This is a genomic window from Fredinandcohnia quinoae (genome assembly GCF_022427965.1).
GTDB lineage: Bacteria > Bacillota > Bacilli > Bacillales > Bacillaceae_L > Ferdinandcohnia > Ferdinandcohnia quinoae.
The window spans coordinates 1-55,827 of sequence record NZ_JAKTTI010000029.1 but is presented as its reverse complement, the minus strand read 5'-3'; the positions used below and the strand labels follow the sequence as shown (position 1 = coordinate 55,827).

Annotated in this window: 48 protein-coding genes and 1 pseudogene; 44 read left to right on the top strand and 5 right to left on the bottom strand. The window is 36.1% G+C overall.

The annotated features are described in order from the left end of the window. Positions 1-174 precede the first annotated feature (174 nt). From MJG50_RS16345 to MJG50_RS16260, 18 genes and pseudogenes are all read left to right on the top strand, one after another. Positions 175-576 (top strand): annotated as a pseudogene (locus tag MJG50_RS16345) (LysE family transporter); the annotation flags it as partial. 260 nt (positions 577-836) lie between these two features. Further along, a complete protein-coding gene (locus tag MJG50_RS16340; RefSeq protein WP_240256823.1) occupies positions 837-1,457 on the top strand; it encodes a nitroreductase family protein in 621 nt (206 codons plus the stop codon). Between the two features lie 17 nt (positions 1,458-1,474). Then, positions 1,475-2,413 (top strand): ring-cleaving dioxygenase, encoded by a 939-nt coding sequence (locus MJG50_RS16335; RefSeq protein ID WP_240256822.1) that lies wholly within the window; start codon positions 1,475-1,477, stop codon positions 2,411-2,413. Between the two features lie 22 nt (positions 2,414-2,435). Next, complete coding sequence (locus MJG50_RS16330) at positions 2,436-3,044, top strand: flavin reductase family protein (RefSeq protein ID WP_240256824.1); 609 nt, start codon at positions 2,436-2,438, stop codon at positions 3,042-3,044. A 121-nt stretch (positions 3,045-3,165) separates the two neighbouring features. Continuing rightward, positions 3,166-3,783: an alpha/beta hydrolase gene (locus MJG50_RS16325; protein WP_240256821.1), complete on the top strand. Its 618-nt coding sequence runs from the start codon at positions 3,166-3,168 to the stop codon at positions 3,781-3,783. A 151-nt stretch (positions 3,784-3,934) separates the two neighbouring features. After that, a complete protein-coding gene (locus MJG50_RS16320) occupies positions 3,935-5,278 on the top strand; it encodes an MFS transporter (protein ID WP_240256820.1) in 1,344 nt (447 codons plus the stop codon). A 646-nt stretch (positions 5,279-5,924) separates the two neighbouring features. Further along, positions 5,925-6,503 (top strand): RNA polymerase sigma factor, encoded by a 579-nt coding sequence (locus tag MJG50_RS16315; RefSeq protein WP_240256819.1) that lies wholly within the window; start codon positions 5,925-5,927, stop codon positions 6,501-6,503. Continuing rightward, positions 6,493-7,590: a DUF4179 domain-containing protein gene (locus MJG50_RS16310; protein ID WP_240256818.1), complete on the top strand. Its 1,098-nt coding sequence runs from the start codon at positions 6,493-6,495 to the stop codon at positions 7,588-7,590. The genes MJG50_RS16315 and MJG50_RS16310 overlap by 11 nt, the downstream gene beginning before the upstream one ends. Before the next feature lie 701 nt (positions 7,591-8,291). Next, positions 8,292-8,471, top strand: a complete 180-nt coding sequence (locus tag MJG50_RS16305; protein WP_240256817.1) for a hypothetical protein — start codon at positions 8,292-8,294, stop codon at positions 8,469-8,471. A gap of 114 nt (positions 8,472-8,585) precedes the next feature. Continuing rightward, positions 8,586-9,032 (top strand): MarR family winged helix-turn-helix transcriptional regulator, encoded by a 447-nt coding sequence (locus MJG50_RS16300; RefSeq protein WP_240256816.1) that lies wholly within the window; start codon positions 8,586-8,588, stop codon positions 9,030-9,032. Positions 9,033-9,141: 109 nt separating this feature from the next. Next, positions 9,142-9,552 carry an ArsI/CadI family heavy metal resistance metalloenzyme gene (locus MJG50_RS16295; RefSeq protein ID WP_240256815.1) on the top strand — a complete coding sequence of 137 codons (411 nt, stop codon included), beginning with the start codon at positions 9,142-9,144 and terminating at the stop codon, positions 9,550-9,552. Between the two features lie 166 nt (positions 9,553-9,718). Next, on the top strand, positions 9,719-10,675 hold the full coding sequence (corA, locus tag MJG50_RS16290) for a magnesium/cobalt transporter CorA (RefSeq protein WP_240256814.1): 957 nt from the start codon (positions 9,719-9,721) through the stop codon (positions 10,673-10,675). Between the two features lie 93 nt (positions 10,676-10,768). Further along, positions 10,769-13,285, top strand: coding sequence for a GH39 family glycosyl hydrolase (locus MJG50_RS16285; protein WP_240256813.1), 2,517 nt, complete (start codon positions 10,769-10,771; stop codon positions 13,283-13,285). A 361-nt stretch (positions 13,286-13,646) separates the two neighbouring features. Beyond that, on the top strand, positions 13,647-16,394 hold the full coding sequence (locus MJG50_RS16280; protein ID WP_240256812.1) for a glycoside hydrolase family 3 C-terminal domain-containing protein: 2,748 nt from the start codon (positions 13,647-13,649) through the stop codon (positions 16,392-16,394). Between the two features lie 78 nt (positions 16,395-16,472). Beyond that, positions 16,473-18,809 carry a glycoside hydrolase family 3 C-terminal domain-containing protein gene (locus tag MJG50_RS16275; protein WP_240256811.1) on the top strand — a complete coding sequence of 779 codons (2,337 nt, stop codon included), beginning with the start codon at positions 16,473-16,475 and terminating at the stop codon, positions 18,807-18,809. 376 nt (positions 18,810-19,185) lie between these two features. Continuing rightward, entirely contained in the window at positions 19,186-20,481 is a 1,296-nt protein-coding gene (locus tag MJG50_RS16270) for an arsenic transporter (RefSeq protein WP_240256810.1), read from the top strand. A 15-nt stretch (positions 20,482-20,496) separates the two neighbouring features. Further along, positions 20,497-20,916: an arsenate reductase (thioredoxin) gene (arsC, locus tag MJG50_RS16265; protein WP_240256809.1), complete on the top strand. Its 420-nt coding sequence runs from the start codon at positions 20,497-20,499 to the stop codon at positions 20,914-20,916. A gap of 167 nt (positions 20,917-21,083) precedes the next feature. Beyond that, on the top strand, positions 21,084-22,268 hold the full coding sequence (locus MJG50_RS16260) for a carboxylate--amine ligase (protein ID WP_240256808.1): 1,185 nt from the start codon (positions 21,084-21,086) through the stop codon (positions 22,266-22,268). A gap of 146 nt (positions 22,269-22,414) precedes the next feature. On the opposite strand, the gene MJG50_RS16255 is transcribed toward MJG50_RS16260, so the two are convergent. Next, positions 22,415-23,842 carry an MFS transporter gene (locus MJG50_RS16255; RefSeq protein ID WP_240256807.1) on the bottom strand — a complete coding sequence of 476 codons (1,428 nt, stop codon included), beginning with the start codon at positions 23,840-23,842 and terminating at the stop codon, positions 22,415-22,417. A 66-nt stretch (positions 23,843-23,908) separates the two neighbouring features. Beyond that, positions 23,909-24,697, bottom strand: coding sequence for a TrmB family transcriptional regulator (locus MJG50_RS16250; RefSeq protein WP_240256806.1), 789 nt, complete (start codon positions 24,695-24,697; stop codon positions 23,909-23,911). A gap of 167 nt (positions 24,698-24,864) precedes the next feature. Here MJG50_RS16250 and MJG50_RS16245 point away from each other — a divergent pair, with 167 nt between their 5' ends. From MJG50_RS16245 to MJG50_RS16175, 15 genes are all read left to right on the top strand, one after another. Beyond that, positions 24,865-25,434, top strand: coding sequence for a putative ABC transporter permease (locus MJG50_RS16245; protein WP_240256805.1), 570 nt, complete (start codon positions 24,865-24,867; stop codon positions 25,432-25,434). Positions 25,435-25,570: 136 nt separating this feature from the next. Then, positions 25,571-26,161 (top strand): NADPH-dependent FMN reductase, encoded by a 591-nt coding sequence (locus MJG50_RS16240; RefSeq protein ID WP_240256804.1) that lies wholly within the window; start codon positions 25,571-25,573, stop codon positions 26,159-26,161. 157 nt (positions 26,162-26,318) lie between these two features. Further along, entirely contained in the window at positions 26,319-26,822 is a 504-nt protein-coding gene (gene sigV / locus MJG50_RS16235; protein WP_240256803.1) for an RNA polymerase sigma factor SigV, read from the top strand. After that, positions 26,815-27,684, top strand: a complete 870-nt coding sequence (gene rsiV / locus MJG50_RS16230) for an anti-sigma-V factor RsiV (RefSeq protein WP_240256802.1) — start codon at positions 26,815-26,817, stop codon at positions 27,682-27,684. The genes sigV and rsiV overlap by 8 nt, the downstream gene beginning before the upstream one ends. A 115-nt stretch (positions 27,685-27,799) precedes the next feature. After that, complete coding sequence (locus MJG50_RS16225; RefSeq protein ID WP_240256801.1) at positions 27,800-28,762, top strand: glutaminase; 963 nt, start codon at positions 27,800-27,802, stop codon at positions 28,760-28,762. Positions 28,763-29,154: 392 nt separating this feature from the next. After that, complete coding sequence (locus MJG50_RS16220) at positions 29,155-30,171, top strand: glycoside hydrolase family 15 protein (protein ID WP_240256800.1); 1,017 nt, start codon at positions 29,155-29,157, stop codon at positions 30,169-30,171. A 325-nt stretch (positions 30,172-30,496) separates the two neighbouring features. Then, positions 30,497-32,419, top strand: coding sequence for a 1,4-alpha-glucan branching protein GlgB (gene glgB / locus MJG50_RS16215; RefSeq protein ID WP_240256799.1), 1,923 nt, complete (start codon positions 30,497-30,499; stop codon positions 32,417-32,419). A gap of 57 nt (positions 32,420-32,476) precedes the next feature. Continuing rightward, complete coding sequence (locus tag MJG50_RS16210; protein ID WP_240256798.1) at positions 32,477-33,652, top strand: glucose-1-phosphate adenylyltransferase; 1,176 nt, start codon at positions 32,477-32,479, stop codon at positions 33,650-33,652. 14 nt (positions 33,653-33,666) lie between these two features. Further along, a complete protein-coding gene (glgD, locus tag MJG50_RS16205; RefSeq protein WP_240256797.1) occupies positions 33,667-34,773 on the top strand; it encodes a glucose-1-phosphate adenylyltransferase subunit GlgD in 1,107 nt (368 codons plus the stop codon). Between the two features lie 13 nt (positions 34,774-34,786). Continuing rightward, on the top strand, positions 34,787-36,211 hold the full coding sequence (glgA, locus tag MJG50_RS16200) for a glycogen synthase GlgA (protein WP_240256796.1): 1,425 nt from the start codon (positions 34,787-34,789) through the stop codon (positions 36,209-36,211). Between the two features lie 568 nt (positions 36,212-36,779). Next, the gene (locus tag MJG50_RS16195) at positions 36,780-37,913 is read left to right on the top strand and encodes a zinc-dependent alcohol dehydrogenase (protein WP_240256795.1); all 1,134 of its coding nucleotides are present in this window, start codon (positions 36,780-36,782) and stop codon (positions 37,911-37,913) included. 119 nt (positions 37,914-38,032) lie between these two features. Next, complete coding sequence (locus tag MJG50_RS16190) at positions 38,033-38,620, top strand: DJ-1/PfpI family protein (protein ID WP_240256794.1); 588 nt, start codon at positions 38,033-38,035, stop codon at positions 38,618-38,620. Continuing rightward, the gene (locus MJG50_RS16185) at positions 38,613-39,137 is read left to right on the top strand and encodes a DNA-deoxyinosine glycosylase (protein WP_240256793.1); all 525 of its coding nucleotides are present in this window, start codon (positions 38,613-38,615) and stop codon (positions 39,135-39,137) included. The genes MJG50_RS16190 and MJG50_RS16185 overlap by 8 nt, the downstream gene beginning before the upstream one ends. A gap of 461 nt (positions 39,138-39,598) precedes the next feature. Further along, positions 39,599-40,846 (top strand): MFS transporter, encoded by a 1,248-nt coding sequence (locus tag MJG50_RS16180; RefSeq protein WP_240256792.1) that lies wholly within the window; start codon positions 39,599-39,601, stop codon positions 40,844-40,846. 17 nt (positions 40,847-40,863) lie between these two features. Then, entirely contained in the window at positions 40,864-41,025 is a 162-nt protein-coding gene (locus MJG50_RS16175) for a hypothetical protein (RefSeq protein WP_240256791.1), read from the top strand. Between the two features lie 143 nt (positions 41,026-41,168). Here MJG50_RS16175 and MJG50_RS16170 read toward each other — a convergent pair whose 3' ends face one another. Then, positions 41,169-41,765, bottom strand: coding sequence for a lysophospholipid acyltransferase family protein (locus tag MJG50_RS16170; protein ID WP_240256790.1), 597 nt, complete (start codon positions 41,763-41,765; stop codon positions 41,169-41,171). 367 nt (positions 41,766-42,132) lie between these two features. On the opposite strand from MJG50_RS16170, the gene MJG50_RS16165 reads away from it, so the two are divergent. The 3 genes from MJG50_RS16165 (at position 42,133) to MJG50_RS16155 (ending at position 46,712) form a co-directional block, all read left to right on the top strand. Beyond that, positions 42,133-42,645 (top strand): P-loop NTPase family protein, encoded by a 513-nt coding sequence (locus MJG50_RS16165; RefSeq protein ID WP_240256789.1) that lies wholly within the window; start codon positions 42,133-42,135, stop codon positions 42,643-42,645. Between the two features lie 131 nt (positions 42,646-42,776). Then, the gene (locus tag MJG50_RS16160; protein ID WP_240256788.1) at positions 42,777-43,775 is read left to right on the top strand and encodes an ABC transporter permease subunit; all 999 of its coding nucleotides are present in this window, start codon (positions 42,777-42,779) and stop codon (positions 43,773-43,775) included. 33 nt (positions 43,776-43,808) lie between these two features. Continuing rightward, on the top strand, positions 43,809-46,712 hold the full coding sequence (locus tag MJG50_RS16155; protein WP_240256787.1) for a S41 family peptidase: 2,904 nt from the start codon (positions 43,809-43,811) through the stop codon (positions 46,710-46,712). Positions 46,713-46,789: 77 nt separating this feature from the next. Here MJG50_RS16155 and MJG50_RS16150 read toward each other — a convergent pair whose 3' ends face one another. Then, positions 46,790-47,017, bottom strand: coding sequence for a hypothetical protein (locus MJG50_RS16150; RefSeq protein WP_240256786.1), 228 nt, complete (start codon positions 47,015-47,017; stop codon positions 46,790-46,792). A gap of 178 nt (positions 47,018-47,195) precedes the next feature. Between MJG50_RS16150 and MJG50_RS16145 the strand changes: the two genes are divergently transcribed. The 4 genes from MJG50_RS16145 (at position 47,196) to MJG50_RS16130 (ending at position 50,664) form a co-directional block, all read left to right on the top strand. Continuing rightward, on the top strand, positions 47,196-47,735 hold the full coding sequence (locus MJG50_RS16145; protein ID WP_240256785.1) for a GNAT family N-acetyltransferase: 540 nt from the start codon (positions 47,196-47,198) through the stop codon (positions 47,733-47,735). Between the two features lie 281 nt (positions 47,736-48,016). Further along, on the top strand, positions 48,017-48,619 hold the full coding sequence (locus MJG50_RS16140) for a hypothetical protein (protein WP_240256784.1): 603 nt from the start codon (positions 48,017-48,019) through the stop codon (positions 48,617-48,619). Between the two features lie 35 nt (positions 48,620-48,654). Beyond that, a complete protein-coding gene (locus MJG50_RS16135) occupies positions 48,655-49,128 on the top strand; it encodes an SRPBCC family protein (protein WP_240256783.1) in 474 nt (157 codons plus the stop codon). Between the two features lie 708 nt (positions 49,129-49,836). After that, positions 49,837-50,664 carry a VanW family protein gene (locus MJG50_RS16130; protein WP_240256782.1) on the top strand — a complete coding sequence of 276 codons (828 nt, stop codon included), beginning with the start codon at positions 49,837-49,839 and terminating at the stop codon, positions 50,662-50,664. 352 nt (positions 50,665-51,016) lie between these two features. Here the strand turns inward: MJG50_RS16130 and MJG50_RS16125 are convergent, their stop codons facing one another. Next, positions 51,017-52,156, bottom strand: coding sequence for an IS110 family RNA-guided transposase (locus MJG50_RS16125; RefSeq protein ID WP_240256781.1), 1,140 nt, complete (start codon positions 52,154-52,156; stop codon positions 51,017-51,019). A gap of 271 nt (positions 52,157-52,427) precedes the next feature. On the opposite strand from MJG50_RS16125, the gene MJG50_RS16120 reads away from it, so the two are divergent. The 4 genes from MJG50_RS16120 (at position 52,428) to MJG50_RS16105 (ending at position 55,755) form a co-directional block, all read left to right on the top strand. Then, positions 52,428-53,027 (top strand): RNA polymerase sigma factor, encoded by a 600-nt coding sequence (locus tag MJG50_RS16120; protein ID WP_240256780.1) that lies wholly within the window; start codon positions 52,428-52,430, stop codon positions 53,025-53,027. Further along, positions 53,017-54,603, top strand: coding sequence for a DUF4179 domain-containing protein (locus tag MJG50_RS16115; RefSeq protein WP_240256779.1), 1,587 nt, complete (start codon positions 53,017-53,019; stop codon positions 54,601-54,603). Before MJG50_RS16120 ends, MJG50_RS16115 begins: the two co-directional genes overlap by 11 nt. A gap of 259 nt (positions 54,604-54,862) precedes the next feature. Beyond that, positions 54,863-55,351, top strand: a complete 489-nt coding sequence (locus MJG50_RS16110; RefSeq protein ID WP_240256778.1) for a DinB family protein — start codon at positions 54,863-54,865, stop codon at positions 55,349-55,351. Beyond that, the gene (locus tag MJG50_RS16105; protein WP_240256777.1) at positions 55,351-55,755 is read left to right on the top strand and encodes a hypothetical protein; all 405 of its coding nucleotides are present in this window, start codon (positions 55,351-55,353) and stop codon (positions 55,753-55,755) included. The genes MJG50_RS16110 and MJG50_RS16105 overlap by 1 nt, the downstream gene beginning before the upstream one ends. The last annotated feature ends 72 nt before the right edge of the window (positions 55,756-55,827 follow it).

Sequence of the window (55,827 nt, the reverse complement as noted above, 5' to 3'; positions counted from 1 at the left end):
ACATCACGACAGAGATATTAACGCAGGACAAAATCTAAAAGCTGAAGCGATAAGATTTCTAACCGTAGGGACTATGGGGATAGCCTAATCAATTAGAAGCCAATAGGCTTCCGTACTTAGGAATCTCTCACTTCAAACAACCCGTAAGGGTGTTAAGTGGTGAGTAGTTCAATCATGTTAGCCTATGATTCTATTAAAAATGCGGACAAAGACATTACGTTATCAGGTGAAAAAGCCAATAAATCTCTTGGTAAAACGTATTGGAATGGTTTACTTGTAGCAGTTTCCCCAGGAAATTTAGTATTTTGGGTTTCTGTATTTGGAACTATATTAACAGATTCTTATTCAGCTAATGGTTCAGGTAGCTTTATCATTGCAGCAATAGGTATTTTAACAGGTATCTTATTGCATGATATTGTCTTATTATCAATTGTATCTGCAACAAGAAAAGTAATGAATCGACAAATGATTAAATGGACGTCTATCGTTGCAGGCCTTTTATTATTTGGCTTTAGTTGCTACTTCTTATATGAATTTTATATAGATATTCAATTGTATATTGGATTTTCTAGCTAAAGGGTTATATTTAAAAATCGTTATGAAAAATAATAGTAGCTGTCGTTTTTCAGTAACTTTCGAAATCATATTCCATAACTAGCCGCACACAACATCTAATGAGGAGTGCGTCTTTCTTTGTTTCCAAATTTAAAAATAGCGTTGTATTAAAGATTCTCATGAAGAGTTGACACAAACAAGTAAATGTAATATTATTATCTTGAATTCAAGATAAACTAATTTGAGATAAAGACTTCTAGAAGTAAGGGGAAGTGTAGAAAATGACAGATTTTATACAGTTGGTTAAAGAAAGAAGGTCTGCTAGCAACTTTCTTCCAAATCAATTGATTAATAAAGAAGAATTAGATGAAATATTTGAGTTGGTAAAGCTTGGACCATCGGCTTTTAACTTACAGCATACGAACTATATAACCATAATGGACCAGAATACGAAAGAAAAATTAAGAGAAGCGGCAAATGGACAATATAAGGTATCGAGTGCTTCGGCAGTAATCATCGTGACTGGGGATAAAAAAGCATATAAGCAAGCAGCGGAAATCTATGAAGGTTTGAAGATGCTAGGTATTCTCAATAAACAGGAATATGACTTTATGGTGAATGATACAGTTTCATTCTACGAAGCAAGGGGAGAGGAATTTCATAAAGAGGAAGCGATTCGAAATGCCTCTTTATCTGCCATGCTATTCATGATGGCAGCGAAGGAAAAGGGTTGGGATACATGCCCGATGATAGGATTTGACGCTAATGCAGTTAAAGAAATTTTGCAAATCAATGATCAATTTGAAGTAGCGCTAATGATTACGTTAGGAAAAGAAAAAGTAGAGAGCAGAAAACCACGTGGTTATCGAAAACCTGTTAGTGAATTTGTTAAATATATCTAAATAGGAGTGAAATGAACATGAGTAAAAAAACAATGGGGATTCATCACATTACAGCAATCGTAGGTCATCCACAAGAGAATGTAGACTTTTATGCTGGAGTTCTAGGCTTGCGTTTAGTAAAAAGAACTGTGAATTTTGATGACCCGGGGACTTATCATTTGTATTTTGGAAATGAAGGTGGTAAACCAGGAACAATCATCACATTTTTCCCATGGGCGGATGCCTATCAAGGGAAAATAGGTGATGGTCAGGTGGGGGTTACTACCTATGCTGTTCCGAAAGGTGCTTTGGATTTCTGGGAAGCAAGATTAGATAAATTTAAGATAGCTTTTACGAAAACAGAACGATTTGGAGAAAAGTACTTGGAATTTGATGACCCGCATGGACTTCATCTTGAAATCGTTGAGAGAGAAGATGGGGAAAACAATTCTTGGACAATAGGTGAAGTAACTCCCGAAGTAGCAATAAAAGGTTTTGGTGGAGCGATTCTATTTTCAGCACAGCCTGATAAAACGGCTGAATTACTAGAAAAAGTGATGGGACTTGAGTTTGTAAAAAAAGAAGGGGATTTCATCCGTTATCGTTCTACAGCGGACATTGGAAATATCGTTGACCTAAAAGCTGTTCCAACTGGAAGAGGACGAATGGGTGTTGGAACGGTTCATCATATTGCATGGAGAGCATTTGATGACAATGATCAATTAGATTGGCAAAAATATGTTGCTACGAATGGTTATAATGTAACCCCTGTTCAAGACAGAAATTACTTTAATGCGATTTACTTTAGGGAACATGGTGAAATTCTTTTTGAAATTGCAACAGATCCCCCGGGGTTCGCACATGATGAATCACAAGAGACAATGGGTCAACAACTAATGTTGCCCGAACAGTATGAGCAATATCGTGAGCAACTTGAACATAGATTAGTACCGATTCATGTAAATGAACTTGATTAATTTTGCAAAAAGGACTGATCCTATGCTTTCAATTGACCCGGCTCAACAAACGGAAAGAGAGAATTATAAGCTTCTAATCGGAAGTATTATTCCAAGACCCATTGCATTTGTCACAACTCTATCTGAAGATGGGATTTTAAATGGGGCTCCCTTTAGTTATTTTAATATTGTATCTTCTAATCCCCCAATGATTTCATTATCCATACAACGTCCTGAGGGGAGACAAAAGGATACAGCTAGAAATATCATTACTAAAAAGGAATTTGTCGTCCATATTGTTGATGAGCAAAATGTAGATAAGATAAATAAAACTGCTGCAAATCTACCTTCGAATCAAAGTGAAATACAATTAGCAGAAATGACACCAGCTGAAAGTGTTAAAATTTCTGTTCCTGGAGTGCAGGAAGCAAGAATTCGGATGGAATGTGTACTGGAGCATTCATTAGAAATGGGAGAGGTCGGTGCTCCAGGGGCTGATTTTATAATAGGAAAAGTTATTCAGTTTCATATTGATGAAAAGATCTATGAGAATGGGAGAATCGATCACATAGAGTTAGCTGCTGTAAGCCGATTAGCTGGAGCGAGTTATGCTAAAATTGGAGAGACTTTTGAGTTAGAACGACCTAAGTAATTCGAATTAAATTATGGGTTTGGAAAAAAACGTATGCTACCGTCATGAGTAGGGTCGAAATGAAAAGAATAAGAAGAAACATACCTCCTGTTGAGGTTATTGTTTTGGAAGGAGATAAATGATGAAACATATATTTAATAAGGGTTCAAATCCAGAGAAACCAACTTTATTGATGCTTCATGGTACGGGCGGAAATGAGTTGGATCTACTACCTCTAGCAGGAAGAATTGATGGTGAGGCTTCAGTGCTAAGTGTTCGTGGTAATATATTAGAAAATGGGATGCCACGATTCTTTCGAAGATTAGCTGAAGGGATTTTTGATGAAGAAGACCTTATTTTTCGTACGAAAGAATTGAATGAGTTTCTTGATGAAGCAGCACAAAAATATGATTTTAATCGAGACAATATAATCGCAATTGGTTACTCAAATGGAGCTAATATAGCAGCAAGTCTATTATTTCATTACCAGCATGCATTAAAGGGTGCCATTCTCCATCATCCAATGGTCCCTAGAAGAGGGATTGACCTTCCGGATTTGAGTGGAAAGTCGGTATTTATTGCTGCTGGGACCAATGATCCAATCTGCTCACCACATGAGTCAAATGAGTTGAAATCTTTATTAGAAGAGGCAAATGTGGATGTAGAGCTTCATTGGGAAAATAGAGGTCATCAATTAACAATTGAAGAAGTTGAAGCAGCGGGAAAATGGTATAAGGAACTATTATCAAAAACTGAATAACTTTACTGAATTGCAAGTAATAAATAGAAGCTCATGATTATATTTTTTATAGTCATGTGCTTTTTTGTGGCCAAAGTCTTGACTTCTGATGGGAACACAGTCTAATGTGGGAATATTAAGAAGATATAATTAGAAGGTGAGGGGGCTGTTTATGAACGCTGAATCAGGAGTACCAAGTAGGTCAAAGCAGCAGCCTATGTGGTTGCAAGAATATATTGATTCACCCGAAAAGCAAAGACAGCTCTACAAAAAGACGCTAAGAATTGTGATCCTGTCACAAATCTTTGGTGGTGCAGGACTTGCAGCTGGCATAACAGTTGGAGCACTTATCGCTCAAGATATGCTAGGAACGGAAAGTGGAGCGGGAATACCCGTTGCCTTGCTCACTTTAGGTTCTGCTGGTGCAGCCCTGCTTATAGGCAGACTTTCACAGCGATTTGGGCGCAGAACAGGACTTGCAGCAGGTTTTCTTACTGGTGGTTTGGGTGCGGTCGGGATTATCCTTGCTACTGTAATTAACAGCGTCATGCTATTATTTGCTTCGTTACTTGTTTATGGAGCTGGTTCTGCCACTAATATGCTCGCCCGATATGCGGGTACTGATCTAGCGACAGCTAAACAACGGGCTACTGCTGTGAGCATGGCTATGGTATCTACCACTTTTGGTGCAGTAGCGGGTCCTAACTTGGTCGGTGTGATGGGGAACTTTGCTCAGTCTGTTGGTATTCCAACCTTGGCTGGCCCCTTTATTCTAGCTGGCGCCGCTTTTATATTTGCTGGATTGGTTCTGTTACTATTCCTTCGTCCAGACCCTTTGGTAGTGTCTAAAGCCATTGCAGATGCCCAGGTGAAAGATAGTACTGCGCAGGCTATATCAGAATTAGAGAGTTCTACAAAAAACAAAAGAGGCATTGTCGTTGGTGCCACGATCATGATCTTGACTCAATTTGTCATGGTGGCCATTATGACAATGACACCGATACATATGGAACACCATGGTCATGACTTGAGCGCAGTAGGGCTAGTGATCGGCTTTCATATAGGTGCGATGTATTTTCCTTCCCTTTTCACTGGATTGCTGGTTGATAAATTCGGTCGAACAGCTATGGCAATTGCTTCTGGTGCCACGCTTCTTGCTGCCGGTATAGTGGCTGCTTTTGCACCGGGTGATTCAATGGTGATGCTTGTTACTGCATTAGTACTGCTTGGTCTCGGTTGGAACTTTGGCCTCATAAGTGGAACTGCACTTATTATTGATGCTACACATCCTTCGATTCGAGCAAAAACACAGGGATCAGTTGATGGTTGGTTGGCATTATCAGGTGCCTCCGGCGGTGCGTTATCGGGAATGGTAGTTGCACAATCTAGCTATGCAGTGCTTTCACTTACTGGTGCAGCTCTGTCATTATTGCTAATTCCTGTAGTTGTTTGGTCTCGGAAGAATAAAAGGCAAAAGGCAGAAATTAAGATTTCTAACTCATATCCTGTTGATTAATAATGCATGTATCAGTGTGTGGTTCTTTAAGCTGTCAAATTACTTTGGCAGCTTATTTTTCTGGATTTACTGCTGACCTCGTTTCTGTTATAAATGATCATGCAAACTGAACTGGCGAGCTCGTCCACGTTGGAGATCAGGTTAAGCACCTGATCAGATAAATAGCCGAAAAAAATTCCCCTATTTAGTAAATAGAATAGAAAATAGCTTAAATAGACGGAGAATTTCCGCCTATTGACTCAAAAAACATAAGAATTGGGGAATTTCCTTCATATAAGCGGAAAACCTTCCCTTATTTACCCCGAAACAAGCCCCATTTTGCATTTAGCGGAAAAAACTTCGCTTATTTTACTTTCGCTGGTTACTACTTAATCAAGGACAAAATTCTTATTGAATAGGCAGTGAGATGATGGGTCTTTAGTGCTCGTTTCGATGCGTTAAGGTGAATCATGCCATATATGAAAGATAACTGTGCCTACATTCAGAGAAAAGTGGAAAGGGCTTTTTATTTTGCTGTGTTAAAGATAACAGTTGATTTTTTAAACTTAGGGATATGATAATTCCTATTTTTTTAGGAAAAGTGAAACCAGATGACCACTACATTTCGTTTAACATATGTATCAACCTGAAAAAGGAGGTTCTGAATATGAAGAAAGAACAGGAATTGATCCAAAGAATAAGAGAGGGAGACCATGAGGCTTTTAGTCTTCTTGTTAAGGATTTACTCCCTACTGCTTATAAAACAGCATTTTTGATATTAAAGTCAAAGGAATATGCGGAGGATGCCTTGCAAAATGCTCTTGAAGGAGCCTATATCAGTATTATGAAGAAGAAGGATATGACGAATTTCAGAGCATGGTTTTATAGTATTGTTTATTCACGTTCTATTGATATTTATCGTAAAAATAATCGCGTCGTACATATTGATTTTGAGGAAAATAGGGAAGCTCAAAGCAGGATAATCTATCAATCGGCCCAACAAACTGCTATCCAAAAAGAAAATAAACAAGAAATGTTAACCCATATTTTAAGGTTAAAAAGAGAACAGAGCTTGCCTCTTTATCTACATTTCTATGAGGATATGTCATTGAAGGAAATTTCACTCATTCTCAATGAAAATATTAACACAGTGAAAACGAGGATGAAGAGAGGAAAGAAAAAACTTAGTGAAATCATGGTAGAATCAGATCGTTTTTTACAGGAGGTTAAGTCGAATGGGATATAAAAAGGATAAGAACATTCAATCATTGGACCACTTAGAAGTACCTAAAACTCTTGAGAAATTTATTAAAGAACTACCAGATCGATATGATAATGGGGAAATTAATAGAGAAGTAGAGGAACAAATTGATGCAGAATGGAACGAGTTTCGTAAGAGCATGAAGAAAAATAGAGGACTTGTGAAAAAGGTGGTTGCTATTACATTATCCATCGCAGTAGCGTTTAGTCTTTTCATAGGGTCAGCATTTGTTTCACCGGCTATGGCGCAAATTGTCTCGTCGATTCCTTACTTAAATGGCTTATTTGAGTCCAAGCCACTGTTTGAGGAAATAAATGAAGCACTTGAAAAAAACAAATATAAATATAGTCAATTGGGTGTTAGTATTCGAGAAAAAAAAGTTATGGTAGGCTTTGATGGCCCTCTTGAACATTATCAACAAGTAAAATCACCGGTCGAAGAACTTATTAAGGAAATATTGAAAGCTAGAAATAATGATGCGTATACGGTAAATGTGTTTTACGACAAAATTGCAGGCAAAAAATATGATGAACAAACTAACGATGAACAAAGTAAAGAGTTTGAAAAGATTACAGGGATCGTTGGGGAGGTCCTCCAGGAATTTGGATATGATACGAACGGTATCGGGGTTAGACCCGGAAAAATACATATTGATTACATCCCTAACACGGAGAAACGTGTGGATGATATTAAAAGTAGAATTTTAAAGAGATTGCAACAAGAACAATTTAATGATTATAAGATTAAATTTTATTTATATGATCCAAAATTACAAGAACGAGAAGGGCGATTATTACCTCTCTATCATACTATTACTGAAGGGTTAACGGCCAAAACCGAGTATAAAGTGGATGGAACAGGCTATTCCAATAAAAAGGAACGGTTTTATATAGTTGTTCGAACCGCTCTATCATCTACTGATTCAGATCGGGATGAAGTAGTGGAGAATATTGAAAAAACCATCCAGGATTTCCTTCAATCAAAGGAGGCGTTGGAAGCAATACAGGATGATATATATGAAGTTGTAATTCTTAGCAAAGATCAAGAAAAATTGAAGACGATTAAAAATTAAATATAAACTAGAAAAAAGAGGGCTATCTGAAATGTTTATAAAACAGACTTTGAATAGCCCTCTTTTTTTACTATCAAAGTGGAACCAGGAGAACCGTCCCCATGGTTTCGCTAATCTTACAAAAGTGTAAGAGTTAGTTAAGATTACTAAATGGTTAGGTGGCCCAACTGATTATACAATGTAAACAGAACTTATGAACAAAGGAGTGCATGAAAATTGAAAAAAGCCATCGATCTAATCTTTACAATAATTACTACAGCACTTAATCCAAAAGCTTCCGCAGCAAAAATAAATATGAACGTATAGTACGTAACAATGAAAGAGGATAGGAAAAGTAGTTTCTTGATGTTGATTCCCGCATCTGGATCAAGCAGGTTCGCTCTGATCGGTTGGGAAGCAGGTTAAGACCCCGATTAGATAAAAAGTGGAATCAAATTAAGCACCAAATCAAATAAATAGCGGAGAAAAGTTCCCCTAATAAGTAAATAGAATAAAAAATAGGTTAAATAAACGGAGAAATTCCTCCTATTGACTTGAAATACATTAAAATTAGGGATTTTGCTTTGCATAAGCGGAAAACCTTCCCTTATTTACCCTGAAATGAGCCCCATTTTGCATTTAACGGAAAAAACTCCGCTTATTTAGGTTACTTGTTCAAGGATATAATTTTATTGAATAGGAAGTGAGATGACGGGTCATTGATGCTGGCTTCGATGCGTTATGGTGAATCGTATCATGTATGGAAGTCTCAACTACCTAGAGAAGAACTAAACGAAGCGCTAGATAGAAAGTATTATAAATCTAGTCAATCAGGTATTAGTATTCGAGAAAAAAAGTATTGGTTAGGTTGGATGTTCCAGTCGAATACTATCAACAAGTAAAATCATCTGTTGAAGATTTTAACTAAGTAGTTTTATTTATTGGTTCAAAAAAGTTCATTTAATTAGTTGCATTTTGCAAATTATTTTATATAATTAAAATGAGAGGTGTAAATAATGGAAAATCTTCGAGAAATATTTCAGGTAATGACACGGCGTTTCGGGTTTTTAAATAAAAATTGTTGCAGTATTGGTGGATGTGATATTTCACTTATTCAAAGCCATATCCTTTACGAGATTGATCAACAACATAATCCATCTATGCAGCAAATAGCTGAGACATTAGGTACAGACATTACAACCTTTAGTCGTCAGGTGCAGTCACTTGTTAAAATGAAATTAGTAAAAAAGACGCCAGACACAGATGACAGACGGATATATATTCTTTCATTAACTACCGAGGGAAAGTTTATAGCAACTTCGATTGATGAACAGATGAATACATTTTTAAATGAAGTATTTTCGCATATGAATGAGTTTGAAAAAGAAACCGTTATACGATCCATTAGGTTATTAAATGATGCAATGGAGAAATCTAGTATGTGCTGTGCTCCATTGGGGTAATACCCCATTTCTAATAGTTGCAAAATGCAAATAATATCATTTGTTTTAAGGAGGTGAAGAGGGTGCATTAAGCTTCAAAAATATGATTATAAAAAATGGAGGGATTACAATGAAAATGCACGTGGGAATTAATGTTACAAACTTAAATGAATCAATCGAATTCTATAAAAAAGTATTTGATATTGAACCAATCAAAATTAAATCGGATTATGCCAAGTTTTTGCTAGAGGAACCAGGATTGAATTTCACCTTAAATGTGAAGGAGCATGTATCAGGAAATCAAGTTGGACATTTTGGCTTTCAGGTGAATGACTTCGGTGAGGTTGTTCAGCAAAAAGAACGTTTGGAAAAGTTAGGTTTTTTTGCTCGTGAAGAGATGGATGTCACTTGCTGCTATGCAACTCAAGATAAATTTTGGGTAACTGATCCAAACGGTAATGAATGGGAATTCTTTTATACAAAAAGTGATGTGGAAAATATGGATTCAAATAATTATGGTTGTTGTACGAATCCAAACTAAATAGTAGCTGACCCTCTGGTCAATATAGAAAATAATGTGTAAATTTTTACGGACACGTTATTTTCTTTTTGTATTTTTTTAGGGTAATATCTAATGAACTAATGTACACAGGTTAAGATAAATAGGATAATAATCATGAACAGTAATTAGTAAGAAGGTGCCTTAATTGATAAATATCCTTGCGATTACATATGAAAATCAACTGGAAAGTGATATATCGATAAGTAATGCGGATTTTTCTAAATACAAGTGGTTTTGGGTTGATTTTAATGAACCAACAGAAGAGGAGATCCAGCATTTATCGGATACTTTTCATTTTCACCCACTAGCGATTGAAGACTGTGTACAGAGGCTTCAGCGGCCGAAATTAGATTATTATGATGACCATAGTTTTTATGTTACTCATATTGTGAGAGAAGAGCAAAATGATATGATTAAAGATGAATTAGATTTTTTTGTCGGGGAAAATTTTGTTGTGACATTTCACAGGACTCCATCAAGGGAAGTGAAGCAGGTATGGGATCGATTAGTGTCTCAAAAAAATGTTGAGAAATGGGATACCTTTTATGTCTTTTATCAAATTTTAGACAAGATAGTTGATAATTACTTTCCGCTTATATATAAAATTGAAGATGATTTAGACAAAATTGAAGATAATACACAGAAAAAATCAATGAACCAATTACTGAATGAATTATTTGATACGAGGTACTTGCTGTTAAATTTAAGACACACAGTTCATCCGATGCGAGACCTACTCTATCGAATGTTAAATTCACAACATTTGACGGGGGTTAAGGAGAGAAGAGAGTATTTTTCCGATATTTATGATCATCTTTTAAAACTATCGGAAATGATAATGGCCAATCGTGAAGTTACCGCCGATATCCGAGACAGCTATCTTTCATTGAATGCACATCAAACAAATAATGTGATGAAAGTACTTACGATTATTACGTCTATATTTGCTCCGTTAACGTTCATCGCAGGAATATATGGAATGAATTTTGAATATCTACCTGAATTAACATGGAAATATGGTTATTTTGTTTCTCTTGGGGTAATGGGGGTAATTGGAGTAGCCATGCTTCTCTGGTTTAAGAAAAAGGGATGGTTTAAATAATTTGGCAACAATTAATATGGCAGCTATCAGTCCCAAATTTTTCAGCTTTATTAAGCTAAAGTTTTGATAATTATAGATAAAGGATGGGGGAGCATGCGATACGAATATGAGCAGATTGATTATCAGGTTGATTTGCCAATTAATATTTTCACACATACTGTAGAACGTTTCCCTTATCATTGGCATGAAGCGACTGAAATCCTTTTTGTGCTAGAAGGTGATTTGGAAATCCGAGTTAATCAGGATGATTACCAACTGGGAATGGGAGATATTTTCCTTATAAATAGAAATGAACTACACTTTATTAATTCTAGGATAGATTTTGGGAAAACAAATGTATTAGCACTGCAATTTGAAAGCAGGTATTTTAAACAGCTGGGTATTGATATTGAACAAAAAAGATTCTATTTAAACTCACGAGAAGTTGTAGCTGAATCTATGTCTGTCATAGATGAAATAAAATATATTTTAGCCAATATGATGGACCTTGTTTTGAATAGGAAAAAGCTTTATCATCTCAAAATTAAGACGATGTTATTAGATCTTGTTGTTATTCTTCTAGAGCATTTTGAAGTACCAACACAAATAAAGAATAAGCAAATTGAAAATGATCAAAGGCTGGTAGAAATACTCCAGTTTATGAATAGTCATTGTCTAGAAACGTACCTTGGATTACAGGATATTGCAAAAGAGTTCTCTTTAAATCCACAGTACCTGTCAAGATATTTCAAATCGAATGTAGGGGTATCTCTAAAAAAATACTTAGATAATCTGCGTTTAAACAAATCATTGTTTGCATTAAGAACAACAGATGAAACAGTTACGGAGATAGCTTTAAAATTTGGTTTCCCTGACAACAAAGCCTATTACCGGGTCTTTAAGGAAGTACTAGGAATAACACCCATGCAGTATCGGGAACATTTTCGGATCGAGCTTGAGAAGGGTATCACAAAGGATTATTTGAGTATTAATAGTAAAGAGTCTTTTGTTAATCTATTCAAATATCTCGAACGAAAAAACATAAGCGAGTTCGAGATGAAAAAAGGGAAAAGAGCAACTGTTGATGTTGCAAAGCCTATGAATAAGATTAATCGTGCTTTCACCAAATTGATTACTTTTGGATATGCCCCTCATGCTTTGAGAAAAGACTTTCATGATCAACTAAAGCAGATTCAAGGAGAAATCGGCTTTGAATTCATTCGTTTTCATGGGATATTTTCAGACCAGCTCTTAGTATATAATCAGAAAACGGATGGGTCTTATTATTTTAATTTTAATCATATTGACTCACTTTTGGATAATTTGCTAGATACCGGTTTAAAGCCTTTTATTGAAATTGGTTTTATGCCTAGAGGTTTAGCAAGTTCTGAAAATAAGATATTTTGGTGGGATGCCTTTGTATCACCTCCAAAGAATATGAGCAGATGGCTGGAATTATTGGATGCCTTTTTCAAGCATTTGATTAATCGATATGGACTACAAGAAGTTAGAACATGGTATTTTGAGTTCTGGAACGAACCGGAAGTTCAATATTTTTGGAGTGGTACAAGACAGGAGTTCTTTACATTTTATACCGAGAGCTATAGATGTATTAAAACAATTGATTCTGAAATTAAAGTAGGTGGGTTTGGTACCATTGATTTTTCAGAGCAGCAAAATTGGTTAGATGAATTTGATGCATTCGCGGAAAATGAAAAGATCGGCGTGGACTTTTTTTCTTTTCATGTGTACAATCTATCTCGAAATTTTTTGCCTGAAGTAGAACCCTTATTAACATTGAATGAAATTAGTTTAGAAGGAAATGCAATACAAAAGCTAGCTGAATCTGGTGGCATCATGCTTGGTGATGAACATAATCTCTCGGTTTGTATTGATCATATCATTGATAAGAGCAGAGGTTTGGCTTCCCTTAATAAAGAACTCTGGATAACGGAATGGAATGCGAATTCCGATAGTAGGGACATGGTACATGACACTTGTTATATGGCAGCATTTATCATTAAAAATGCCCTTGAAAACAATGAAAAAGTGACAGGGATGGGTTTTTGGACATTTACAGATATATTTGATGAGTTTCGATTGGAGCAGCCACTCTTCCATGGAGGGTTTGGTCTGATGACATATAACGGTATCAAGAAGGCTGGGTATCATGCATTCTACTTCTTAAGCAAGCTAGGGGAAGATCTAGTTTCAAGAGAAGATGATATGATTGTAACAAAAAGAGGCGAAGATTATCAGGTCCTCCTATTCAATTACAGCCATCCTAATCATTTATACAGAAAATTTGATTATTCACAACTGTCACCAACCAGCCGTTATAAGGTTTTTGAAAACGAATGTGTAAAATCAATTCAATTGACTATAGAGGGCTTGCAAGGTGAGTATACAATTAAGAAGCAATATGTGAACAGACAGCAGGGGTCTTCATTCGATGCATGGGTAGATATCGGAGCGCCGAAGGTTATGGATAATGATGTAATCAACTATATGAAAGGCAGGGCGGAACCAGGAATTAAAATACAGGATATTTCCGTACATAATAATTATTTATTGGAAACGGTTTTACAGCCTCATGAAATACAATTGATTGAAATAAAGCGTCGTTACTGAACAAATTGATAACGACTTCAAAGTAGGCATTGCCATTGATTATGGCAATGCCTATATTTTTTTAGGAAATCTTTTTTGCAGTGGACATCTCTGAATGTGGTGTATCTAAGTCTAGCTCCAGCGCCTAGCCCCTCGAGGTCAAATAACCTGTGTCAAGAAAAGTCAAAGAGCGACTTTTATTGCCACAGAACATTTGCTTGTCGGGGCTCAGCAAGGCGCTTGCGCTTTTGTTATAAAAGTCAATAATCGGAACACCATTTCTTAAATAATGGAATGTATTCGGTGGAGTAAAAATTTATATTTAAGTTAACAGGTAGAGAAAAATGAAAACGCTATCCAATTGAATAGTAGGGGGATCACTATGCTTGATAATTTAAAAAAGAAAAAAGCTAAAAAACAAGAAATTCTACAACTAGTGAGGGAAGATAAGGTAAAGCGTAAAGAGAGAAAGCAAGAAATTGCTGCTTTGCCAGAAGCAGAACGCAAGGCAGCAGTTGAAAGCGATAAACATTTGCGAAAAGAGCAGAAACAGCAAAGAAAAGAAGAATTGAAAGCTTTAAGTCGTAAGGAACGAAAAGCCGCAAAAAAAGAAACTAAAATGTATAAAAAAATAAAAAATAGACCAAGACGTATCGCGGGCTGGTCGGTTGTTGCTGCACTTTTACTAATTGCTGGTGTAATGATAGGGCCGACTGTTTCAAGCTTAGTTGAGAACATGACGGGTAAACATATAACGATTGATACAACAAGCGCAGAAGGGGTTAAAGCCAGAGAAGCCGCTGATGCTGTTGCAGAAGAAATTGCAAACGAAGGATTGGTATTATTAAAAAATGAAAATAATTCACTGCCATTAACAGATAAAAAAATCAATGTCTTTGGTTCGACTGCATTTAGTTTTAAATACGGTGGGGGTGGTTCTGGTGCTTCAGATCAAACTCGTGCTGTAAATTTATTTGATGCTCTCAAACAAGCAGGAATTAAATATAATCAGGAATTATATGACTATTATGCGGGATTACCAGAATTAAAAGGAGCGACAGGTAAATCTGAAACTGGCCTTGTTCAAGTAATTAAAGGCATGCTAAGTAAGGATGGGGCTGCTGGTGAACCAGAAGTAACGGAAGCTGTACTCTCTCAAGCAAAAGAGTACTCTGATAATGCGATGATTATTATTCAAAGTGAAGCTGTAGAAGCATCAGATGTAAGTAGCGACCAATTAAAGTTATCAGATGAAATGCATGATTTAATTGAAAGAGTAGCGAGTAACTTCAGTAATGTTACAATCATCGTAAATGCTGGAAATACTTTAGAATTAGGATTTGTTGATGAATTTCCAAGTATTCAGTCTGTTCTTTGGGTTGGTACACCTGGACCATTTGGAACGAATGCACTTGCTAAAGTTTTATCAGGAGAAATAAATCCTTCTGGACGTATTACTGATACGTATGTCTATGATGTTGAGTCCTCACCAGCGAGTGAGAATTTCGGAGACTATCAATATGAGAATTTAGATAAAGCTTATATTAATTATGAAGAAGGAATTTATGTAGGCTACAGATTCTATGAAACTTACTATCAAGGAAATGAAGAAGGATACAAACAAACGGTTCAATTTCCTTTTGGTTCTGGTCTAAGTTATACAACATTTGATTGGAATGTAGTGAGTCAACAATTTAATAATGATTCTATTGAATTACAAGTAGAAGTGAAAAATACCGGTAAAGTAGCGGGTAAAGATGTAGTTCAAGTATACTATTCTGCACCTTATACACCAGGAGGAATTGAAAAGTCTGCGATTAACTTGGCTACATTTGCAAAAACGAAGTCACTAGAACCAGGAGAGTCTCAAAGTTTAACGATTACGTATGATACAAGAGATATGGCTTCTTATGATATGGAGAATGAGAACTATATTTTAGAAAAAGGAACATACCAAATTAAACTTGGTAAAAATGTTCATGAAATTGATCGTACACTGAACTTTGAATTATCGAAAGATATTGTGTATAAAACAGATGCTGACACAGGAACAGAGTATAAGAATCGTTTTACTCAATCAGAAAACGAATTAACGGTTCTTTCACGTAATGATTGGGATGGAACGTATCCATCAGATAAAGATGATTCAAAAGTTACGTCAAGTAAAGTGATTGAACGAGTACAAGGTCATGAGTTCAATGATGATCTGGTAATGCCTAAGACTGGTGCTGAAAATGGACTTAAATTAGAAGATTTAAAAGGATTAGAGTACGATGATCCTAAGTGGAATGAATTCTTAGACCAGTTAACGGTAGATCAAATGATCGATTTTGTATCAGAAGGTGCTTATCACACAGGTGCTATCGATGAGCTAGGTATTCCAAGTACAGTATTAATGGATGGACCGGCAGGATTTAGTTTCTTCTTCAAGAAATTTGAAGCCGGTGCTTATCCGACTGAAATCGTAATTGCATCAACTTGGAATAAAGATTTAGCATATGAGATGGGTGAAGTTGTTGGGAAAGAAGCAAAAGCTTATGGAATTCATGGATGGTACGCACCAGGTCTTAATATACACCGTACAGCACAAGGTGGAAGAAACTTTGAATATATGTCAGAAGACCCTGTTTTAAACGGTATGATCGGTGCTAGTATGACGAAAGGTGCAGAGGACCAGGATGTGATCGTATTCATGAAACACTTTGTCATGAATGACCAAGAAACAAATGCACGTTCAGGAATTCTAGTATGGTCTAATGAACAAGCGATGCGTGAAATTTACCTGCGTCCCTTTGAAATGACTGTGAAAGAAGCTGATGTAACTGGTGCAATGTCTAGTTTCTCTTACATTGATGGAAAATGGGCAAATCCAGAATTATTAAATGGAATTTTAAGAGATGAGTGGGGCTTTGAAGGTGTAGTATCTTCAGATGCGGTATTCGGATTTATGGAATCACAAAAAGCCATTACGTCTGGTAATGATTTAATGTTAGATATTATGTCAGTTCCAACAAACAAAAAACGATTAGAAAAAGCATACGAAGAGCATCCAGAAGCGATTACAGTTGGACTTCGAAATAGCATGCATAATTCATTATATGCAACATTAAAAACGTACCTTTTTAACTAAAATCAATTTTTATATATAGAGAGAGAAGGCGGACTATGTCCGCTTTTCTTACTACCTAGAAAAGTGTGGCGGTGTAGAATGAATCATCAGGATTTAATTAAACAAATGACATTAGAAGAGAAGGCTTCTCTCATGTCTGGACAAAACTTTTGGAACACCAAGGCAATTGAACGCCTTGGAATTCCATCTATTATGCTAACCGATGGGCCACATGGACTGCGTAAACAAGGTGGGAAAGCGGATCATCTTGGATTAAACAAAAGTTTACCAGCGACTTGTTACCCAACGGCAGCAACACTAGCAAATAGCTGGGATAAGTCACTTCTATTTGATGTAGGCCAAGATATTGGTAAGGAAGCTCGTAGTGAGGGAGTAAGTGTCTTACTAGGACCAGGGTTAAATATAAAACGTAATCCATTATGTGGACGTAATTTTGAATATTTTTCAGAAGATCCTTATCTTACTGGTGAACTTGCTAGTGAAATGGTAAAAGGAATTCAGTCTAATGGCATTTCAGCTTGTCCTAAGCATTATGCGGTGAACAGTCAGGAGCATATGCGTATGACAATTGATGAAATTGTAGACGAACGTTCGCTTAGAGAAATTTATTTAACGGGATTTGAGAAGGTTGTAAAAGAGAGTAATCCGCTTACGATGATGTCTTCTTATAATATGGTAAATGGTGAATTTGCCAATGAAAATCAACATTTAGCTAATGACATATTGTATTCTGAATGGGGATTTGACGGCGTTGTGGTGACAGACTGGGGCGGAAATAATGACCGTGTTGCAGGATTAAAAGCTCATAATCAGTTAGAAATGCCGTCTACGAACGGAATTACAGATAAAGAAATTGTTGATGCCATTCATACAGGAACACTAAAAGAATCAATATTAGATGAAGCGGTTGATCAATTGTTATCGCTACTATTTAAAGTTCGTTTAGATGATAAAGAAGCAGTACAAGTAGATTATAATGAGCACTACAAAAAGTCGGTTGAAGCTGCCCGTCAGTCAATGGTACTGCTTAAAAATGAAAATAACATTCTTCCACTTAAAACAGGAACAAAGGTAGCGGTAATAGGTGATTTTGCAAAAAATCCAAGGTATCAAGGAGCGGGTAGTTCATTAATTAATCCATATAAATTAAGTAATCCTCTCGAAAGTTTACAAGACTCTCCTTTAAATATAGTGGGGTACGCACAAGGATTTAAGCGTATGGGAGGAAAAAGTAATAAATTGCTGAGAGAAGCAACAAGTCTTGCGGAATTTGCTGAAGTAGTACTTATATTTATTGGTCTTGATGAAAGCAGAGAAGCAGAAGGTGTAGATAGAGAAGATTTAAAACTCGCTCAAAATCAGTTAGAACTCGTTGAATCTTTAGTTAAGGTAAATGAGAATGTGATTGTTGTTTTATCTGGTGGTGGTGCACTTGAATTACCATTTGCAGATCATGTGCAAGGAATTCTTCACACATACCTTTCTGGCCAAGGTGGGGGTGAAGCTGTTGTTGATATATTGCTTGGCAAATACAATCCAAGTGGTAAATTAAGCGAGACCTTCCCGATTATGTATACGGATATTCCTTCTTCCTCGTACTATCCTGGACAACAAGCAACAAGTGAACATAAAGAAGGGTTATTCATCGGCTATCGATACTTTGAAACGGCAAATGTACCTGTGCGTTATCCATTCGGGTATGGGCTATCTTATACTACTTTTAAATATAGTGATTTTGTGCTAGATGGCCTAACTGTAAGTTTTGATATATCAAATACAGGTAAAGTGGCTGGAGCAGAAATTGCTCAATTATATATTGAAAAGGTAGATTCGAAAATTTTTCGATCAAAAAAAGAATTAAAAGGTTTTGATAAAGTCTACTTGGAACCCGGTGAAACGAAGCGAGTGACACTAAAGTTAACGAAACGGGATTTCTCATACTATAATCCTGAAAGTAAGGATTGGGAGATAGAAAGTGGAAGCTATAAGATTCAAGTAGGTAGTTCAATTCAAGCGATTCATTTAGAGGAAACGGTTGAGATGGCTGGTGTTATTCCATCTATATTCTTAACAAGTGAATTTCCACATTATGCACAGGTAAATGTAAAGCATATTCCTGATTCAGAATTTGAAAAACTAGTAGGCAGAAAGCTTCCTCCTAAACATTGGGATCGTCATAAAGACTTAGGAATGAATGATACAATTAATCAAGCACAGTCTAAAAATTGGGTTGGAAAACTGTTATATAAATCGATTATGTTCTTCCATCATTTCTTTAAAAAGATTGGAAAACCGTTAACGGCAAATAACGTGTACTTTATTATCAATATGCCATTTAGACAAGTTGATCGCTTTACAGGCGGGAAGATTAGTAAAAAGAATGTTGAGACATTGTTACGTTGGATTAATCGATAAGATAAAATAGAAACGACTTAACTATTTTCACCAAAGACATTATTGTTTTTGGTGAAAGTAGTAATTTTTTTATACGAATAAAGACATTCTTTGTTTTCTATTTAGCCGAAATTAACTATATAGCATATTGGAAAAGTGACTGGGAAACTAAATTCCCGGTCATTTTTACATTACAACAAAAAAACTTGAGTTTAATATATATGTAAACTATTATTTAAGCGGATACTTATATGGTAACGGAGGTGCATTCATGAGAAAATTAACTTTCGAATTAGAACAAGTCGCGTTAAACTTAAAGCTATCAGGCGATAAAACGCGCCTCACAATAAGGGGTGGCGAATGCCAAATTTACTAATGAGTAATTGGGGGTAACACATTGTTTTCAGTCATTTTAGCATCAACGATATTTTTATTAACACTTATTTTAGTAATTTGGCAGCCGAAAGGATTATCAATAGGCTGGTCCGCTTGTGGTGGAGCGATTCTTGCGTTAATGGTAGGAGTAGTAGATTTTAAAGACGTTCTAGACGTAACATCGATCGTTTGGAATGCAACATTGACATTCATCGCAATTATCATTATTTCTTTAATTTTAGATGAAATTGGATTTTTTGAGTGGGCAGCATTACATATGGCAAGGGCTGCAAAAGGTAATGGAGTGCGAATGTTTGTCTTTGTATCGCTATTAGGTGCAGTTGTTGCAGCTCTTTTTGCCAATGATGGTGCGGCTCTCATTCTAACACCAATTGTGCTTGCAATGGTGCGAAACCTTAATTTTAATGAAAAAATGGTCTTTCCATTTATTATGGCAAGTGGATTTATTGCGGATACGACCTCACTTCCGCTTGTCGTGAGTAACTTAGTAAACATTGTATCAGCAGACTTCTTTGGAATAGGATTTGCTGAGTATGCTTCGAGAATGATTATACCGAACCTCTTTTCTTTAGCTGCAAGCATTCTAGTTTTATACTTGTTTTTCCGCAGGAGTATACCAAAGAATTATGAGCTATCACAGTTAAAAAAGCCTGTACAAGTCATTCGTGATATGAGAATGTTCAAGTTATCCTGGGCTGTGCTTGGAATCCTGCTAATTGGATACTTCGCAAGTGAATTTACAGGTATTCCGGTGTCAATAATCGCTAGTATTGTGGCAATCTTTTTCCTTGTCATGGCAAGAAGAAGTCCTGCGGTGAACACTCGTACAGTTATAAAAGGAGCGCCATGGTCAATTGTATTTTTCTCAATTGGGATGTATGTGGTTGTGTATGGGTTACGTAACGAAGGCTTGACTGATATTTTAGCTGACCTTATTCAAGTAACCGCGGACCAAGGCTTATTTGCTGCAACAGTTGGCATGGGATTCATTGCTGCCATCCTTTCTTCCATCATGAATAACCTACCGACTGTTATGATTGATGCACTTGCAATTGCCGATACTGATACAAGTGGTGTAATTAAAGAAGCGCTGATTTATTCGAATGTAATTGGGTCGGATTTAGGTCCTAAAATCACACCAATCGGTTCGCTTGCAACATTATTATGGCTACATGTTCTGTCTCAAAAAGGTGTGAAGATTTCCTGGGGAACGTATTTTAAAACAGGCATTATTTTAACGATTCCAACACTGTTTATTACATTGGTTGGTCTGTATATTTGGTTATTAATTATTTAATTGAGGTGAATGTTTATGTCTAAAAAAACAATCTACTTTTTATGTACAGGGAACTCATGTAGAAGCCAAATGGCTGAAGGGTGGGCGAAGTATTATTTGGGTGATGCGTGGGAAGTTCGGAGTGCAGGAATTGAAGCTCATGGGTTAAATCCAAATGCAGTGAGAGCAATGAATGAAGTGGGTATTGATATTTCGAATCAAACTTCAGATATTATTGACCCTGATATCCTTAACAATGCAGATTTCGTGGTGACTCTTTGTGGTGACGCTGCAGACAAATGTCCGATAACACCACCACATGTGAAACGTGATCATTGGGGCTTTGATGACCCTGCGAAAGCACAAGGGAGCGAAGTAGAAAAGTGGGCAGTTTTCCAAAGGGTTCGTGATGAAATTGGAGACAGAATCAAGCTTTTTGCAGTGACTGGGGATTAACATATCCGATTGGGTAACTCAAAACAGAGTAATTTCAGACTTAATTATGAAGGCATGTACAAAAGGGTGTGTACATGCCCTTTTGTTAATTTTTTCTACCACAGTCAATTTAGATGTGGTATTTTCATTGTATACAGATCCAAAAATTAAATTTTAGGAGTTACCATATGAACAGTAAAGCCGTAATCCTTGGTTCGAATTATTATATTGGTCTAAGTGTCATTAGATGTCTTGGTGCTAACAATGTACATACAGTTGCAATGGATTATTCTACAGAAAATACATATGCGTCTAAATCAAAATATTTAAAGGAACAGGTAATCGTTCCACATTATAAAAAGAGAGAAGCCGAACTATTAACATTTTTAATTGAATATGCGAAAAAACAGGTTGATAAACCAGTATTGTTCCCATGTGCAGACCCTTATGTAGAATTCATCGATAATCACCTAGACGAACTGAAAAAATACTACTTGATTAATATGACGAACCAAGGATTTTGGAGCAAGATTATGGATAAGGAATTTCTTCATAGCTTGGCTGTCAAACACGGCGTATTAGTACCAGAAACCCTAAGTTCGTCTGATCCAAATTTTGAAGACCAAGCAATACATGAAATAGGTTTTCCGTGTATAGTTAAGCCGACAGATTCACCTTCATTTGTATCAAAATTCAGGGTCAAGATGTTTAAATGCTATAACGAATATGAACTAAAACAAGCTATTAGTAAAGCAAATAATGAAAATCTTGAGGTTATCGTACAAAGGATAATCCCAGGATTTGATGATCATGTATATACGTTTGATGCTTATCTAGATCAAAATTCCAAGGTTACCCATTGGTTAACATGTCAAAAGCTAAGACAATATCCGATTAATTTCGGTGCTTCCACATATACAAAGCAGAAATATGTACAGGAACTCTATGATATTGGAGCGCCTTTTTTAGAATCAATTGGTTATAAAGGTTTTGCAGAAATAGAATTTAAGAAGGATGAAAAGACGGGCAAATTTTACTTGATCGAAGTGAACGCTAGAACAACAACGTTGAACACATTGCTTGAAAAATGCGGGATGAACTTTCCTCTCCTTGCGTATAACGAGTTAACGGGCAAGGATATAGGTAGTAAATCAATTAAGCATGACATTGGAAGAGTATTTATCTATTTATTTGAGGACATGCTTTCAGCTCGGGAATATGTTAAGACTAAGCAGTTAAGTGCAACGCAAATTTTCACGTCTTATTTTGCTAAAAAAGCCCCGGCAATTTGGAGTTTTGATGACCCTGCTCCGGCGCTTAATTTTATGTATTTATTGATGAAAAAGGTGAAGAGGAAGTTATTTAGAAACTGATACAGATGATGCATAAATTTTATAATCATCACTCTGGAGGTAAAAAGTTGGGAGGCGGTGTGCAAAGTGCTGAATCGCCTCACCGAATGTAAAAACCTAGGATTCGCTGACCTGCTTTTTCGATACTCACCAGCACTTTACATTATTCATATCTTTTGAATCGCATAAATCCTCTTGCCTTGTAAACGATGAAGCAAGGTTAAGATTACAACCCCAAACCCGATGCTAATAGTGATCGATATTACAAAAGCATAATTATAGGATGTTGTTTGTAGGATTGAAAAGAAAATCGTTCCAATAATCGCGACCCCAAGAGTATTTGCAATTTGCATGAATGTACTTATAACCCCGGATGCTGAACCTGCATATTCCTTGCCAACACCAGACATAATGACCCCCATCAAAGGTGCACCTATTAATCCCTGTCCCAAACCGATAACAAAAAAAGGAATAACAAACGTTTGCCACTGTAACGCGTCAACTGTCATCAATACTATAGTTACAATAGAGAAACCCAAAACCAGCCCCCAAGCTCCTATTTTCAACACATGTGCATTCTGCTTAGCCCATTTTGGACCATACAAGGAACCGAGGAAGAAGCCTACTCCAATCGGAGCGAAAGCGAGTGCAGACTGCATTGCGGAAATGGATAAACCATTTTGTAAAAATAATGATGTCACTAAAAAGAAGCCGCTATTAGCAATTTGAAACATGAAAATGGTAAGTACACCAATAGTAAAAATAGATTGCCGAAAAATAGATAATGGGATTAACGGAGTGCGATTAGCTTTTATTATCTTTTTCTGATGATATATAAAAGTACCAAAGATAGCAGCTGAACCGACAAGCATACAGAAAATCCAGATTGGCCAGCCTACTTCTCGTCCAATGATTAATGGGTAGACTAGGAGAATCAGGCTACTTGTTAGCATAATACTCCCCACGCTATCAATCGCAGCGTTATCTCTAGTTCGAATGTCTTTAATTAATGGGAGGATACAAATAATCGAGATGATCCCAACAGGAACATTGATCAGAAAAACAGAGCGCCAGCCAAGTCCAAAAATATTAAAATGAATCAACAACCCTCCGAATATTTGCCCTGCGATTAGAGCTAGCCCGCTTATCGCACCATAAAGCCCAATCGCTCTTCCTCGTTCATCAGGTGGAAAAATAACTTGAATGATGGATAATACTTGTGGAATCAAGATAGCTGCACCCATTCCTTGGATAACTCGGGCAACAATCAGAAAATTTGTCTCAATAGCTATCCCACATAAGGCGGAAGCGAATGTAAAAATAACCATTCCAGAAATGAACATTTGCTTTCTTCCGAGCCAATCCCCAAGTCGTGCACCAATAATCAATAGCACCGCATAAGCAAGAACGTATACGGCTACAACCAATTGTATTTGGGATTCATTTGCGTGTAATTGCCCCTGAATAGTAGGGAGAGCAACATTTACGATGAATGTATCTAGGATTACCATGAAATTTCCTAATAAAAGAATAACAAGAGCCCACCAGCGATTAGGATTCCATTGTTGATCAAATACAAAGTCTGGATTTTTCATTAATATCTCCTCTTTATATAAGTTGTATTTATAAATACCACTACAATGTTTTTCGAAAAAAATACTTTAATTTTCATTAAAGTATTCTTTGAAAGGAAGAAGGATCGTCTCATAATTCTCCCCATACTTTTTGACGATTTCATCTTTAAAATCATGTACTATCGTTTCCATCACTAGATCATGGTAAAATCCATTTTGAAGTAGCTCTATTAGTGATGGGTGATTTGTTTCAATAGCAGTAAGTTTGTAAGACTCTCCGAAGCTACCCAATAATGCTGATTCGAAATCACATAAAATCGAGAATTTACGTGATTTAAACTCATTCCAATATTCACTTCGATGATGACTTATTACATTTTTCAATGTTGTATAAGCTTCACCAATCGATACAACTGTAATTGATACTCCAAGCTTTTCAGCTTCTAAGAGTGAACCCTCGACCCAATGCAAATCCTCAGACCATATATCTACTACAATTGTCTTTTTTGCATTTGCAATAAGCCGACGGATCGCAAGTTGTATTTCTTCGGTTCCACGCCAGCTATAAAAGGAATTGCTAATTTGTGGGGTGGGTTTTAATTGTTCTAGAAGATTTTTTGATGTTTGCTCAAAATCACTTTTCATAAGCTTAATCAATTGGTCAATTGGAACAGCATCATATAGAATAGGCTCTGTTTCGATGACCCTACAAATTCCCTTATCTGTTAATGATCTTAGAGCTGCATATACATTCGTTCTAGATACGGAAACCCTTTTTGCGACCTCATATCCCGATAAGTTAGTTTCCTCATGTAATGTTAGGTAGCATCTTGCTTCAAGGTCAGACATCCCTATTTTCCTAAGCTCAGCTATCATTTCACTCAACCCCCTTCTTAATAATGGTATTATAAAATACTACTAAAAATATAGCAAATTTTATTTTCATACATTAACAAGAATTAGGATATAAGTATATTTGTATGTAACTTTGTCAATTCTAAAATGGAAATCAATTCCTAGCATAGCAATAAAGGATGGGTAGCATGCATACAAGTTTTGTGCTAGTAAGTGTTGAAACATTTAGGGAAGTCATTTTTTATTTTATAATCTACTCCTTTATAGGATGGCTGCTTGAAAATATATATAGCTTTGCAACAACTAAAAAATTTTTCAAACCTAATTTCTTTCTAGGTCCATTTAAACCAATGTATGGATTTGCTCCTGTTATCTTAGTATATTTAATCAACCAAAATATGCACTTAACTACAGTTATTTTTTTATGTTTTTTCATACCAACCTTGGTGGAGTATGTAAGTGGCCTCTTACTGCTAAAGTTTTTCCAACGAAAGTGGTGGGATTACTCAAATCTTCCTTTGCAGTTACATGGTCATATTTGTTTGCCTTTCTCGATATGTTGGATATTTCTGTCCCTTTTATGTGTAAAAATCGTACATCCTGGAATGATCTCTATGTATGAAAGGATTGATCAGTATTGGTTATTAGTTTGGCCGACGGTAGCATTGTATTTTCTTGCGGAGATGATTTTGGCGATTCGAAGACACTCCACAAAAGAATTGAGTGATGTCAAACAAACAAATCAAATTAATAAATGAAGTTTATAGCCACGTATGTTGACAATATAAATTCTTTGTTATATTATTATCTTGTCTTTAAGATAATTATTAACGAGATAATTAATTTGAAGGTATAGTAAGAAAATTTACACCAGCAAGGTAAGGTGGAGAAGTAATGGGTTTTTTAGATAAATTATTTGGTAAAACAACCAAGGAGGAACAGATCATGACAGAAAAGTTAAATATTGGTATTATTTTAGGGAGCACACGTCAAGGACGCCTAAGCCCACAAGTTGGAGAATGGGTAAAGAGCATTGCTGATAAACGTGGAGATGCTAATTATGAAATCGTTGATATTGCTGATTTCAAATTACCATTCCTAGGTGAAGCAGATGCACCAGGAATTGCTACATGGAATGAAAAGCTTGCTAGCTTAGATGGATTTGTATTCATCGTTCAAGAATATAATCATAGTATTACAGGTGCTTTAAAAAATGCATTAGACTTAGCTCGTGAGGCTTGGAATAACAAAGCTGCAGGGATTGTAAGTTACGGATCAACAGGTGGCGCACGTGCTGCTGAGCATTTACGTGGAATCCTGGGAGAATTGATGATTGCTGATGTTCGCACACATCCTACATTGTCATTATTCACTGATTTTGAAAATGGTGCTACATTCAAACCTCAAGATTTACACCTTGATAATATGAATTTAATGCTTGACCAAGTTATTTCTTGGAGTACTGCATTAAAAACAATTCGATAATTTATACTTATAGGAAAGCCTACTGGACTTGGTTCAGATAGGCTTTTTTACTTACCTCAAAAAATAAACATAACCCTCACAAACTTTTTCCCACACTCATCCGTCTTATTACTGTAAGATTATTTGGTTACGCGTACCAGATTGGAGTTAACATGAAATGTCTCAAAAAGAATCACGTGAATTATTTACACAATTTGTGTTGGAACATAAAGAAAGTGTCTATCGACTAGCATATAGCTACGTTAAGAATGAACAAGATGCGTTAGATATAGTCCAGGACTCAATTTACAAGGGTTTAAAATCACTGAAATCAATTCAAAAACAACCTTCTATGAAAAGTTGGTTTTATCGAATTGTCGTTAACACTTCATTGGATTTTTTAAGAAAGAATAAGCGAATTCAGTTGGTTGGGGATGAATGGTTAGAGATTCATGCATCTGTTGTTGACATGGATATTCATAATCTTGATTTAGAACAAGCATATGAGCATTTGCCCATAAAGTATCGAGAGGTAGTTGGTTTTCGATTTTTTGATGATTTGAAGCTAGAGGAAATTGCAGCTGTGTTAGATCTATCAGTGAACACGATTAAAACGCGGCTTTATCGGGCTTTGGAAATGCTTCGGATTAATTTGGAAGAAGGAGAAATAGAACATGAATGATATGGAAAAGTTGAAAAATGAGTACAAGCAAATTCCGATTCCTAAAGAACTAGATCAGGTAGTTAATAAGGCATTATCCCAAAAGTTGCGAAAAAAAGGTCCGGGATTGAAATGGGTTTCAGGAATTGCTGCTGCAGCTATTATATTTATTTCAGCAGTTAATGTAAGTCCATCATTTGCGAATGCGATGGCAAATGTTCCAGGTATGGTGAAAATTGTAAACTTAGTGAATTTTACAATTGATGAAGAACGCTTCCATGCAGATGTGAAGGTACCAGAGATTACAAATTTGGAAAATGAAGAGCTTCAAGCAACACTTAATGAAAAATATTTGAAAGAAAATCAACAGCTCTATGACCAATTTATGAAGGACATGGAAGAATTAAAAGCGAAAGATGGAGGAAATATTGGTATCGATAGTGACTATCAGGTATTAGTCGATAATGATAAATTGCTTACAATTAAAAGGACAGTTGTCCATACGGCTGCAACTGCCAACGAAGTCGTTCAATTTGATACGATTGATAAGAAAAATCAAGTATTGCTCACATTACCAAGCTTGTTCAAGGATGACCAATATGTGAATGTGATTAGTGAAAATATTAAAGAACAAATGCTTGCACAAATGAAGGCAGATCCAAATAAGATTTATTGGGTCAAAGGGGCCGGACTTGAAATGATGGATGATGAAGATTTTAAATCCATCGCAAAGGATCAAAGTTTCTATATCAATAATAATGGCAAACTGATGATTTCATTTGATGAATATGAAGTAGCACCAGGATATATGGGGGCTGTTTCATTCGAAATTCCAACAGAAGTGATCAATGCTCAATTAGTGAGTCATGAGTATATAAAGTAACATTCTGAAAATGGGGTGATCTATTAGTAGATTCCCCGTTTTTTTCTTCCACATTGACATTTTCAATTCGTTCTTCCATGATAGAACGGAATAACAATGTGAAGGGGTAGCAGTTATGAAGAATCCGAAAATTTTAGAGCAGCTTGAGTCCTGGATTGAAGATAATCGCTCTCATACAATCCTAGGTGCAACAGCTAAATACATACCAGCACTAGCGAATCAAGACCCTAATCAATTAGGAATATGCATTATGGATCATGAAGGAGAATTGTATGAGGTTGGTGATGTAAATGTAGAATTTACATTGCAAAGTGTTTCGAAAATCTTAAGTTTTATCGCAGCTTGTGATCATCATGGGTTGGATTATGTATTGGATAAAGTGAATGTTGAGCCGACTGGCGAAGCATTTAATTCAATAATTCCCTTTGAGATTCATCGTCCTAATAAGCCTTTTAATCCGTTAATTAATGCAGGAGCTATTACAGTTTCTGCAATTTTACCTGGTGAGAATATCCCAGCAAAATATGATAACTTACTTGCCTTTTTGGAAAAGTTCATTGGGAAACGGCTATATATGGATGTGGAGGTTTACGAGTCTGAGTGGAAAACTGCTCACCGTAATCGGGCTCTTGCCTATTATCTTGCTGAATCGAACCAATTGGAACTGGAGGTCGAAGAGGCTTTAGAGATTTATATTCGCCAATGCTCGATATCAATTTCCCTTCAAGACCTTGCAAAAATAGGTTTAGTCATTGCGTATGATGGCTTCGATCCAATTTCCAAAAAACAAATTTTTTCAAAGGAAATTGCCAGGGTTGCGAAAGTATTAATGGTAACCTGTGGAATGTATAACTCATCTGGTGATTTCGCAGCACATGTCGGGATCCCAGCAAAAAGTGGTGTGTCTGGTGGAATCTTAGCAGCCGTACCTCCAAAATGGCATTCCGATGAACAAGCTTTTCGTAAAGGATGTGGAATTGCTGTGTTTTCTCCAGCAATCGACTCAAATGGCAACAGCACTGCAGGCACCATGCTTTTAAAGCAATTATCAAGGGAATGGGACTTGAGTATATTTTAACTTTATTCAGCAGAAGTCTCCCACTTCTATAAGTGGTGGGATGAATGCAAATCAGTATCCAATTCAGTGGGGGTTCAAACCCTGACTGAATAAAGTTAAAGCCTCCGGTGGATGCCTCAGATTTTTAAAGGAAGCTTTTCGAGCAAGCTCGAAAAAATCTGGGCGCAAATACGCCAAGGCGCATTTGATCTTCATTCAGCAAAAGACATTACTATCTGTCTTTTGCTTTTTTTTATGGTTAGCTCTCAGTTGCTCAGGATTGTCACATTCTATCAAACAAACATACTATAAAGGTAAAGTAAGCGCTATCTCCCATTAAACCCTAGCCTAGCAATATCAAAGATGACACTGTCAATAATGGAATGAAAAAAATGCTATAGGGGTGTTTAACTATGAAAACAGAAAAAGCTCTTGAAGTTCTTGACCGTATGCGGTTGCCTAACGGTGCTTATACTGCAAGTCTCTCCGAGGATTATCGCTTTGTATGGATTCGGGATATTGTATATACAGTGCTTCCATTTATCCAAAGTCCATCGGAACACTATGAAAAGGCATATCATGCCTTGTTTGACTTATTTAAAGCATATGAATGGAAAATAGATATTCATCGGTTTCAGCCACCAATATACTTATTTGAGTATATTCATTCTCGTTATTCAACCGATTTAAAAGAAATGCATGTAGAGTGGGGCCATGCTCAAAACGATGCGATTGGAGCGTTTTTATGGGGTGTTGGTGAGGGATATCGTTCAGGTCAAAGGGTCATTCGTGATGAAAAAGACTTGGAAATTGTCCAAAAGTTAGTAGACTATCTCGAATGTCTGCAATATTGGCAGGCAAAAGATAATGGCATGTGGGAGGAAAATATGGAGCTTCACGCATCGAGTATTGGTGCATGTGTTGCAGGATTGCATGCAGTGAAAATCCTTGTGAATGTAAAAGAAGAACTAATTCGAAAGGGAGAGGAAACGTTAAGATTCCTGCTCCCAAGAGAAAGTGAAACAAAGGATACTGATTTGGCTCTGCTTTCCCTCATTTATCCTTATCGAGTTGTAGATCGGAAAACGGCATTAAAAATTATCGGAAATGTATCGAATAAGTTAGAACGTAAGCATGGGGTTATTCGCTATGAACATGATCAATATTATAATCAAGGAAGTGAAGCGGAATGGTGCTTCGGATTACCATGGCTAGGTCTTTGCTATTTAGAAGTAGGGCAAGTTAATCAAGCAATCCATTATATAGAAAAAACAGCAAATATTATTCCAGAGAATTGGGAGGTTCCAGAATTATATATTGGTGGAGCAAATGTCCCAAATGGCAATACGCCACTTGCTTGGTCTGTCTCTCTGGCCTATATATTTATGGAGCGGATGGGAAAAGTAAATACTAAAAAAGCAATAACATAAAATGAGGCTAATTCTTTTAGCCTCTTTTTTTATGCGAAGGAAGTTTTCTGCAATAATAATGTTCTTTCAACCTTAAGTCTCAGGAAATTATTTTAAAATAATGACAACATAAAATCTAAATTAGATACCACTCGGTATTTATATATTATTTTGTAAGCGATTTCAAATATAACGTTGAAAAATACATAATTATAAATAATACTTTTTAATAATTTTTATTAATCAGAAATTAAGAAATATTATTTATCAATGAATAAATGTCATTAAATTATGAAACTTGAATAATAGATTATTAACAGATGTTTTTTAAAAATGAGGTGTCATTGTGAATGTTGTAGTTAGTGAGAATAGCAATCTGTTCCCTAGTGATTTTGAATTGTATTTATTTCATGAGGGAACATTGTTTGAGAGTTACAAAATGCTTGGGGCCCATTTGATTACATACAAAGGTACAAAGGGTGTTCGATTTTCAGTATGGGCTCCACATGCAAAACAAGTTGCGGTAGTGGGTAATTTTAATAACTGGAATGGTAGTCAACACATTATGGAACGAATCATTCATTCCGGAGTTTGGGTCGTGTTCATTCCAGAAATGGAGCAGGGTGAAATATACAAGTATGAAATTACAACTGCTAATGGTGAGAAAAAACTTAAAGCAGATCCATATGCTTTTTATTCAGAAGTTCGGCCAAATACAGCTTCAGTTGTTAAAAGGCTCGATCAATACGAATGGAATGATAATGAGTGGCTTGTTCGAAGGGAAAAAGCAACGTCCTATTATACTCAAATGCTTATCTATGAATGTCATCCAGCATCCTGGAGGAAAAAAGCAGATGACACACTTTATACATACCGGGAGTTGGCAGAGGAATTAATTGATTATGTCATTGATCATGGATTCACACATATCGAGTTAATGCCAGTTATGGAGCATCCGCTTGATAAGTCGTGGGGCTACCAACTGACAGGATTTTACTCGATTTCTAGCAAGCAAGGGACACCTGAAGATTTCATGTATTTCATTGATCAATGCCATCAAAGGGGAATCGGAGTCATCCTTGATTGGGTGCCAGTACATTTTTGCAGAGATGCCCATGGATTAGGGAGATTTGACGGTACACCTCTCTATGAACCTCATGATTCGAAGAAGGCAGATCGACCACTTTGGGGGACGTATAATTTTGATTTTTCAAAGCCTGAAATTCATAGTTTTCTAATCTCCAATGTGATGTTTTGGATGGATGTTTATCATATAGATGGCTTTCGTGTGGATGCAGTGTCTTCGATGATTTACTTAAATCATGACAATCCACAGTATGAGAGGTTATATAACCAGTTTGGTGGTGAAGAGAACATAGAGGCAATTTCCTTCATCAAAAAGTTAAATGAAGTAGTGTTCAAGAAATATCCAGGTGTCCTGATGATAGCGGAGGAAGCAACAGACTATCCACTCGTATGTTCACCAACTTCAATTGGTGGATTAGGGTTTAACTATAAATGGAATATGGGCTGGGCTAATGATCTGCTTAAATATATGAAACTACCACCATCTGAAAGGCGATATCACCATAATCTTTTGACGTTTTCGTTCTTCTATGCATTTTCGGAAAATTTTATTTTGCCATTTTCGCATGATGATGTAGTACACGGGAAAAAGTCACTTTTGGATAAAATGCCTGGTGACTATTGGCAGAAATTTGCTAATTATCGCTTGCTTTATGGATATTTAATAACACATCCAGGGAAAAAGCTCGTATTCATGGGTGCAGAATTTGGTCAATTTGCTGAATGGAAGGAGCTTGAACAATTGGATTGGCTGCTACTTGATTACGATTCACATTCGAAGCTTCAAGCCTATATTAAAGCGATTCAGCAATTTTACAACAATACTACAAGTTTATGGCAACTTGACCATGAACAAGCTGGCTTTGAATGGATTGATCCTAATAACCATGAACAATCCGTTATTACGTTCATGAGACATGGAAAGCGAAATAGTGATACATGTATTGTTGTGTGCAACTTCTCTACTGATGTATACAGCGATTATAAAATTGGCGTTCCTTCAGCAGGAAATTATATAGAGGTATTTAATAGTGATGAACCAAAGTATGGTGGCTCCGGGCAGCTTAATCAAACACCACTTAGTGCGGAAAAAGGGCATTATCATAATCAACTTTTCAGTATAGATATTACCGTACCACCACTTGGATTTGTTATTTTTAATCGCCTTAAGCATGTGGATTAACTACGTTATTTGTAACAAATACAAAAATAAAAAAACGTCAGAGGAGAGTTTTTAACAATGAAATTTAAAAAATGGCTTGCGATTATTTTAGCTGGTGGTCAAGGTTCAAGACTTGGAGACTTAACGACAGGACTTGCAAAGCCAGCTGTTCCATACGGTGGTAAATACCGCATTATCGATTTCCCGTTAAGTAATTGCTCTCACTCTGGTATTGATACAGTTGGGGTGCTAACCCAGTATCAACCACATGTTCTTAATAATTATGTCGGTAATGGTCGACCTTGGGATTTGGACCGTAATGGTGGTGGCGTATCCGTGCTACCGCCTTATCAAAACAAAGATGGGGGCGAGTGGTACAAGGGGACAGCAAACGCGGTTTACCAAAACATCCAATATATCGATCACTACAATCCGGAAACTGTCCTTATTTTATCGGGTGATCATATTTATAAAATGGATTATCGGAAAATGCTTAACTACCATCATGAAAAAGGGGCAGATGCAACAATTGCTGTCATTGAGGTGCCGTGGTCGGAAGCAAGTCGATTTGGTTTAATGAACACTGATAACACCGGAAGGATTTTAGAATTTGATGAAAAACCGGTCAATCCAAGAAGTAATTTGGCATCAATGGGTGTTTATTTGTTCAATTGGAAATTGTTGAGGAAGTATTTGATAGAGGATGAGAACAATGCATTTTCAACGAAGGACTTTGGAAAGGATGTCATTCCAAACATTCTAGCAGATGGCAAAAATTTATACGCTTATCGTTTTAATGGTTATTGGAAGGATGTCGGCACAGTTAAAAGTTTATGGGAAGCTCATATGGATTTATTAGATGATATGCCAGGATTTGATTTGCATGATCCGCATTGGCCGTTCTATGCAGGCAATCCCAATCATCCACCACAATTTATTTCAAAAGATGCAAAAGTATCTCAATCTCTCATTAATGAAGGTTGTCATGTATATGGAACAGTACATCATTCAGTATTGTCATTCAGTGTGTGTATTGGAGAGCATTCAACAATAACAAACTCAGTCATTATGCCGAATGTTAAAATCGGCAAACATGTAACGATTAATAATGCGATTATCGCAAGTGATATTTGTATTGAAGATGGTGCGGTTATTGGAAAGCCTTCACCAGCTTCAGAGATTACCTTAATAGGTGACACCACCACAATTTTACCGACTACAAAGAATGAGTTAGCTGTTTCAGAGGTTAAATAAGGAGGACAATGAGATTGGAAAATGTGATTGGTTTGATTAATTTAGTGAATGAGAAACAATATTTGAAGGAATTAACTTGCCATCGTTGTCTCTCCGCAGTTCCGTTTGGTGGAAGATATCGACTCATCGATTTTACGATGTCAAATTTTATTAATGCAGATATTAAGAAAGTTGCGGTATTTACGAAAGAAAAATATCGTTCGCTTATGGATCACCTCGGTTCAGGAAAGGAATGGGATTTAGATAGGAGAAATGGCGGCTTATTTATATTACCCCCCAATCATCCGGATGAAAGCATCAAGGGAGATCTCCAACAATTTCAGGACCATATCGAATTTTTTCTACGTTCATCAGAAGATACAGTCATTATTTCACCAGGCCATCACGTAAGTAAAATTGATTTTAATGATATCGTCCAAGGTCATCGGAAAAGTGGTGCTGATATAACTGTACTTTATAAATACTTCGATGGTGATCCAGTTGAAAAGCCGATTTATCACCAATGCTCTGTGAATGCTATAGGAGATGTTACCAACATCGAATTATACACAACACCAAAGCAAGGAGATTTGGTTTGCTTGGAGACATTTGTATGTAACAAAGAGTTATTAATCGATATTATTACAAAATGCTGTGAAAACGGTGAATATGATTTTATAAAAGATGGTGTGAAGGCTAACTTACACCACTTGAATGTGAAAGGCTATCAGATTACAGGGTATATGCCGTTCATTCATTCGATTTCAAGCTATTATAAAAGCAATATGGATTTTCTCAATCCAGATCTGTCTATGGAATTCTTTTATGATTCATGGGATGTATATACAAAATTAAAACATGAGCCACCAGTGAAATATGGGGTTTCTTCGAATGTAAAAAATTCATTAGTTTCAAATGGCTGCCATATTGAAGGAACAGTCGTGAACAGTATTATTTTCCGCGGCGTGAAGATTCGTAAGGGGGCCGTCGTAAAAAATAGTATCATCTTGCAAAAAAGTGTGATTGAAGAAGGGTCATTCCTCGAAAATGTTATTACCGATAAACAAGTTAGCATCACCCCAGATCAAGTCGTGATTGGTGATCTTTGCCCGATCGTAGTGAAAAAGGCAGATGTTGTGTGATGGAGGAACAAACATGAATGTTTTATTTGCCGCATCAGAATGTGCACCATTTATAAAATCGGGTGGACTAGGAGATGTAATCAGCGCATTACCGAAAGCACTGCGAAAATGTGGAGTAAAGGTCACTGTGATATTGCCGAAATATGGTGACTTGAAAGCCGAGCATAAAGAGAAAATGGAGTTGGTTCGAACCATAGAGGTACCTGTTGGCTGGCGTCAGCAATATTGTGGAATCGAAAAAATGGTTCATGAAGGAATTTCAATTTACTTTTTAGATAATGAATATTATTTCAAACGGCACGGAAGTTATGGCTTTTATGATGATGGTGAACGGTTTGCCTTTTTTTCTCGTGCAGTACTTGAAGCATTGCCATATTTGGAGCAGAGACCTGATATTATTCATTGTCATGATTGGCAGACAGGCCCGATTCCAGTTCTTTTGAAAGCTCATTATAAATATCATCCATTTTTTGATGGTATCAAAACCGTTTTTACGATTCATAATTTGCGTTATCAGGGGATTTATCCAAGGTCTGTTTTAGGAGAACTGTTAGATTTAAGTGAACGATATTTCCATATTGATTGTTTGGAGTTCTATGGGAATATCAGCTATTTGAAAGCGGGTCTAGCCTTTGCAGATTACCTTACTACCGTTAGTCCTACATATGCTGAAGAAATACAAATGCCGTACTATGGTGAAAATCTCGATGGTTTTTTGCGAAAGCGTGGTAGGGATTTACAAGGTATCGTTAATGGAATTGATCAAGAAGCATATAATCCTGTCCAAGATAAGGCTATTTTTAGAGAATATAACAGTTACGAAGGGAAAATGGAGAACAAAAGGCATTTACAAGAACAACTTGGTCTACCTGTAAATGAAAAGGTCCCAATCATTTCAATCGTGTCTAGGCTTGTCGAGCAAAAAGGGATTGACCTAATTCTTCATGTCTTTGAAGATATATTGAAGCAAGTTGTACAAGTGGTTGTGCTTGGAACTGGAGAGCATCGCTATGAGGATGCATTAAGTGAACTGGCAGGGAGTTACCCAAACCAGGTATCTGCAAATATTTTCTTTGATGAGGAATTAGCCCGAAAGATTTATGCTGGATCTGATATATTTCTTATGCCTTCCCAGTTTGAACCATGTGGTATAGGGCAATTACTTGCGTTTCGTTATGGAACCTTGCCCTTGGTGAGGGAAACGGGTGGACTTAAGGATACCGTTGTTCCTTATAATGAATTTAACGACCATGGTAATGGATTTAGTTTCACAAATTATAATGCCCACGATATGCTCTATACGATTGAACGGGCATTATGGTTTTACCGCTTCCAGCCGAAAAAGTGGAAAGAGCTTTCGGTAAGAGCAATGGCCCTTGATTTCAGCTGGGAAGCATCGTCAATGGATTATAAAGAAGTGTACGAAGAGTTATTGTAAAGAACGGTTTGGTGAAAAGGTGGGGTGCACGAGTATATATTTGGGGTGGGTGCGTATTTAATTTCGTGAATGCGCAAATAATTGCGCGAGCGAGCAAATATTGTGGCGGGCGTGCATATAATTTCGTGAGCGAGCAAATATTCATGCGACCGCGCATATAATTTCGTGAGCGAGCAAATATGGTGGCGAGCGCGCATATAATTTTGTGGGCGAGCAAATATTGTGGTGAACGCGCATATAATTTTGTGGGCGAGCAAATATCCGTGCGATCGTGCATATAATTTCGTGATCGCGCAAATATCCGTGAGACCGTGCATATAATTTCGTGAACGCGCAAATATCGTGGTGAACGCTCATATAATTTCGTGAGCGAGCAAATATTGTGGCAAACGCGCATATATTCGCACGCACGTATAAATCCGGTACGTAACTGTTCAATTTCCTCTCAGATAACGCACAAATCCTTAAGTTTGGTGTTAGAGGCCACTATGGATAACCGCTCCATTCATAACCTTGGGTAATTTGGAGAAACTTAAGGTGAATCGATATTGGGAATGGAGTGTAAAGAGTGAAAGCAGTTACGTATCAGGGTCCAAATCAAATAGAAGTGAAAGAGGTTCGGGATCCACAAATTGAAAAAAGTGATGATATTATCATTAAAGTGACTTCTACTGCCATTTGTGGTTCAGACTTGCATTTATACAAAGGGAATTTTCCACTACCGGAAGGGTATATCATTGGTCATGAGCCAATGGGAATTGTTGAAGAAGTTGGTACTGCAGTTACAAAGGTGAAAAAAGGGGATCGTGTCGTAATTCCTTTTACAGTTGCATGTGGAAAGTGCTATTACTGTGAACATGAAATGGAGAGTCAATGTGACAATTCCAATCCTCATTATGACTCTGGGGGATACTTTGGTTACTCAGAGAAGTTTGGAAACTATCCAGGAGGACAGGCTGAATATCTACGTGTTCCTTTTGCGGACTTCACATCTTTAGTTATCCCTGAATCGTGTGAATTAGATGATGAATCATTGCTTTTTTTGAGTGATGTTCTTCCGACCGCTTATTGGAGTGTTGAACATGCGGGAGTTAAAGATGGAGATACGGTCATAGTACTTGGCTGTGGTCCAGTTGGATTAATGGCACAAAAATTTGCTTGGATGAAAGGTGCCAAGCGTGTAATTGCAGTTGATTATTTGGAATACCGGATGAATCATGCGAAAAAGATGAATAATGTCGAAGTGTTTGATTTTACGAAAAATGACGATATGGGTGAGTATCTAAAGGAAATTACAAGTGGTGGTGCGGATGTTGTCATTGATTGTGTTGGAATGGATGGAAAAAAGTCACCACTTGAATTTATCGAACAGAAGTTGAAGCTACAGGGAGGAACACTCGGACCCATTCAAATATCAACAAAGGCTGTTAAGAAATATGGAACTGTACAAATTACAGGCGTATATGGCGGAAATTATAATATATTCCCGTTAGGTGCTTTTTTTGCGAGAAATATCACCTTGAAAATGGGGCAGGCACCGGTTATTCATTTCATGCCAGAGTTATATAAAATGATAGTAAAGGGAGAATTTGATCCGACTGAGATTATCACACATAAACTTCCGCTTGCTGAAGCAAGTAAAGCCTATCAATTATTTAATGATCGGGAAGATGGGTGTATAAAGGTTGTATTAAAGCCTTGAAATGAATGGATGAAGACTAGTTGAGAAGCTAGTCTTCTTTTGATTGTAGAAAGAAGGAGGGATGTGTTTGATAATGTAGAATTATAGTATATTGAGAATGATTGTGGGGGTTTAATTATATGAAAAAAGTTTTACTTGTACTATACAATTCCTTTTCTGAATTTGAGATAACAGTGGCAACCGCTATGCTTAAAGGTACACATCAGGTAGTAACAGCTGCTGGGTCAAATGAAATGATAACGGGGGAGTCTGGGCTGCAATTTTTACCGCATCTTACCTTTCAGGACGTTAATTATCAAGATTATGAAGCTCTTATTATTCCAGGTGGGGATTTATATCATATTAAAGATTCACTTGAATTATTTGAACTTACAAGGGCATTTCACGATAATGGAAAATTAGTTGCTTCAATCTGTAGTGGAGCATTTGTGTTGGCGAAGGCAGGTATTTTATTAAACACACATTATACTGTTACATTAAATCACGAGCAACGAACATTTCTTGGTTGCTTTGATGAGTCAAATTTCAAGTATGAGTCAATTGTAAAAATGGACAATATAATTACTGCACAAGGTCATGCGTATGTTGACTTTGCATTAGAAATTGCAGAGCATTTAGATGCTCTTGAGAATCGGGAATATGCGAAGGACTTTTACAAGGGGAACAGAAATTATTTAATGGAAAGAGAGGTAATCGCAAATGAGTAATGAGCAGTCCGAGGAATTGGAAAAAATAGTTGGTCTTGATGCAGTGTTTGGAAAAGACGCACGGGTTTTAATTCTAGGTTCAATGCCAGGGGCAGAGTCCCTCCGAATTAGCGAGTATTATGGAAATAAACGAAATCACTTTTGGAAGATAATGTATAGTCTTTTTGGGCAAGCAGAGCTAACGAATTATGAAGAGAAAATGTCATTTTTGAAAGAACATAAAATTGCACTTTGGGATGTGATTCATAGCTGCAATCGCAAGGGCAGCCTTGATTCAAATATTAAAAATGAAGAACCGAATGATATACCGGAATTATTGAAGTCGAATCCGAGTATAAAGTTAATCGCTTGTAATGGTACAAAGTCTTTTGCTACCTTTAAGAAATATTTTGGTGGGCATACATTTGATGGAATTGATATTATAAAGCTTTCATCAAGCAGTCCAGTCCCCGGGAAATATAATAAGACGGTTGAAGGAAAGATAGAAGAATGGCGGGTAATTAAAGAGTATTTATAAAAGGTGTGGGTTTGTTATGTGATCTTATCTGGTAGTTCCCAGGTCTAGCAGACTCACTTTTAGCTAACGAGCATAAATCTCGTGTAATGTGCGAATCTTGGCTGTATCGTTCATAAGTTTAGCTTATCGAGCATTTATCTTCTGTATCGTGCATAACCTCGTTGTATCATGCATATAACAAAATTAACGCGCATACTTAAAACGTAACGTGCAAATCGAAATTTTATCGTGCAAATACCCAAATTATTGTACATAATCCATTCGCGAACGTGCATATCCATATGTACCAGTTAAATCCTAGGATTATAACCCACATTTTAATAAAAAATTTCCACCGGTTCCCTTAAGCTTCGCAAAATTTACTACATATAATAGTAAAATCTTGCAGGAGTTTACCTAAACCTACAGAATTTCTAGTAATATAGACAATTTTTGATAAATCCTATCTAAGAGGTGCCAAATTGAATAGCAAACTAACTCAAATTATCCAAAAATGGAGGTTTCCTGCACTTCTCCTTACAGGTATTGGAATATCCGGTTTAGGGGATTTCATATATCTTGTAGCTATTAATCTTCTTGTTCTTAATATGACTGGGTCAGCAGCTGCAGTGGCTGGACTTTGGATTGTAGGGCCGATTACATCAATTCTTATCAATTTTTGGTCAGGCAGTATAATTGACCGAGCCAATAAACGAAAGATAATGATCATCACTGATTTGATTCGTGCAATTGCCGTTGCGATTATTCCATTGCTATCCAGCATCTGGTCAATTTATGCTTTGCTTTTTATAATCAGTATTGCTAAATCCTTCTTTAATCCAACTTCGACTACATATATCACAGCACTTGTACCGAAGGAACAACGCAAAACGTATAATTCGATTAATAGTTTAGTAACATCGGGTGCTTTTATTGTTGGTCCAGCCGTTGCGGGACTATTATTCATGATCGGTAGTGTAGAATCAGCTATTTACATTAATGCGGTTTCGTTCGTCGTATCGGCGATTATTATTTTCTTTTTGCCTAATATAGACGTAAAGCAAAATAAGACCAATCAAAAATTACATCTAAAAAGCCTTCTATCTGATTGGAAAGAGGTTATCACATTTGCTAAAAAAGAAATCTTTGTCTTTACGATTTATTCTTGTTTCATCATTTTCGGTATTTTTACACTTGGAATGGACTCGCAGGAGGTTGTATTTACACAGAAGGTTATTGGATTAACGGAGGTTGAGTATAGTCTTTTAATTAGTATTACTGGGATTGGCTATACCGCTGGAGCATTACTTATCGTCTTTATTTCTCGTTATCTATCGATTCGTCATTTAATCGGGATTGGCATTTTTATGCTCGCGGTTGGTTATTTTATTTACTCGATTTCAAATTCCTTTGTGATGGCTGCAACTGGATTTATTATTCTAGGCTTTTTTAATGCATTTTCTAATACAGGATTCACCACATTTTATCAAAATAATATTCCAGTTGAAATTATGGGAAGGGTTACGAGTATTGTCGGTGTTTTACAAAGCGGGGTATCAGTCATCTTCCTTTTATTTATTGGTTTAATGGGGGATATACTTCCACTTAGATATACAATTGTGACATTATCAGGATTAAGTATATTAGTTGCGATTGTTGTTATTTTACTCGTATTTAAACCGAAGCAAAAGAAGTATTTTTCGGAGGTTTCTGTAGGGGCGGGAAAATAAAATTTTGGGAGGTATGAATGGGGATAATGGGATTATTACTCACTCTTATATCATTTGTCATGTTCATTTTAATATTTCATTGGGTAAATATCTTAAAGGTGAATTCAGAGGAACAAATAAAACTTAACCACGAAATGATAAAACTACTAAAAAGCATAAATGAAAAGCTAGATAAATAAAAAGTGGCTGCGTATCAATCACAGCCACATATTTTATGATAATTAATAGAATGAGTTACAAGCATGGATATGGGCGTATATTGAGAATAAAAAGATGAATATCAATATCAAATAAGGCTGCACATAATGTGCAGCCGTTCACTTTATTTTCGTCTTAGCTCTTCTTCAAGTTGTATAAATTTCTGTTCCAACACATTGGTAAAATGTTCTCGTGCTTCTTTTGCATCCATACCTTCTGCAGCAATATAGAAGGGCTCACCAAATATGAGCTTTGCTTTTTGGCGCTTGAATAAGTCTTTAAAACTATTTGGTCCAATATATACTGCGGGCACGACAGGGACTTTTCCGCGTTGGGCAATTGTGATAGCACCTTGTTTTAAGGCTGTTTGTTCATTCTTTCTTGTTCCACTTGGAAAAATTCCAACAATTTCACCTTTTGATAGCAGTCTTGACGGGATTTTTAGCACACTTGGTCCCGGATTATCTCGGTCAACCGGAAATGCGTTAAGTTTAGTTAAAAATCCACCGATAAATTTATTCGTGAATAATTGCTTTTTCGCCATGTAATGAATTTGTCTTGGTAGCATGGTGACCCCTAACCAAAGTATGTCAACCCAGCCAGTATGTGTACAGGCAACAACAAATGGTCCGTCAATATCAAAGTGTTCCTTATTATACACCTTGATCTTTCCAAATAAATTAAGAATTACTTTAACTGTATGTGCACTAAAATTATACAATATTCCTACTCCTTCATACTATAATGAGAAAATTATACCATGAGCAAGGTATCTTGGATTAAAAAATGCAAATATACTGACCATTATCTCTCTTTATAATGCTAATTTATGATAATATTTTTTTGCAAGCAAGATTTCTCACAATGATTAGTCCCCAAGTTTCCCCATCATAAATCTTTTACATAAAACTAGAAGAATTTTTATCAAGGAGGTTATAAACTCGAACACTTTGATACTGATTATATCATTTTAACAGCGTTATTATAGCTAAATTCTCAACAAGATATGGACTACCAGTATTTGTTATCATTCTCTTTGAAGGTGGATTTCAAACGAAAAAATTTAACTAAAAATAATGAGGTGTTCAATGAAGCGAATTATGGTAATCGGTGTATCCGCTGGAGTCGGAAAATCAACCTTTGCACGGAAGCTAAGCGAAAAGCTTGATATAGAAGTGTGCCATCTGGATACGTTGTTTTGGAAGTCAGGTTGGGTTGAAGCAACGTTAGAGGAATTTACAGAGGCACAGCAGGAGATCATCAAAAAAGAACAGTGGATCATCGAAGGTAATTATAGCACTACTTTTGAGATTCGCACGGAGTATGCTGACACGATTATTTATTTAGAACTACCAAGATACGTATGTCTATATCGAGTAATCAAGCGTTGGCTCACACATATTGGGAAAAAACGACCAGATGTTGGCTGTACAGAAAAAATGGATTGGGCCTTCATCAAATTCATCTGGACGACCTATCATCCGAGAGTTAAGAAAATGAAAGATCGGTTTCATAGACTATCACATGAAAAAACAATAATCGTGCTAAAAGGGAAAGAGGAAATCAATGCTTATTTAAAAAACACCCTTTTAAACAAATAATTGACATGAAGAGGAACCTGGCAAATGACAGGTTCCTTTTTCTATCCTTATATAGATTTTATCTTGTGTACATGGTAGCATTTTAATATACAGAATATTTCACCTTTTTCTAACAGAGGGGAGTGAAGTCTATGTTTAATCTTGCTAATAGAAAAAGGGATTTAGTGACAGTTATATTTATTATCCTTGTTATCTTTGCGATAAAGGCATATTTGCCAGATGTTGAAAAATCAAGGTTTACTACAAAAACGTGGGTTGAATATAAAAATGAATTAACTATTACATTTAATTTACTCTGGGAAAATCATAGTTTAGGTATGACTAAGGATGGAAGTCGTTATGAAGCAGTAGTAATTGAAAGTTTTACTAGAAGTTTAAAAATCATAACCACTTCCTTTCTTTTAGCCTTATTCGTGGGGATGGCCAAAGGTATCTATGATTTTCGAAAAAGGAAATTTCATCAGCGAATTGTTGGTGAAGGTTTGACAGGTTTTCTTTCGGCTTTGCCTGATTTTTTCCTTATTCTTTGTGTACAATGGGGAATCTTATTTTATTTGCCTTTTATTCCTTGGTTTGGCCATGATGAGTGGTATAGCTTTATTTTGCCATCACTCTTAGTAGCGTTATACCCTTTCTTATATGTGGCTAAAATTACGTCTGCTTCGTTGAATGAGAAAAGGGATGAATTATTTGTTTCAGTTGCGAAGTCGAAAGGATTTGTAGAAAAAGTTGTTGTTCATAAACATCTATTGCGAAGTAGTTTACCGCAAATTTTTTCACATATCCCATCAATGATGATTTATATATTATCAAATTTATTAATTGTAGAATGGCTAACTTCATATAAAGGTGCAGCGTTTCGATTGTTTTATTCAATTGATAAAAAAGTGAATGTCACACAAATACCTGGAATAAATGCAGACAAAATGCAAGAGACTGGTTTGATTATTGAAATTGCCCTATGCTTTATGGCTGTATATTTTGCTGGGATCATGATTAGTAAAATCTTACTTACTGTTATTTCACCATTTCATACATCTAGCAAATTAATCATTGAATTACTAAAACAAATTGGTATTTTTATTGGTTCTGCAATAGGAATGATTTTACTAGTTTTATACATAATATAACAGCTTTGTTGACTGCTGTAGAAAGGTGATTATGTGAGTAAAAATTGGCACTTACGAGTAGGAGTCTTACTAGCATTGTTTTTAATTATCATTATGATGTTTGGCTCTTCACTATCAATAGTGAATAAAGAGTTAATACCTGAGCGTTTACGTTTTTATCCAGACGGAAAAATAGAAAAAGCCCCATTTCCACCATCACATACTGAGCCAATGGGGACTGATGAGAATGGGATTGATATATTTTCAGTTTTGATACAAGGGTTAGACGATACTTTGGAAGTGATATTATTTATAACAATTATCACATATTTGATGGCGATTCCCATGGCTTTTTTATCAAGTAATCAAAAAGGACTGGCACATTGGATCATTCAATTACTAAGTTACCTATTTTCAAGTATCCCTTCTATTTTGGTAGTTGTTTTATTTCTCTCAACTCCTTATATTGATTCCTCGCCAATTCGGAAAGAATTAATGATTATTATGATTGCAATCGTTGGTGTGGGAAGGGTAGCTGGATTGTTTCAACAGCAAATCATTCATCTTTCCAAGGAAGAGTACATACAGGCGGGAGTGGTAATAGGAAATAATCCATTCCAAATGTATATAAGATATTATATTCCTAATTTAATGCCAAGCATGATCGCGAATTTCTTCTTAGAGGCTAGTCGTGTCACATTATTAATTGGTCAGCTCGCATTATTTAAATATTTTCTTAATCAAAAATTCGTAATCAAAGATGTAGGTGATTATGAGTGGACAAGTTCTGGTATTGATTGGTTATCCTTTTTGGCAAGTGGTCGTTCAAATATAGTAGATGCATTTTGGATTCCATTTTTTCCTGCACTTGCAATTGCCATCCTTATGATCACTTTTCAACTATTGGGAGAAGGCTTACGAAGTAGATTACAATCTAAGCATGCTAAGGATACACCTATTGCTGTGCAAAGAGTACAGTTGAAGCTAGAAATCATATGGTTGGATTATGTTAAAAATGGTCTTATCAAATTAGGAAGGAACCCAGTATTCGTTGGCTTACTTTGTTTAAGTATTTTAATTGGAAACTCGATTTACCGCCCTTACTTAGAGCCTGTTCAAAGTTATTCAATCATTAACACCGAGATAAAAGAATGGGTTAGCAAGGAAAGAAAGCTACTAAATGTAAAGGCTTTTGCAAAATTATATGGCTATGTGAGATTTTTCCATCCGAGTGAGGAGGTAACGAAGGTTGATTGGAATCAGTTTGCCCTTTATTCTATGAATAAAATCATTAAGTCTAAAAATGCAGAAGAACTGAAACTGAATTTGGAGAAAGTGTTTCTTCCCGTTGCACCAACCTTAAAAATCTATTTTGCTAACGAAGAGATAGATCCATATATTCCAAATTTTGAAGGAGTACCACCTTCTGAAAGGGAATTAGTAGCATGGCAGCATCTTGGCGTTAATCTTAAGGAGAATCTTGCATTTTTAGAGGGGTTGCCGAAGGAACATCAAGAGAGAGGCATGATAGTAGATCTGAATAAAACGTATTTCAGTAAGCGAGTCTATTATTCGATTGAAAATGATGCATTCTCTTATCGAAGTGGTAAACTTTTTGAGCATTTTCCCAGAAAAACAAACGTTATTCAAGAATCAATTAATGATGAATTGAAGATTCAATTGCCTCTTGTTTTACTAAATCATGAATGGACCACATTAGGAAGCACTGAGACTTCAAAACAGGAATTTAAACATTTTGTATCAGAGATTAAATCAATTAACGTAAAATACGTAGATGAAACCGCTGAAGATATTGCTCTCAGTAATATTATGATTGTTTGGAATGTGATTAATTACTTTTATCCATATTTTGAGGTTGTTGATGTGAAGTGGGAGCATCAACTTACGAATGCGATTATGGATGTATTAAACCGCCGAAATAGTTTTGCACGAGTTGATACGATGCAGATTCTTGAAAAAATGCTCCAGCCATTAGCTGATGGACATATTAATATTACAAACCAGCAATATTATCAATCACACTATTTACCTTTTTGGGCAGATGTAATTGATAATCAGGTTATCGTTACAGCAGTAAGTAAAAATTCACCTTTTCAAATAGGGGACGTCATTGTGAAGCGTAATGGTGAAAATGCGTTAGATTATATAAATGAATTAATTAAACTGGAGTCAGGAACTAGACAGTATGTGAAATTTGCTGCACTAAAGCGATTTGTACGTGATTTAAATGGGGAAGGAAAGGAAGAATTTACGATAATTCGTAATAGCCTACGAAAGGAAATAACAGCTGAATATAATCAAGAGGTACAAGTGGATCCATTCAACCGATCAGAACAGCCGGTGGTAAGACAACTTGAAAAGGGAATCTATTATGTGAATTTGAACCTAACACCATGGATGGAAATTGAGCCATTTTTAGACGAATTAGCAAATGCAGAGGGCATCATTTTTGATAGTAGGGGGTACCCCGGAACTGGGAGCGATGTAATCCTATATCATTTGACTAATCAAGAAAGCTATAATATGCATTTTAATCTTCCACAAAATATCTATCCAAATCAAGTACCCGAGTCCTTTGAAAGTCAACAATGGGTGGCTACTCCGAAGCAACCGGTTTTTAAGGGGAGATTTGCAATGATCATAGATGGCAGCTGTATAAGCGCTTGTGAAACATATGCAGGTCATTTTGAAGGGAATAATCTCGGGGTACTGGTTGGAGTACCTACAGCAGGTACGAATGGAAGTATTAATTTGATAAAATTGCCTGGTGACTTAGGAGTGTGGTTTACCGGAATGGAGGCATTGAAGGTAGATGGTACCCAACACCATAATATAGGAGTTATTCCCGATATTAATGTGAACCAAACCCTTGAGGCTATTAAACAAGGTAGAGATGAATTCGTTGAAGCAGCAATTGAACAATTAAAGCTATATTGAAGATAATATCAATAAAAGCTTCATAGATGAAAAAACACATGGTCCAATTGGCTCATGTGTTTTTTCATCCAGTCAACTCAAAACTTAAACTCATTCTTCGGTTCTTCAAGCTTCATTTTTTCAAGTTCAACTTTCATCTTTTCTGTTTCCAGCAGAAAATTTTGATGCTTTAGCTTTTCAAGTTCAAGTTCTTCTTGAAGCATTTTATGTTTGATTTTTGACTGTGACTGAAAATGACTTGTTACTATTGCCACAATAGGTATTGAAAAAACCATAACTACTGCGATTGTTCCTGTCGTAAACATATATAATCCTCCTCGTGTTATTCAATACAATGATTCCGTAAATTATTATCCATATTCTTATTATTCATTATCTTAACAAATGTACAAAAAAACAAGTACCTTTCATAATTAGGAAGGTAAAAAGTGGTAGTGTGGAGAATTGTAATAGAAATAGAATGCTTATCAGCGGAGGAAAAGTATGTTAATTCAAAATGGAAAGTTGAAAATGCGAAAACTGGAATTGAAGGACAATGTTTTATTAGCAAAATGGCTGTCAGACTCAAAAGTTCTTCAATACTACGAGGGACGGGATAACCCATTTGATGTAGAAAAGGTGAATGAAGTATTTTTTGCCGAAGATGATGCCGAGGTAAAATGCATCATTGAATATGAAGGAAAGGAAATTGGATATATTCAATTTTACCAACTAGATGAAAAGACTAGAAAAACATATGGGTATGAAAACGAGATCATCTATGGCACCGACCAATTCATAGGTGAGGTTGAGTACTGGAATAAAGGCATTGGAAAGGACCTCATCAATGCTGTTGTGACTTATTTGATTGAAGAAAAGCTGGCAAATAGAGTTGTAATGGATCCACAGGTATGGAATGAAAGAGCGATTCGTTGCTATGAAAAATGTGGGTTTAAAAAGGTCAAGCTGCTACCAAAGCACGAGCTTCATGAAGGTGAATATCGAGATTGTTGGTTAATTGAATATAAACCCCAATTACAATAAATTGAAATGACCTGAAAAAATAATAGGGAGTGGTAGAAGTGGAAGGATTAGAATTAGGTTTGAAAAATAAGTATGTGAAATTATGTATTATACTGCTGTTACCAGTAATTGTGTTATCAATATTTTTGTTCATTTTCATCCCAAGAGAGTATCATCTCATACCGGTATTTCTCCTTATAGTAACGGTTATTTCTTTTAATAGTTGGGTAATGATGGATATAAAGAAGCGAAGAAGGAAATAAAGTAGATTAAAATTTCAAATGAAAGGTGGGTACTTTTCAATGAAAAGAGCACGCTTTGAACGACCAACTGATCATTATGATGAGGGTATTTTTTCAATAGATGAGCAAATATGCGCATTGATTAAACAACGTAAAGAACTTTCTAATAATAATCCGGGCTTTCCAGAGCCTGAGTATATTACTAAGTGGGCAGAAAAGTATGGGCTTTATGAGGATTTATTGAATTCAGTTTTTGTGGATTTATTGAATGAAGATTATTTGAGACCAATGATTGAACCAAAACATTTTCAAAAATTCATCCCAATATTAAAATCAGTAGAGGAAGATATGGTATTTTATTCGGTGACCTTCATTCGTCAATATGAAAACGCAAGTGTGGTCAATTTCAATATCGATTTGACTGTTGAGAATGAAGAGGCAAGTGAAGAGCATATGAGACATCGCTTTTTTGAATTATATATTGGGGAACAGTATGATTGTCGAATGGGAATGGGTAGCGGGTCAGGTGGTCATTTGTCTTACAAGTATATTGTAACCCCACCATTACCAGAAGAAGTGTCCGGGCTTGAATTAGTTTTTAAAGAACATCGTGCCACTTTTTTGAATGTAACTACTGGTCATGAGATTGTAATACAATTATAAGAGGTCTTTTTGAAAAGAGTTTGGAGGAAGTATACATGATTGCAACAATTGAAAAAAACAATATAGGTTACATTGCCAGATTTGAACGATATCTTGAGCATTCAGTTGAAGATGTCTGGTCCATGCTCACTGACAATGACAAGCTTTCAAAATGGTTTTCAGAGCTTCATGTTGAAGAGCTTCGTGAAGGTGGAACCATAAAATTTGATATGGGCGATGGATCCTTTGAGGAAATGAAAATACTTGAGCTTCAAATGCATTCGGTATTGGAGTATACGTGGGCTGAGGATGTCGTTCGATTTGAACTGAATCCGGAGGAAAATAGCTGCAAATTGATTCTTATTGAAAAAATAAAATTGATTACAGACCATACTCCGAGGGATTTAGCTGGATGGCATGTTTGTCTAGATGTAATTCAGGCACTGCTTGATGGTAGGATCATTGAATCTCGTAAGGAAGAGTGGGAAAAATGGTACCCGAGATATGTAAGTGCCGTTGAGAAGGTGTAATAGAAAAGCCCATACGATGCCAATGGTGCCCGTCAAGTGGAAAAATGTAGTGTGCCGGTAACTAAACGAAGTCAATGGAGCCCGTAGAGCGGAAAAAAGTGTAGTGCTGGTAACTAAACGATGCCGATGGAGCCCGTTGAGCTGAAATAACCGGTGCCTCGGTAACAAAACGATGCCAATGGTGCCCGTAGAGCGGAAAAAACCGATGCCTTGGTAACAAAACGATGCCAGTGGAGCCCGTCGAGTGAAAAAAACCGGTTCCTTGGTAACAAAACGAAGTCAATGGAGCCCATAGAGCGGAAAAAAGTGTAGTGCTGGTAACTAAACGATGCCAATGGAGCCTGTTGAGCTGAAAAAAACGGTGTCTCGGTAACTAAACGAAGTCAATGGAGCCCGTCGAGTGGAAAAAACCGTAGTGCCGGTAACCATACGAGGTCAATGGAGCCCATCAAGTGGAAAAAACCGGTGCCTCGGTAACTATACGAGGTCAATTTAGCCATCGAGCGAAAAACATAAATACGGTAACTATCCAGAAAAAATTCCCCATTCCGTTACAACCTCTGCTCCACATTCCAACGGATAAATGAGTCTCGAGTTATAAAAACCATTTATTTAACAAATAGCCTACTAGAATTAAAGAATTAACAATTGATATGGTGAATAATGTTTTAAGAATAGTAGTTTGTAATTGTATGTGGAGGGAATCGAATGGCAATTTCACTTGAACCTATTAAAAGAAGCACATTACGAATATACATAGGTAAAAAATTTTACAGGCTAAAGAGATATAAGGAATGGTATTTTGGAAATAAAAAATATGCAATAAAACAAAGCCATACACTATTATCACATGTAATTTCCTCCCATAAAACGATCTTACTTCGTGAGCTCAAGGATGTAGAAATGTGGCTGCAGCATAATAAAATCAAGAATTTAAAAATTGCAACAAACAAGCTGAATAAAATCACTATCAAGCCAGGGGAAACCTTTTCTTATTGGCGATTAATCGGCCATCCGACAAAGAGAAAAGGGTATGTTGAAGGAATGATTCTCCATTATGGTAAGGTTACAACAGGCATTGGCGGTGGACTATGTCAACTATCAAATCTACTATATTGGATTACCCTTCATTCGCCACTAACGGTAACTGAACGATATCGTCATAGCTATGATGTATTTCCTGATTCAAGGCGGAGTCAGCCATTTGGAAGTGGAGCGACATGTGCTTATAATTATCTAGACCTACAAATTAAAAATGAAACAAATCATACATATCAGCTAGTAATCTATTTAACTGATACACATTTAGTTGGTGAATGGCGAGCTGAAGCACCGGCAACAAGAACATACGATGTCTATGAAAAAGAGCATAGTATAACCTTAGAATATTGGGGTGGCTATGTTAGACATAATAGCATTTATCGAAAAGTATTTAATCTAAAAGGAGAACCGATTGATGATGAGTTCATAACAGAAAATCATGCGATTATGATGTATGAACCACTGTTAGAAACAACAATTGAAACAAGCGAGTGATCAGTCTAAACTGCTTATAAAAAAATATCCTTTCTACATCAACTTTCAATGTCGGAATAGTCATTTCGAAGATCATAGTTACACTCTATTTCTTTGGTGCAGAAAATTGGTATCGATTACTTGTACTAGTGCCATTAATTGCTTTTCTATTTGCATTCTTAATCAAAAAATAAAAACTATAATTTGACAACCCCTGCATGGAGTCCCATGCTTTTTTCTGTGAAAATAATCTCGGGGTTTAAACTTCACCCGAACTGTTTATCCTAATACTAACTTAATTTTGACAATAGGAAAGCAGAGCTACCTTAATTTAAGGTTTCTCGTATAACTTTTTTATTGTTTGTCTATACTGCTAATTTACGGGTGTCTCGTGGTAGGGTTCCTTGTTTGAAAGCATGTGATAGACGATTGTAAGTATTCGGTGTCCGATGGCAACGAGTGCTTTTTTCTTTCCTCTTCTTGCAGCTAAAGACCAATATTTGACAGCTAATCTTTTGTTTCGACTTCTAGATACAGCCCAAGCAGCTTCGCACAATGCAGATTTAATGTGTGGATTTCCTTTTATTGTTCGAGTACTTTTCTTTTTTCCAGCACTTTCATGATTCCCAGGAGATAATCCAGCCCATGATGCAAGGTGTTTAGATGTTGGGAATTGAGTCATATCAACCCCTATTTCCGCTATTATGATGGCTGCTGTGTATTTCTTAATTCCTGGCATTGTAATAAGAAGTTGAACTTGTTCCTGATATTTTATTAAAATATCATCTATTCTTTTTTCTATATCTAGAATTAATTCTTCAAGATACACTATATGCATCCATGATTGTTTGATTAGAAACAATTGATGCTCATTTATAGTGCCAAATAATGAATCAGTTATTAGTTGTTTTTTATGTGCCATTTTTCCGTGTATTCTCTGCTCAACTTCATCCTGATCAATATAACCGTTAGACATTAATCGTTCTAATAGTTTTCTTCCAGAAGCTCCAAATACATCAGATATAATTGAACTTAATTTAATATTCGAAGTTTCTAGTACTTTTTGAATGCGGTTCTTCTCAGAAGTCATATGACCAATCCATTTTCTTCTTAGACGAGTTAGATCACGCAGATTTCTAAAATCCTCAGCTGGGACAAAACTCTTTTCGATTAATCCGTGTCTAAGTAATTTGGCAATCCATTCTGCATCCGAAACATCTGTCTTCCGACCTGGGACATTTTTAATTCTTTGGGCATTTGCTAGAGTAATATCAAAGAAATCCTCCAAGATATTATAAACTGGCTTCCAATAAACCCCGGTACTTTCCATGGCAATGTGTGTTACTTCTTTTTCCTCTAACCATTTTAGAAGTCGAAATAGGTCTTTTGTTAACGTAGGAAAAGTTTCAGTTTCTTTTACTAAGTTTGTTTCTGAATTACCTAACAATACGCAGGCCACAATTGTTTCAGAATGCACATCTAAGCCCGCACAACGTTTGTACAAAGTATCCATCTCATTCCACCTTAATAAATGTATTCCACAAACAATGGAATGAATTTGAAATTAAACATTTTTCTGTTCGTAGTCATCTCTCGAAAGAGAGAGCTAACAATGGGTTGTGCACCAAATTCATTCCAACAGTTTTTTATACAGGGTAAAACCACCATTAAAGCCCACGTTATATACTCATTGTTTGCGGTATCTACATTATGGGGTGGGGAACTTATTTTCATTCCTGGGTTGAGAGCGAAAGATCATGAATGTTTTTTATGAGAATAAATAAATGACGGAACTTTTTGGCATACTTATTCCTCTAATTAGTAAAGAGGCGCCTTGGAAAGGAGAAAAGCCAACTGTGATCACAGCGATATCGGATTCGATTATTTTAAAGAAAATCAAAAAACAAGATTTACATGCTGTAATAGATTGGTTTGATTCAAGAAAATCAAAGTTTTATAAAATTGGTTGGGCATATCTCAAAAATCATCATGATGTTGAGGATGTGTTCCATAATACGATTATAAAAGTACATGATAAAATTCATCAGTTAAAAGAAGAGAAATATTTCGAAACATGGGTGACCTCGATTTTTATTAATGAATGTCGTGATTTGTATCGAAAAAATAAGCAAAAGGAAGTAGAGAGTTCAGCAGTTAGTGAGGATATGAGTCAGTTTGAAACAAAACTCGAAGTATTTGATGGATTGGACCAGCTTGATGAAAAATATAAAGAAGTGATTATTCTAAAATACATTAAAGGATTCTCACAGGATGAGATCTCGGACATTTTGAAACTTCCAATTGGGACCGTAAAATCACGATTGTATCGGGGGCTCCTTTTACTAAGAAAAGTAATCGAAGGCGGTGAAATCTATGAAATGTAGTGAAGAGAGATTAATTGATTTTATCGAAGGTAGTCTTAATGATGAGGAGATTAGAGAGGTTGAAGCACACTTACTAGAATGTGACAGCTGCAAGAGGGAATTAGTTGAGCTCCAGGAGATGATAGCCATTCTGGATAATGAAAAAGAATCAGTTGAAATTCCAAATGATTTTATGAAAAATGTTCGAAAAAAAGTAGTCACCACACAAAAGACTAGAAATAGGACTTACAAACATAGTGCTGTTATGGGGTTAATTGCAACCTTATTTTTAACGATATTTGTTGGGACAGCAGTGGCGACGAATGGATTTGCAACCTTTTTTGACTGGTGGAAGGATTTGAGCAATAAGCAAAATGAAAAGATGGAAGAATTTATTGAACATGGATTGGGAGATCAACTGAACCTGGTTGCGGAAAGTAATGGGGTGAAGGTAACGATTAATAGCATCGTTGCTGATGATATTCAAACGTTGATTTATTATGAGGTTGAGGATATGTTACACGAAAATAAATATATGGTGAATCTTATCCAAGGAATCAATATAGCAAATATGAAGCAATTTAAGGGAAGTGAGGAGGATCCATCATTCTCTCCAGTGAATAATCAACTTAATCTATATTCTGAAAGTGAAAATGTATATAAAGGTAGACTTGGGATTTCAGCAATGTCTGTCAGTGAGGGGAAAATTGAACTACAGATTAGTAAACTAGAAAAAGTAGCGAATGCACCATCAGATTCTAAACAAAAACTGAATCCTCCCGAAAATGAGACAGAGTTTATTGAAGGAGACTGGAGCTTTGAAATTCCAGTTAAAAAGCATGAGGCAATTATTCATAAACTTAATGTAGAGACTGAAATTGAAGGAAATCCAGTTGTTTTTGACAAGCTGACAATTGCACCGACAGCTACGATTTTGTCATATCGATTCCAAGATGCAGCTCTGAATAAGAAGCTTGAGCATATTCAAATTGCCCAATTAGAAACGAAGAAAAGTGAAGTAAATGCTGATATTTTCGGATTGGTTGGTACATCTAGTGGCGGTCAATCATCAGGATGGATAACCGCAGATGCAACCTTTGAGTCTCTTTATTTTGAAAAGCCTAAGCAAGTAAAGATTCACGTTGGTACTTTATCTTATTCTGTAGAAGTAAACAAGGAAATTCCGATTGATATCAATAAAGAGCTGCCACAAATCTTTGAATTTATGGATAATCAAATTTCGATTAATAAAATTGATATTGGGAATCCAACCATAATCGAAATGACTGAAGAATTACCGCAAAATCGAAAATATGAAATGTTGCATTTGCAATTCGATACCGATAATGGGAATGGTTCCTCAAGTAATGTAAATGGTTATTTTATCGATAAAGCCGGTGAGAAATATAAAGTGGAAGACTATATGTTCCGATTGAATGAACTAGATCAACCGCGATTCTTCTCTACGGAGCATCATATTAGTCTTGGTGAGGCCGGACCTATGAATGGTGATAAGGTAATACCAACTAAGTTAGTGATTGAAGGGTATACGACGACGATCTTCACCGATGAGGTGATTAAAATTAATCTGGATTAAATTGTGGGGGAGAACTTTAATTGAGTTCTGCCCCTTTTTTGCTAATGACCGTATTTTTGAAATAACAGCCGTATTTTCAAAATAATGACCGTAAAATATTTATAATGACCGTATTTTCAAAATAACGACCGTATTTCATTTGCTCGTCCTCTCTGGCAGGGTGAGCTACAATAAAAATCACTAATTTCCATCCTTATAAAAGGAAATCACCTATGATTAATCGAATTAAACAAGTATTAATCAAAAAGGGTGATATTTTATGAAAACGAATGTAGAAATCATAAGTGATTTAGAACAATTCACAACATGGGTGGAAGGTTTAAAAGCGCATAATCATCAGCTAATGTTTAAGCCAATTGCAGAAGGTAAGTGGTCTATTGCTGAAATACTTTCTCATATTATGTTTTGGGATCGCTATATTTTAAAAGAAATGATTCCGAATATGAAACAAGATGCAGATCTTTCCACTATTGAGTTTCAAGAATTGAATGACAAGGCGGCTGAATATGCGCTATCAGGGGTTTCGTTTGAATTCCTATTAGAAGAGTTAATTGAAAGCAGAAAAAAGTTAGTCTCGTACTTACGAGGAAAGACAGACGAAGAATTCACGGTTTCTTTTAAAATAAATGGGGATGCAGTCGACAATTATACTGGTTATCCTTTTACACTATACAATTATATTTGTGATTTCATTTGGCATGATAACCATCATAAGAAGCAAATGGAAGAATTTTTATCCAAAATGTGATGAATAAACTTCTTTTAATAGTTGGATTAATTTTAATAATTTTAGTTAGCTGTGATGGCCCCAATAATATTTCATTGGATCAACTGACTAGAGTCGATTACCAGCAAGAAGATGGCGATGTTATTATGATTTATGACGTGGATACAATTGATTTATTAATAACGGTCTTTGAAAAGATTGAGTGGGAACTAAATGTGAAGGTTAAAATGGCAAGAAGTGAAGATGTGAAAGCTACGTTATTTTTTCAATATGATAAAAATATGCCAGAAAGATTAGTAGAATACCTCATTTGGTTCAATCGAGATGGTTCAGCGATGATTATCAATCACGAAGAGAACTCAATGGGAAAGCTAGACAAGGCGAATGCACAGCTACTAAAGGAAGTTTTTCTGCAATCAAATTAAAAAGGGAATGGCTTCATTAAAATGTACCCTATAGAGTAGACACTTTAAAAAAGTGCTTTCTATAGGGTGCTT

Coding starts and splice junctions, on each gene's coding strand:
- arsC (WP_240256809.1), top strand. CDS start 20,497: ATGTCTAAAAAAACAATCTACTTTTTATGTACAGGGAACTCATGTAGA.
- MJG50_RS16190 (WP_240256794.1), top strand. CDS start 38,033: ATGAAAAAAGTTTTACTTGTACTATACAATTCCTTTTCTGAATTTGAG.
- MJG50_RS16255 (WP_240256807.1), bottom strand. CDS start 23,842: ATGAAAAATCCAGACTTTGTATTTGATCAACAATGGAATCCTAATCGC.
- MJG50_RS16295 (WP_240256815.1), top strand. CDS start 9,142: ATGAAAATGCACGTGGGAATTAATGTTACAAACTTAAATGAATCAATC.
- MJG50_RS16310 (WP_240256818.1), top strand. CDS start 6,493: ATGGGATATAAAAAGGATAAGAACATTCAATCATTGGACCACTTAGAA.
- MJG50_RS16135 (WP_240256783.1), top strand. CDS start 48,655: ATGATTGCAACAATTGAAAAAAACAATATAGGTTACATTGCCAGATTT.
- MJG50_RS16320 (WP_240256820.1), top strand. CDS start 3,935: ATGAACGCTGAATCAGGAGTACCAAGTAGGTCAAAGCAGCAGCCTATG.
- MJG50_RS16325 (WP_240256821.1), top strand. CDS start 3,166: ATGAAACATATATTTAATAAGGGTTCAAATCCAGAGAAACCAACTTTA.
- MJG50_RS16150 (WP_240256786.1), bottom strand. CDS start 47,017: ATGTTTACGACAGGAACAATCGCAGTAGTTATGGTTTTTTCAATACCT.
- MJG50_RS16335 (WP_240256822.1), top strand. CDS start 1,475: ATGAGTAAAAAAACAATGGGGATTCATCACATTACAGCAATCGTAGGT.
- MJG50_RS16240 (WP_240256804.1), top strand. CDS start 25,571: ATGGGTTTTTTAGATAAATTATTTGGTAAAACAACCAAGGAGGAACAG.
- MJG50_RS16105 (WP_240256777.1), top strand. CDS start 55,351: ATGAATAAACTTCTTTTAATAGTTGGATTAATTTTAATAATTTTAGTT.
- MJG50_RS16145 (WP_240256785.1), top strand. CDS start 47,196: ATGTTAATTCAAAATGGAAAGTTGAAAATGCGAAAACTGGAATTGAAG.
- MJG50_RS16175 (WP_240256791.1), top strand. CDS start 40,864: ATGGGGATAATGGGATTATTACTCACTCTTATATCATTTGTCATGTTC.
- MJG50_RS16165 (WP_240256789.1), top strand. CDS start 42,133: ATGAAGCGAATTATGGTAATCGGTGTATCCGCTGGAGTCGGAAAATCA.
- MJG50_RS16330 (WP_240256824.1), top strand. CDS start 2,436: ATGCTTTCAATTGACCCGGCTCAACAAACGGAAAGAGAGAATTATAAG.
- MJG50_RS16185 (WP_240256793.1), top strand. CDS start 38,613: ATGAGTAATGAGCAGTCCGAGGAATTGGAAAAAATAGTTGGTCTTGAT.
- MJG50_RS16125 (WP_240256781.1), bottom strand. CDS start 52,156: ATGGATACTTTGTACAAACGTTGTGCGGGCTTAGATGTGCATTCTGAA.
- MJG50_RS16315 (WP_240256819.1), top strand. CDS start 5,925: ATGAAGAAAGAACAGGAATTGATCCAAAGAATAAGAGAGGGAGACCAT.
- rsiV (WP_240256802.1), top strand. CDS start 26,815: ATGAATGATATGGAAAAGTTGAAAAATGAGTACAAGCAAATTCCGATT.
- sigV (WP_240256803.1), top strand. CDS start 26,319: ATGTCTCAAAAAGAATCACGTGAATTATTTACACAATTTGTGTTGGAA.
- MJG50_RS16130 (WP_240256782.1), top strand. CDS start 49,837: ATGGCAATTTCACTTGAACCTATTAAAAGAAGCACATTACGAATATAC.
- MJG50_RS16260 (WP_240256808.1), top strand. CDS start 21,084: ATGAACAGTAAAGCCGTAATCCTTGGTTCGAATTATTATATTGGTCTA.
- MJG50_RS16225 (WP_240256801.1), top strand. CDS start 27,800: ATGAAGAATCCGAAAATTTTAGAGCAGCTTGAGTCCTGGATTGAAGAT.
- MJG50_RS16280 (WP_240256812.1), top strand. CDS start 13,647: ATGCTTGATAATTTAAAAAAGAAAAAAGCTAAAAAACAAGAAATTCTA.
- MJG50_RS16110 (WP_240256778.1), top strand. CDS start 54,863: ATGAAAACGAATGTAGAAATCATAAGTGATTTAGAACAATTCACAACA.
- MJG50_RS16210 (WP_240256798.1), top strand. CDS start 32,477: ATGAAATTTAAAAAATGGCTTGCGATTATTTTAGCTGGTGGTCAAGGT.
- MJG50_RS16250 (WP_240256806.1), bottom strand. CDS start 24,697: ATGATAGCTGAGCTTAGGAAAATAGGGATGTCTGACCTTGAAGCAAGA.
- MJG50_RS16305 (WP_240256817.1), top strand. CDS start 8,292: ATGCTGGCTTCGATGCGTTATGGTGAATCGTATCATGTATGGAAGTCT.
- MJG50_RS16245 (WP_240256805.1), top strand. CDS start 24,865: ATGCATACAAGTTTTGTGCTAGTAAGTGTTGAAACATTTAGGGAAGTC.
- MJG50_RS16140 (WP_240256784.1), top strand. CDS start 48,017: ATGAAAAGAGCACGCTTTGAACGACCAACTGATCATTATGATGAGGGT.
- glgA (WP_240256796.1), top strand. CDS start 34,787: ATGAATGTTTTATTTGCCGCATCAGAATGTGCACCATTTATAAAATCG.
- MJG50_RS16115 (WP_240256779.1), top strand. CDS start 53,017: ATGAAATGTAGTGAAGAGAGATTAATTGATTTTATCGAAGGTAGTCTT.
- MJG50_RS16220 (WP_240256800.1), top strand. CDS start 29,155: ATGAAAACAGAAAAAGCTCTTGAAGTTCTTGACCGTATGCGGTTGCCT.
- MJG50_RS16275 (WP_240256811.1), top strand. CDS start 16,473: ATGAATCATCAGGATTTAATTAAACAAATGACATTAGAAGAGAAGGCT.
- MJG50_RS16340 (WP_240256823.1), top strand. CDS start 837: ATGACAGATTTTATACAGTTGGTTAAAGAAAGAAGGTCTGCTAGCAAC.
- MJG50_RS16285 (WP_240256813.1), top strand. CDS start 10,769: ATGCGATACGAATATGAGCAGATTGATTATCAGGTTGATTTGCCAATT.
- MJG50_RS16300 (WP_240256816.1), top strand. CDS start 8,586: ATGGAAAATCTTCGAGAAATATTTCAGGTAATGACACGGCGTTTCGGG.
- MJG50_RS16120 (WP_240256780.1), top strand. CDS start 52,428: ATGACGGAACTTTTTGGCATACTTATTCCTCTAATTAGTAAAGAGGCG.
- MJG50_RS16160 (WP_240256788.1), top strand. CDS start 42,777: ATGTTTAATCTTGCTAATAGAAAAAGGGATTTAGTGACAGTTATATTT.